Source organism: Butyrivibrio sp. INlla14, assembly GCF_900102515.1.
In the GTDB taxonomy this organism is placed as follows: Bacteria; Bacillota; Clostridia; order Lachnospirales; family Lachnospiraceae; genus Butyrivibrio.
This window is the reverse complement of record NZ_FMVS01000005.1, coordinates 115,343-170,488: the sequence shown is the minus strand read 5'-3', so window position 1 is coordinate 170,488 and position 55,146 is coordinate 115,343. Positions and strand designations below refer to the sequence as shown.

General features: G+C 43.6%; 68 protein-coding genes and 7 tRNA genes (2 of these 75 only partly in view). 73 read left to right on the top strand and 2 right to left on the bottom strand.

The window, feature by feature from the left end; all coding sequences use genetic code 11:
• The 29 genes from ymfI to BLO53_RS04210 form a co-directional block, all read left to right on the top strand.
• Positions 1 to 467 carry the 3' portion of an elongation factor P 5-aminopentanone reductase gene (ymfI, locus tag BLO53_RS04350; protein WP_092059279.1) on the top strand. 256 nt of this gene lie to the left of the window's left edge, so only the last 467 of its 723 coding nucleotides appear in the window; its start codon lies off the left edge, out of view; the stop codon is at positions 465 to 467.
• 160 nt (positions 468 to 627) lie between these two features.
• Positions 628 to 1,566 carry a thioredoxin-disulfide reductase gene (gene trxB, locus BLO53_RS04345; RefSeq protein ID WP_092059278.1) on the top strand — a complete coding sequence of 313 codons (939 nt, stop codon included), beginning with the start codon at positions 628 to 630 and terminating at the stop codon, positions 1,564 to 1,566.
• A gap of 118 nt (positions 1,567 to 1,684) precedes the next feature.
• Positions 1,685 to 3,022, top strand: a complete 1,338-nt coding sequence (locus BLO53_RS04340; protein ID WP_026488922.1) for a C40 family peptidase — start codon at positions 1,685 to 1,687, stop codon at positions 3,020 to 3,022.
• 534 nt (positions 3,023 to 3,556) lie between these two features.
• Positions 3,557 to 4,087, top strand: a complete 531-nt coding sequence (gene hpf / locus BLO53_RS04335) for a ribosome hibernation-promoting factor, HPF/YfiA family (RefSeq protein WP_026488921.1) — start codon at positions 3,557 to 3,559, stop codon at positions 4,085 to 4,087.
• Between the two features lie 287 nt (positions 4,088 to 4,374).
• Complete coding sequence (locus BLO53_RS04330; protein WP_092059277.1) at positions 4,375 to 5,568, top strand: acetyl-CoA C-acetyltransferase; 1,194 nt, start codon at positions 4,375 to 4,377, stop codon at positions 5,566 to 5,568.
• A gap of 71 nt (positions 5,569 to 5,639) precedes the next feature.
• Positions 5,640 to 6,434, top strand: a complete 795-nt coding sequence (locus BLO53_RS04325; protein ID WP_092059276.1) for an enoyl-CoA hydratase-related protein — start codon at positions 5,640 to 5,642, stop codon at positions 6,432 to 6,434.
• A 197-nt stretch (positions 6,435 to 6,631) separates the two neighbouring features.
• Complete coding sequence (locus tag BLO53_RS04320) at positions 6,632 to 7,504, top strand: 3-hydroxyacyl-CoA dehydrogenase family protein (protein ID WP_092059275.1); 873 nt, start codon at positions 6,632 to 6,634, stop codon at positions 7,502 to 7,504.
• Positions 7,505 to 7,554: 50 nt separating this feature from the next.
• Positions 7,555 to 8,715, top strand: coding sequence for an acyl-CoA dehydrogenase (locus BLO53_RS04315; protein ID WP_026488917.1), 1,161 nt, complete (start codon positions 7,555 to 7,557; stop codon positions 8,713 to 8,715).
• A 44-nt stretch (positions 8,716 to 8,759) separates the two neighbouring features.
• On the top strand, positions 8,760 to 9,551 hold the full coding sequence (locus BLO53_RS04310) for an electron transfer flavoprotein subunit beta/FixA family protein (RefSeq protein ID WP_092059274.1): 792 nt from the start codon (positions 8,760 to 8,762) through the stop codon (positions 9,549 to 9,551).
• A gap of 202 nt (positions 9,552 to 9,753) precedes the next feature.
• Complete coding sequence (locus BLO53_RS04305; RefSeq protein ID WP_092059273.1) at positions 9,754 to 10,803, top strand: electron transfer flavoprotein subunit alpha/FixB family protein; 1,050 nt, start codon at positions 9,754 to 9,756, stop codon at positions 10,801 to 10,803.
• A 117-nt stretch (positions 10,804 to 10,920) separates the two neighbouring features.
• Entirely contained in the window at positions 10,921 to 11,115 is a 195-nt protein-coding gene (locus tag BLO53_RS04300; RefSeq protein WP_092059272.1) for a hypothetical protein, read from the top strand.
• 28 nt (positions 11,116 to 11,143) lie between these two features.
• Positions 11,144 to 12,244: an S-methyl-5-thioribose-1-phosphate isomerase gene (gene mtnA, locus BLO53_RS04295; RefSeq protein ID WP_092059271.1), complete on the top strand. Its 1,101-nt coding sequence runs from the start codon at positions 11,144 to 11,146 to the stop codon at positions 12,242 to 12,244.
• Positions 12,245 to 12,501: 257 nt separating this feature from the next.
• Positions 12,502 to 13,515, top strand: a complete 1,014-nt coding sequence (locus tag BLO53_RS04290; protein WP_092059270.1) for an energy-coupling factor ABC transporter permease — start codon at positions 12,502 to 12,504, stop codon at positions 13,513 to 13,515.
• Between the two features lie 128 nt (positions 13,516 to 13,643).
• A complete protein-coding gene (cbiQ, locus tag BLO53_RS04285) occupies positions 13,644 to 14,354 on the top strand; it encodes a cobalt ECF transporter T component CbiQ (RefSeq protein WP_242875296.1) in 711 nt (236 codons plus the stop codon).
• A 3-nt stretch (positions 14,355 to 14,357) separates the two neighbouring features.
• A complete protein-coding gene (locus BLO53_RS04280) occupies positions 14,358 to 15,101 on the top strand; it encodes an energy-coupling factor ABC transporter ATP-binding protein (RefSeq protein WP_092059268.1) in 744 nt (247 codons plus the stop codon).
• Positions 15,102 to 15,266: 165 nt separating this feature from the next.
• Positions 15,267 to 16,448, top strand: a complete 1,182-nt coding sequence (locus BLO53_RS04275; protein ID WP_092059267.1) for an acetyl-CoA C-acetyltransferase — start codon at positions 15,267 to 15,269, stop codon at positions 16,446 to 16,448.
• Between the two features lie 33 nt (positions 16,449 to 16,481).
• A complete protein-coding gene (locus BLO53_RS04270; protein ID WP_092059266.1) occupies positions 16,482 to 17,597 on the top strand; it encodes an HD domain-containing phosphohydrolase in 1,116 nt (371 codons plus the stop codon).
• Between the two features lie 60 nt (positions 17,598 to 17,657).
• Positions 17,658 to 17,731 (top strand) — tRNA-Arg (locus tag BLO53_RS04265).
• 345 nt (positions 17,732 to 18,076) lie between these two features.
• Positions 18,077 to 25,999 (top strand): pectinesterase family protein, encoded by a 7,923-nt coding sequence (locus tag BLO53_RS04260; protein WP_092059265.1) that lies wholly within the window; start codon positions 18,077 to 18,079, stop codon positions 25,997 to 25,999.
• 112 nt (positions 26,000 to 26,111) lie between these two features.
• The gene (locus BLO53_RS04255; protein ID WP_092059264.1) at positions 26,112 to 27,260 is read left to right on the top strand and encodes a THUMP domain-containing class I SAM-dependent RNA methyltransferase; all 1,149 of its coding nucleotides are present in this window, start codon (positions 26,112 to 26,114) and stop codon (positions 27,258 to 27,260) included.
• Between the two features lie 6 nt (positions 27,261 to 27,266).
• Positions 27,267 to 28,313, top strand: a complete 1,047-nt coding sequence (locus BLO53_RS04250; RefSeq protein WP_143003204.1) for an N-acetylmuramoyl-L-alanine amidase — start codon at positions 27,267 to 27,269, stop codon at positions 28,311 to 28,313.
• Entirely contained in the window at positions 28,310 to 28,927 is a 618-nt protein-coding gene (gene rdgB, locus BLO53_RS04245; protein WP_092059262.1) for an RdgB/HAM1 family non-canonical purine NTP pyrophosphatase, read from the top strand. Before BLO53_RS04250 ends, rdgB begins: the two co-directional genes overlap by 4 nt.
• 43 nt (positions 28,928 to 28,970) lie before the next feature.
• Positions 28,971 to 29,453, top strand: coding sequence for a metallophosphoesterase family protein (locus BLO53_RS04240; protein WP_092059261.1), 483 nt, complete (start codon positions 28,971 to 28,973; stop codon positions 29,451 to 29,453).
• A 98-nt stretch (positions 29,454 to 29,551) separates the two neighbouring features.
• A tRNA-Pro gene (locus BLO53_RS04235) sits at positions 29,552 to 29,626 on the top strand.
• Positions 29,627 to 29,644: 18 nt separating this feature from the next.
• Positions 29,645 to 29,715, top strand: a tRNA-Gly gene (locus tag BLO53_RS04230).
• Between the two features lie 30 nt (positions 29,716 to 29,745).
• Positions 29,746 to 29,819, top strand: a tRNA-Arg gene (locus BLO53_RS04225).
• A 100-nt stretch (positions 29,820 to 29,919) separates the two neighbouring features.
• Positions 29,920 to 29,993, top strand: a tRNA-His gene (locus BLO53_RS04220).
• A gap of 114 nt (positions 29,994 to 30,107) precedes the next feature.
• A tRNA-Gln gene (locus BLO53_RS04215) sits at positions 30,108 to 30,179 on the top strand.
• A 50-nt stretch (positions 30,180 to 30,229) separates the two neighbouring features.
• Positions 30,230 to 30,302: transfer RNA gene (locus BLO53_RS04210), tRNA-Lys, on the top strand.
• Here BLO53_RS04210 and BLO53_RS04205 read toward each other — a convergent pair.
• Both BLO53_RS04205 and BLO53_RS04200 read right to left on the bottom strand, forming a co-directional pair.
• Complete coding sequence (locus BLO53_RS04205) at positions 30,268 to 31,773, bottom strand: recombinase family protein (RefSeq protein WP_092059260.1); 1,506 nt, start codon at positions 31,771 to 31,773, stop codon at positions 30,268 to 30,270. The genes BLO53_RS04210 and BLO53_RS04205 overlap by 35 nt on opposite strands.
• Positions 31,774 to 31,795: 22 nt before the next feature.
• Entirely contained in the window at positions 31,796 to 32,143 is a 348-nt protein-coding gene (locus tag BLO53_RS04200) for a helix-turn-helix domain-containing protein (protein ID WP_092059259.1), read from the bottom strand.
• Between the two features lie 164 nt (positions 32,144 to 32,307).
• Here BLO53_RS04200 and BLO53_RS04195 point away from each other — a divergent pair, with 164 nt between their 5' ends.
• From BLO53_RS04195 to BLO53_RS03990, 44 genes are all read left to right on the top strand, one after another.
• Positions 32,308 to 32,523, top strand: a complete 216-nt coding sequence (locus BLO53_RS04195) for a helix-turn-helix domain-containing protein (protein ID WP_092059258.1) — start codon at positions 32,308 to 32,310, stop codon at positions 32,521 to 32,523.
• A 2-nt stretch (positions 32,524 to 32,525) separates the two neighbouring features.
• Positions 32,526 to 32,744, top strand: coding sequence for a hypothetical protein (locus BLO53_RS19110; RefSeq protein ID WP_176757159.1), 219 nt, complete (start codon positions 32,526 to 32,528; stop codon positions 32,742 to 32,744).
• Positions 32,668 to 33,291, top strand: a complete 624-nt coding sequence (locus tag BLO53_RS04190; RefSeq protein WP_176757158.1) for a lytic transglycosylase domain-containing protein — start codon at positions 32,668 to 32,670, stop codon at positions 33,289 to 33,291. Before BLO53_RS19110 ends, BLO53_RS04190 begins: the two co-directional genes overlap by 77 nt.
• Positions 33,281 to 33,460, top strand: coding sequence for a hypothetical protein (locus BLO53_RS04185; RefSeq protein WP_092059256.1), 180 nt, complete (start codon positions 33,281 to 33,283; stop codon positions 33,458 to 33,460). Before BLO53_RS04190 ends, BLO53_RS04185 begins: the two co-directional genes overlap by 11 nt.
• 188 nt (positions 33,461 to 33,648) lie before the next feature.
• Positions 33,649 to 34,404, top strand: a complete 756-nt coding sequence (locus tag BLO53_RS04180; RefSeq protein ID WP_092059255.1) for a rolling circle replication-associated protein — start codon at positions 33,649 to 33,651, stop codon at positions 34,402 to 34,404.
• Positions 34,401 to 34,847 carry an RNase H family protein gene (locus tag BLO53_RS04175; protein ID WP_092059254.1) on the top strand — a complete coding sequence of 149 codons (447 nt, stop codon included), beginning with the start codon at positions 34,401 to 34,403 and terminating at the stop codon, positions 34,845 to 34,847. Before BLO53_RS04180 ends, BLO53_RS04175 begins: the two co-directional genes overlap by 4 nt.
• Positions 34,844 to 35,191 (top strand): DUF7768 domain-containing protein, encoded by a 348-nt coding sequence (locus BLO53_RS04170; protein ID WP_092059253.1) that lies wholly within the window; start codon positions 34,844 to 34,846, stop codon positions 35,189 to 35,191. The genes BLO53_RS04175 and BLO53_RS04170 overlap by 4 nt, the downstream gene beginning before the upstream one ends.
• On the top strand, positions 35,191 to 35,523 hold the full coding sequence (locus BLO53_RS04165; RefSeq protein WP_092059252.1) for a hypothetical protein: 333 nt from the start codon (positions 35,191 to 35,193) through the stop codon (positions 35,521 to 35,523). The genes BLO53_RS04170 and BLO53_RS04165 overlap by 1 nt, the downstream gene beginning before the upstream one ends.
• A gap of 16 nt (positions 35,524 to 35,539) precedes the next feature.
• On the top strand, positions 35,540 to 35,791 hold the full coding sequence (locus BLO53_RS04160) for a hypothetical protein (protein WP_092059251.1): 252 nt from the start codon (positions 35,540 to 35,542) through the stop codon (positions 35,789 to 35,791).
• Positions 35,784 to 36,830 carry an HNH endonuclease signature motif containing protein gene (locus BLO53_RS04155; RefSeq protein ID WP_176757157.1) on the top strand — a complete coding sequence of 349 codons (1,047 nt, stop codon included), beginning with the start codon at positions 35,784 to 35,786 and terminating at the stop codon, positions 36,828 to 36,830. The genes BLO53_RS04160 and BLO53_RS04155 overlap by 8 nt, the downstream gene beginning before the upstream one ends.
• Positions 36,811 to 37,173: a hypothetical protein gene (locus BLO53_RS04150; protein ID WP_092059249.1), complete on the top strand. Its 363-nt coding sequence runs from the start codon at positions 36,811 to 36,813 to the stop codon at positions 37,171 to 37,173. Before BLO53_RS04155 ends, BLO53_RS04150 begins: the two co-directional genes overlap by 20 nt.
• 16 nt (positions 37,174 to 37,189) lie before the next feature.
• Positions 37,190 to 37,579, top strand: a complete 390-nt coding sequence (locus BLO53_RS04145) for a VVA0879 family protein (RefSeq protein ID WP_092059248.1) — start codon at positions 37,190 to 37,192, stop codon at positions 37,577 to 37,579.
• 3 nt (positions 37,580 to 37,582) lie between these two features.
• Positions 37,583 to 37,885 carry a hypothetical protein gene (locus tag BLO53_RS04140; protein WP_092059247.1) on the top strand — a complete coding sequence of 101 codons (303 nt, stop codon included), beginning with the start codon at positions 37,583 to 37,585 and terminating at the stop codon, positions 37,883 to 37,885.
• A 1-nt stretch (position 37,886) separates the two neighbouring features.
• Positions 37,887 to 38,165, top strand: coding sequence for a hypothetical protein (locus tag BLO53_RS04135; protein ID WP_092059246.1), 279 nt, complete (start codon positions 37,887 to 37,889; stop codon positions 38,163 to 38,165).
• Positions 38,162 to 38,584, top strand: a complete 423-nt coding sequence (locus tag BLO53_RS04130; protein ID WP_092059245.1) for a hypothetical protein — start codon at positions 38,162 to 38,164, stop codon at positions 38,582 to 38,584. Before BLO53_RS04135 ends, BLO53_RS04130 begins: the two co-directional genes overlap by 4 nt.
• Positions 38,562 to 39,017 (top strand): hypothetical protein, encoded by a 456-nt coding sequence (locus BLO53_RS04125; RefSeq protein WP_092059244.1) that lies wholly within the window; start codon positions 38,562 to 38,564, stop codon positions 39,015 to 39,017. The genes BLO53_RS04130 and BLO53_RS04125 overlap by 23 nt, the downstream gene beginning before the upstream one ends.
• A complete protein-coding gene (locus BLO53_RS04120) occupies positions 39,010 to 39,255 on the top strand; it encodes a hypothetical protein (RefSeq protein WP_092059243.1) in 246 nt (81 codons plus the stop codon). Before BLO53_RS04125 ends, BLO53_RS04120 begins: the two co-directional genes overlap by 8 nt.
• A gap of 18 nt (positions 39,256 to 39,273) precedes the next feature.
• Positions 39,274 to 40,635, top strand: a complete 1,362-nt coding sequence (locus tag BLO53_RS04115; protein WP_242875295.1) for a ParB/RepB/Spo0J family partition protein — start codon at positions 39,274 to 39,276, stop codon at positions 40,633 to 40,635.
• On the top strand, positions 40,632 to 41,300 hold the full coding sequence (locus BLO53_RS04110; RefSeq protein ID WP_092059242.1) for a hypothetical protein: 669 nt from the start codon (positions 40,632 to 40,634) through the stop codon (positions 41,298 to 41,300). Before BLO53_RS04115 ends, BLO53_RS04110 begins: the two co-directional genes overlap by 4 nt.
• A 1-nt stretch (position 41,301) precedes the next feature.
• Positions 41,302 to 41,709, top strand: a complete 408-nt coding sequence (locus BLO53_RS04105) for a MazG nucleotide pyrophosphohydrolase domain-containing protein (RefSeq protein WP_092059241.1) — start codon at positions 41,302 to 41,304, stop codon at positions 41,707 to 41,709.
• Positions 41,706 to 41,852, top strand: a complete 147-nt coding sequence (locus BLO53_RS19105) for a hypothetical protein (protein WP_176757156.1) — start codon at positions 41,706 to 41,708, stop codon at positions 41,850 to 41,852. Before BLO53_RS04105 ends, BLO53_RS19105 begins: the two co-directional genes overlap by 4 nt.
• Positions 41,839 to 42,399, top strand: a complete 561-nt coding sequence (locus BLO53_RS04100) for a hypothetical protein (RefSeq protein WP_092059240.1) — start codon at positions 41,839 to 41,841, stop codon at positions 42,397 to 42,399. The genes BLO53_RS19105 and BLO53_RS04100 overlap by 14 nt, the downstream gene beginning before the upstream one ends.
• Positions 42,400 to 42,409: 10 nt before the next feature.
• A complete protein-coding gene (locus BLO53_RS04095) occupies positions 42,410 to 42,709 on the top strand; it encodes a hypothetical protein (protein ID WP_092059239.1) in 300 nt (99 codons plus the stop codon).
• 191 nt (positions 42,710 to 42,900) lie between these two features.
• Entirely contained in the window at positions 42,901 to 43,293 is a 393-nt protein-coding gene (locus tag BLO53_RS04085; protein ID WP_092059237.1) for a single-stranded DNA-binding protein, read from the top strand.
• A 21-nt stretch (positions 43,294 to 43,314) separates the two neighbouring features.
• Positions 43,315 to 43,779: a hypothetical protein gene (locus BLO53_RS04080; protein ID WP_143003202.1), complete on the top strand. Its 465-nt coding sequence runs from the start codon at positions 43,315 to 43,317 to the stop codon at positions 43,777 to 43,779.
• A gap of 226 nt (positions 43,780 to 44,005) precedes the next feature.
• Positions 44,006 to 44,263, top strand: a complete 258-nt coding sequence (locus BLO53_RS04075; RefSeq protein ID WP_092059235.1) for a hypothetical protein — start codon at positions 44,006 to 44,008, stop codon at positions 44,261 to 44,263.
• Positions 44,226 to 44,765 (top strand): terminase small subunit, encoded by a 540-nt coding sequence (locus BLO53_RS04070; protein ID WP_330388807.1) that lies wholly within the window; start codon positions 44,226 to 44,228, stop codon positions 44,763 to 44,765. Before BLO53_RS04075 ends, BLO53_RS04070 begins: the two co-directional genes overlap by 38 nt.
• Entirely contained in the window at positions 44,755 to 46,023 is a 1,269-nt protein-coding gene (locus tag BLO53_RS04065) for a PBSX family phage terminase large subunit (RefSeq protein ID WP_092059234.1), read from the top strand. The genes BLO53_RS04070 and BLO53_RS04065 overlap by 11 nt, the downstream gene beginning before the upstream one ends.
• 11 nt (positions 46,024 to 46,034) lie before the next feature.
• On the top strand, positions 46,035 to 47,465 hold the full coding sequence (locus BLO53_RS04060; RefSeq protein ID WP_092059233.1) for a phage portal protein: 1,431 nt from the start codon (positions 46,035 to 46,037) through the stop codon (positions 47,463 to 47,465).
• A gap of 4 nt (positions 47,466 to 47,469) precedes the next feature.
• Positions 47,470 to 49,254, top strand: a complete 1,785-nt coding sequence (locus BLO53_RS04055; RefSeq protein ID WP_092059232.1) for a minor capsid protein — start codon at positions 47,470 to 47,472, stop codon at positions 49,252 to 49,254.
• A 1-nt stretch (position 49,255) separates the two neighbouring features.
• Entirely contained in the window at positions 49,256 to 49,471 is a 216-nt protein-coding gene (locus tag BLO53_RS04050; RefSeq protein WP_092059231.1) for a hypothetical protein, read from the top strand.
• A gap of 119 nt (positions 49,472 to 49,590) precedes the next feature.
• Entirely contained in the window at positions 49,591 to 49,743 is a 153-nt protein-coding gene (locus tag BLO53_RS19100) for a hypothetical protein (RefSeq protein WP_176757155.1), read from the top strand.
• Positions 49,730 to 49,975: a DUF2829 domain-containing protein gene (locus BLO53_RS04045; protein ID WP_092059230.1), complete on the top strand. Its 246-nt coding sequence runs from the start codon at positions 49,730 to 49,732 to the stop codon at positions 49,973 to 49,975. The genes BLO53_RS19100 and BLO53_RS04045 overlap by 14 nt, the downstream gene beginning before the upstream one ends.
• 115 nt (positions 49,976 to 50,090) lie before the next feature.
• Entirely contained in the window at positions 50,091 to 50,840 is a 750-nt protein-coding gene (locus BLO53_RS04040) for a DUF4355 domain-containing protein (RefSeq protein WP_092059229.1), read from the top strand.
• A 33-nt stretch (positions 50,841 to 50,873) separates the two neighbouring features.
• Complete coding sequence (locus BLO53_RS04035; RefSeq protein ID WP_092059228.1) at positions 50,874 to 51,749, top strand: P22 coat protein - protein 5 domain protein; 876 nt, start codon at positions 50,874 to 50,876, stop codon at positions 51,747 to 51,749.
• Between the two features lie 24 nt (positions 51,750 to 51,773).
• Positions 51,774 to 52,145, top strand: a complete 372-nt coding sequence (locus tag BLO53_RS04030) for a Rho termination factor N-terminal domain-containing protein (protein WP_092059227.1) — start codon at positions 51,774 to 51,776, stop codon at positions 52,143 to 52,145.
• A gap of 17 nt (positions 52,146 to 52,162) precedes the next feature.
• On the top strand, positions 52,163 to 52,495 hold the full coding sequence (locus BLO53_RS04025) for a phage head-tail connector protein (RefSeq protein ID WP_092059226.1): 333 nt from the start codon (positions 52,163 to 52,165) through the stop codon (positions 52,493 to 52,495).
• Positions 52,452 to 52,781 (top strand): hypothetical protein, encoded by a 330-nt coding sequence (locus tag BLO53_RS04020; protein WP_143003201.1) that lies wholly within the window; start codon positions 52,452 to 52,454, stop codon positions 52,779 to 52,781. The genes BLO53_RS04025 and BLO53_RS04020 overlap by 44 nt, the downstream gene beginning before the upstream one ends.
• A complete protein-coding gene (locus BLO53_RS04015) occupies positions 52,774 to 53,307 on the top strand; it encodes an HK97-gp10 family putative phage morphogenesis protein (RefSeq protein WP_092059224.1) in 534 nt (177 codons plus the stop codon). The genes BLO53_RS04020 and BLO53_RS04015 overlap by 8 nt, the downstream gene beginning before the upstream one ends.
• 1 nt (position 53,308) lies before the next feature.
• Positions 53,309 to 53,671, top strand: a complete 363-nt coding sequence (locus BLO53_RS04010) for a hypothetical protein (protein ID WP_092059223.1) — start codon at positions 53,309 to 53,311, stop codon at positions 53,669 to 53,671.
• Between the two features lie 14 nt (positions 53,672 to 53,685).
• Positions 53,686 to 54,093: a phage tail tube protein gene (locus BLO53_RS04005; protein WP_092059222.1), complete on the top strand. Its 408-nt coding sequence runs from the start codon at positions 53,686 to 53,688 to the stop codon at positions 54,091 to 54,093.
• Between the two features lie 49 nt (positions 54,094 to 54,142).
• Positions 54,143 to 54,595, top strand: coding sequence for a DUF6096 family protein (locus BLO53_RS04000; protein WP_092059221.1), 453 nt, complete (start codon positions 54,143 to 54,145; stop codon positions 54,593 to 54,595).
• Between the two features lie 53 nt (positions 54,596 to 54,648).
• Entirely contained in the window at positions 54,649 to 55,032 is a 384-nt protein-coding gene (locus tag BLO53_RS03995; protein ID WP_092059220.1) for a hypothetical protein, read from the top strand.
• Positions 55,022 to 55,146, top strand: partial view of a phage tail protein gene (locus tag BLO53_RS03990; protein ID WP_092059219.1) — the 5' end (the start) only. Its footprint extends 2,869 nt past the window's final position; only the first 125 of its 2,994 coding nucleotides appear in the window; its start codon is at positions 55,022 to 55,024; its stop codon lies beyond the right edge, outside the window. The genes BLO53_RS03995 and BLO53_RS03990 overlap by 11 nt, the downstream gene beginning before the upstream one ends.

Genomic DNA, 55,146 nt, shown 5'->3' with positions numbered 1-55,146 from the left:
GTGTGGCCTGGCTTGGGCTTTTGACGGATATGGAGGTTACAGATTGGAAAAAACTGATGGCCACAAATCTGGATTCAGTCTTTTATACAAGTAAGCTTGCGGTTCCTATGATGGTTTCAAAACATAGCGGAAGAATAGTAAATATTTCTTCTGTATGGGGAAATGTTGGCGCATCATGCGAGGTGGCCTATTCAGCTTCCAAGGGCGGCGTTAATTCTTTTACCAGGGCTCTGGCAAAAGAACTTGCACCGAGCGGCATTGCGGTTAATGCGGTGGCCTGTGGCGTTATAGATACAGATATGAACAGAAAACATTTATCTGAGGAAGATATGGAAGAACTTCGCTCCGAGATTCCAATGGACAGGATAGGTGACCCTAAAGAGGTAGCAGAACTCGTTATAAAAGTCTGTGAGGCTCCTATATATATGACGGGACAGATAATCACAATTGACGGAGGCTGGGTGTAGATTCCTGAATGCATTTTCATTATTACATTCAAGAAGTCATAATTTATTGTCTTTTTAGAAAATAGGTCTTTACAAAAGCAATATGATATTATAAATTAAATTGTACACAATCTAAATAAAACGTATATTTGATTTTTTTTATAACAAAAGGAGGCATTTTATGTACGATCTTATTATAGTAGGTTCAGGACCAGCAGGTCTTTCAGCAGCAGTTTACGCCAAAAGAGCAGGACTCAAAATGATCATTATTGAAAAGAATCCTGTGAGCGGCGGACAAATAATAGACACTTACGAGGTAGATAACTATCTTGGAATTCCTGGTGTCAATGGATTTGACCTTGGAATGAAGTTTAGAGAACATGCTGACAAGCTTGGAGCAGAGTTTGTAGACGCCACTGTAAGCGCTATAGAAGTGGTAGATGCAGGTTCTGATACAAAGGCTCCTGTTTATAAGGTTGTAACTGACAATGGCGAGTTTGAGTCAAATACAGTTATCCTTGCTACAGGCGCACATCATTCAAAACTAGAGATTTCCGGAGAAGAGGAATTTATCGGAAAGGGTGTTTCCTACTGCGCAACATGTGACGGCGCTTTCTACAGAGGAAAGGTTACAGCTGTAAATGGTGGCGGTGATGTCGCTGTTGAGGATGCTATTTTCCTTTCAAGATTCTGCAGCAAGGTCTACCTTATTCATAGAAGAGATGAGCTTAGAGCAACAAAGATCCTCCAGGAAGAGCTCTTTGGTCTTGAGAATGTAGAAGTTATCTGGGATAGCGTTGTAAAAGAAATCAAGGGTGAGGATAAGGTCAACCAGCTCGTTATAGAGAATGTTAAGACCAAGGAAGTAAGTAATGTGGATGTTGATGGAATCTTCGTTGCTATTGGAATCCGCCCTTCAACTGATCTTGTGGACGGCCTTGTAGAGCTTGATGGACAGGGCTATGTTGTAGCGGGAGAAGATGGAGCAACTTCTGTTCCTGGAATATTCGTAGCTGGCGATTCCCGCAAGAAGAGACTTCGTCAGATTGTTACAGCTGTAGCGGATGGAGCCAATGCAGTAACTGCAGTTCAGGATTTCCTTGTTGGAAAAGAAAGATAAAACAGATAAAATTTACTAAAAAAATAGCTGCTAGTGACATGCGATTTGACAAAATTTAATAAATAGTTTATATTCTTAAAAGATGTAACAAATTTCGTAACAATTTTGGAGGTTCGTTTTGAGAAAAGCAAAAATGCAGCTTCTTGCTTTATCGGTCACAGCTGCTATTACTTTTTTAGGTTCTAATGTAGACGCTTTTGCTGCATCCAATACATCATCTAACAAGGTGACAAGCGTAATGCCTCAGGCAGGTATAACATATGCACTCGGCAGCAATCAGGTTTCACTTTCAAATCTGCAGCAGTCAGTAGAAACTAGTAAGACACAATCAGAGAATTCATCCACTAATAGTACTTCTTCAGATGAAGTGGATTTATCAAATGCAGTAACAGATGTAACACCACTTGCTTCAACAGTAACAGATAACGTTCTTAGAGATATCCAGAACGCTACAGGTGCTGTTATCAAGGATTCAGCAGCAGCTTCTGAAGGCTCTTCAGAAACAGCGCAGGATTCAGAGGAAGAGATGTTTAAGTCTCTTGTTATTGCCAAGGTAACTAATTACGTAAACGTAAGAGATCTTCCCAGCGAGGAAGGTGAGATAGTTGGTAAGCTCTATGACAAGTCAGTTGGTACTTTCATAGAGGAGAAGGATGGATGGTACAAGATCCAGTCAGGTTCCGTTGAAGGCTACGTCAAGGCAGAGTTCTGTGTAACTGGAGATGACGCAGTTGAACTTGCTAAGGAAGTTGGAACCAGAATTGCCACAGTAACAACTACTACTCTTAAGGTTAGAAATGGTGCCGGACTTGATGCTGAAGTTATAGGCCTTGTTCCTATCGAGGATGAACTTGTAGTTACAGAGGAACTTGATGGATGGGTTAAGGTTAGTATCGAGGAAGGTGATGGTTACGTTTCAACTGATTACGTAACTCTTTCTACAGAATTTGTTAAGGCTGAATCCAAGGCAGAGGAAGAGGCTCGTCTTGCCAAGGAGGCTGCAGCAAGAGCAGCAGCTAATAAGGCAGCTAAGAGTAGCACATCTACTTCTTCCAGCTCATCATCTGGATCAAGCTACAATTCAGCTAGTTCATATACAACAGAGACCAGCTCAATTGGTTCTGCAGTTGCTCAGTTTGCTTGCCAGTTCGTTGGAAATCCATATGTATATGGCGGAACAAGCTTAACAAATGGTGCTGACTGTTCAGGTTTCGTTATGAGTGTATATTCTAACTTCGGTGTTAGTCTTCCTCATAGTTCAGGTGCTGACAGATCAGTTGGAGCAGCGGTTGATGGACTTGCAAATGCTCAGCCTGGTGATATTGTTTGCTATTCAGGCCATGTTGCTATCTACATTGGAAACGGACAGATCGTACATGCTTCTACAGCCAAGACAGGTATTAAGATTTCTAATGCTGATTACCGTTCAGTACTTGCAGTTAGAAGAATCTTCTAATAATAAGAATATTTATTGATAATATAGTGGAACTAATAGAGAGCTTTCTTTGTTAGTTCCATTTTTTTTCTTTATATGATTTCGTTTATCCCTGTAATCTAGGGGGAATAGAGGCTATATGCCTTTTTCTAAATGACCGATTTCTCTGATATGCACTAAAGTACAAAAGTCAACATAAATTAATAATTTTTTTTTCACACATATTTCAAAAGTTATCCACAATCCACAAAATAAAAAGTCAGATTTTAACTACTTATACACGAAGTTATCCACATTGTCCACAAATATCCACAATTTAAAGTGGATTTTACGCAATCGAAATCAAGGGATTTTTTTTGTGCATAATATACAAAATGATACTGTTAATAAAAAGATTATCTTTATTGGACGGTTATAAATTGCATGGATGACTGGTTAAATGGTATAATAGCGTATAGACAAAAGCGGCTTAAAATGCACAATTGTCTTAAATATGGCCGAAGATATTTCTTTTTTCAGAAAGTATCACAAGGCGACAGCAAAGGGGATGATTGCATGAAATTTACAATCGTAGGTAAGAACATCGAAGTAACACCCGGTCTTCGTAGTGCAGTTGAGGAGAAGATAGGCAAGCTGGAGAAATACTTTACTCCCGACACAAATGCAAATGTTACTCTTAATGTGGACAAAGAGAGACATAAGATCGAAGTCACCATTCCCGTAAAAGGAAAAATCATCAGAGCAGAGCAGGTCAGCAACGATATGTATGTATCAATTGACCTGGTAGAGGAGGTTATTGAAAGACAGCTCAAGAAGTATAAGAGCAAACTTGTTGATAAGCAGCAGGCAGAAGCCAGCAATTTTAAGAAGGAATATATTGAATCAGACTATATGGATGATGAGGATATCCGTATAGAACGTATGAAGAAGTTTGATCCCAAGCCTATGTATGCTGAGGATGCGTGTGTTCAGATGGAACTTTTAGGCCACAACTTCTTTGTATTTGTAAATGCAGAGACTGATCAGGTTAATGTGGTTTACAAGAGAAAAGGTAACACTTACGGACTTATTGAGCCTGAGGTATAAGCGGAAACGAATAAACTTTGCACAGTTCCCGCCATTTGAATGAAATCTAGAAATAACAGTGCTATAGGAATATGGCACTGTTATTTTTTTAACAACATATTGATAAATATATATCAATTTATGGCTTTTTAATAAAAATAATACGTAAGGATGATAGTTTTTGTTGCATTTGCCTAAGGTGGATGCTATAATTATTCTGTTCTGATAAAAAATTATCAAACTAGTTTTAAACATTCGGATACATTTTTTTGATGTGTCCACAATAAACAAAATGGAGGAAATAAATTATGGCACAGAAGGTAGTTATAGCAGGTGCTTGCAGAACAGCTATTGGTAAGATGGGCGGAGCCCTCAGCAATACTCCTGCAGCAGAACTTGGTTCAATCGTAATCAAAGAGGCACTTAACAGAGCAGGTGTTAAGCCTGAGTTAGTAGATGAGGTCCTTATGGGATGCGTTATCCAGGCAGGTCTTGGACAGAACGTAGCTAGACAGGCATCTATCAAGGCAGGTCTTCCAATCGAGACTCCTGCTGTTACACTTAACGTAGTTTGCGGATCAGGCCTTAACTGTGTCAATATGGCTGCTGACCTTATCAAGGCTGGCGAGGCTGATATAGTTGTAGCAGGTGGTATGGAGAACATGTCAATGGCTCCTTATGCACTTCCAAATGCACGTTTCGGATATCGTATGAACAACGGAACAGTTGTAGATACTATGGTTAACGATGCTCTTACAGATGCATTCAACCACTATCACATGATGATCACAGCAGAGAATATCTGCGACAGATGGAACCTTACAAGAGAAGAGCTTGACGAGTTCTCAGCTAATTCTCAGCAGAAGTGCGAGAAGGCTATGGCAGAAGGCAAGTTCAACGATGAGATCGTTCCTGTTCCTGTAAAGGTTAAGAAGGAAATGGTAGAGTTCAAGGTTGATGAGGGCCCTCGTGCTGGAACAACTGTTGAGACTCTTGCTAAGCTTAAATGCTGCTCTGGTAAAGAGGGCGGACTTGTAACAGCTGGTAATGCTTCAGGTATCAACGATGGTGCTGCAGCAGTAGTTGTTATGAGCGAAGAGAAGGCTAAGGAGCTTGGAATCAAGCCTATGGCTACATGGGTAGGCGGAGCTCTTGCAGGTGTTGAGCCTGAAATCATGGGTATCGGCCCTGTTGCTGCTACCAAGAAGGTCCTTAAGAAGACAGAGCTTTCACTTGATGATATCGATCTTATCGAGGCTAACGAGGCATTTGCTGCTCAGTCAGTAGCTGTTGCTAAGGATCTTGGATTTGATATGAGCAAGGTTAACGTAAATGGTGGTGCTATCGCACTTGGACATCCAGTAGGAGCATCAGGATGCCGTATTCTTGTTACTCTTCTTCATGAGATGGCTAGAAGAGATAATGTTAAGAAGGGTCTTGCTACTCTTTGCATCGGCGGCGGAATGGGATGCGCTACAATCGTAGAACGCTACGAGGCTTAATATGTTTATTGTAGCCTGCTGTGCTTGCGCAGCAGGCTATTATCAATAATTTTCACAGGAGGAAATTAGAAATGGGTTTCGTTAATTGCGAAGTAAAAGAAAACATCGCTGTTGTTACAATCAATCGCCCTGAGGCACTTAACGCACTTAATTCACAGGTGCTTGATGACCTCGCAGCTGCTTTTGATAGCATCGACACAAACGTTGTAAGAGCTGTTGTTCTTACAGGTGCAGGAGAGAAGTCATTTGTTGCAGGCGCTGATATTGGCGAGATGAGTACTCTTTCAAAGGCAGAAGGAGAAGCTTTTGGTAAAAAGGGTAATGATATATTCCGTAAGATCGAGCAGTTCCCTGTTCCAGTTATCGCTGCAATCAATGGATTTGCACTTGGCGGTGGCTGCGAGATCTCTATGAGCTGCGATATTCGTATCTGCTCAGATAATGCTATGTTTGGTCAGCCAGAAGTTGGTCTTGGAATCACACCTGGATTTGGCGGAACACAGAGACTTGCAAGACTTATTGGTGCAGGAATGGCTAAACAGCTCATTTATACTGCACGTAACATCAAGGCTGATGAGGCTTACAGAATCGGACTTGTTAATGCGGTTTATACACAGGAAGAACTTCTTCCAGCTGCTGAGAAGATGGCTAGCCAGATTGCTGCAAATGCTCCTATCGCTGTTAGAGCTTGCAAGAAGGCAATCAATGATGGTCTTCAGGTTAACATCGATGATGCTCTTGTAATTGAAGAGAAACTCTTTGGTTCATGCTTCGAGACAGAGGATCAGAGAGAAGGTATGGCTAACTTCCTTAGAAAAAAGGATGATCCAGCTAAGGTTAAGGTTGTAGCTTTTAAAAATGTGTAATGATATAGGGATTCAAAGTTATGAAGTATTTTGCTTGCAAAGAATACTCCATAACCTTGAAGACCGAACAAGCATGAGGGAAAAAGATACACGAAGAATGAGTGTATCGATTTCCGAATGATTGTAGGATTGCGGGAACGAAGTGAAGCAATCCGTATATGATTATAAATATAATGACAAACTAGGAGGAAAACAAAATGAAGGTAGCTGTTATTGGTGCAGGTACAATGGGTTCAGGTATTGCACAGACATTTGCTCAGGCTCAGAGCGTTGAGAAGGTATATCTTTGCGATATCAAGACAGAGTTCGCAGAGGGCGGATTTGCTAAGATCAAGAAAGGTCTTGACAAGCAGGTTGCTAAGGGCAAGAAGACACAGGAAGAGGCTGATGCTATCACAGCTAAGATTCAGACAGGTCTTAATGACATCTGTGCTGATGCTGACCTTGTAGTAGAGGCTGCTCTTGAAGTTATGGATATCAAGAAGAATCTTTTCAAGGAGCTTCAGGACAATATCGTTAAGAATCCTGATTGTATCTTTGCTTCAAATACATCATCACTTTCAATCACAGAGATTGGTTCAGGTCTTGCAAAGCCTATCATTGGTATGCACTTCTTCAACCCAGCTCCTGTTATGAAGCTCGTTGAGGTTATCCAGGGTGCTAACACACCAGATGACATGGTAGAGAAGATCAAGAAGATTTCTGAGGATCTTGGAAAGACTCCAGTACAGGTTAATGAGGCTGCTGGATTCGTAGTTAACAGAATTCTTGTTCCTATGATCAACGAAGGTATCTTCGTATATTCAGAGGGCGTTTCAGATATCGCTGGTATCGACACAGCTATGAAGCTTGGATGTAACCATCCTATGGGACCTCTTGAACTCGGTGACTACATCGGACTTGATATCGTTCTTGCTATCATGGATGTTCTTTACTCAGAGACAGGTGATTCCAAGTATCGTGCTTGCCCACTTCTTCGTAAGATGGTTCGTGGTAAGAAGCTTGGTGTTAAGACAGGTATTGGTTTCTACAACTATGCTGATGGAAACAAGGTTCCTACAGATAAATAATATTCACTTGAAAAAAATATTTTATAAAAAGAAATACGGAGGAAATTATAATGGATTTTCAGCTTGATCAGCAACATGAAATGGCTAGAGCTCTTTTTAAAGATTTCGCAGAAAAAGAAGTAAAGCCAAACGCTATAGAGGTTGATGAGACAGAGGTTTTCCCTATGGAAACCGTTAAGAAGATGCAGAAATACGGCTTCATGGGTATTCCAATTCCTAAGGAGTACGGCGGACAGGGATGTGATCCTCTTACATACATCATGTGCGTAGAGGAGCTTGCAAAGGTTTGTGGTACAACAGCAGTTATCGTATCTGCTCACACATCACTTTGCTGCGACCCTATCATGACATACGGAACAGAGGAGCAGAAGCAGAAGTACCTTGTACCTCTTGCAAAGGGTGAAAAGCTCGGTGCATTTGGTCTTACAGAGCCTATGGCAGGTACAGATGCTCAGGGTGTTCAGACTAAGGCTGTTCTTACAGAAGATGGTAAGGAATGGGTTCTTAATGGATCAAAGTGCTTCATCACAAACGGTGAGGTTGCTGATATTTACATCATCATTGCTTACACAGATATCGTAGAAGATAAGAAGGGTAGAAAGCAGAAGAAGTTCTCAGCTTTCATCGTTGAAAAGGGAACACCAGGATTCACTTTTGGTACAAAAGAGAACAAGATGGGTATCCGTGGTTCATCAACATACGAGCTCATTTTCCAGGATTGCCATATTCCTGCAGAGAACCTTCTTGGTGCAAGAGGAAAGGGATTCCCTATCGCTATGCATACTCTTGACGGTGGACGTATTGGTATCGCTGCTCAGGCTCTTGGTATTGCAGAGGGCGCTCTTGACAGAACAGTTGAGTACGTAAAAGAGAGAAAGCAGTTCGGAAGAGCTATCGGTGCTTTCCAGAATACACAGTTCCAGCTTGCAAACATGGCTACACAGTGTGAAGCTGCAAGACTCCTTGTATATCAGGCTGCTGATGCTAAGAAGAATAAGGATGTTTACTCAGTAGAAGCTGCTAAGGCTAAGCTTTTCGCAGCAGAAGTTGCTATGGATGTAACAACTAAGGCTGTACAGCTCCATGGTGGTTATGGTTACATCAGAGAGTACGAAGTAGAGAGAATGATGCGTGATGCTAAGATCACAGAAATCTACGAGGGTACATCTGAGGTTCAGAGAATGGTTATCTCTGGCGCATTACTTAAGTAATAGTGATCATCTGAAATATATAATCTGATAGAAGGAGAATAAAAATGAAAGTTGTAGTTTGCATTAAGCAGGTCCCTGATACAAAGGGCGGCGTTAAGTTCAAACCCGATGGAACATTGGATAGAGGTGCAATGCTTGCTATCATGAATCCTGATGATAAAGCAGGTCTTGAGGCAGCACTTAGATTAAAGGATCAGTATGGCGCAGAGGTAACAGTTCTTACAATGGGACTTCCTAAGGCTGATGCTGTACTTAGAGAAGCTCTTGCTATGGGCGCAGACAAGGCAATCCTTGTTACAGACAGAGTTCTGGGTGGCGCTGATACATGGGCAACATCTTCAACAATTGCTGGAGCACTTAGAAATCTTGATTATGATCTCATCATCACAGGCCGTCAGGCTATCGATGGAGATACAGCTCAGGTTGGACCACAGATTTCTGAGCACCTTCACATTCCTGTAATTTCCTATGCTGAGGAGATCAAGGTTGATGAGAAGGCTGGCACTGTAGAAGTTAAGAGACAGTTTGAAGACAGATATCACATTGTTAAGGCTAAGATGCCTTGCCTTGTTACAGCTCTTTCAGAGCTCAATGAGCCTAGATATATGACTCCTGGCGGAATCTTTGATGCTTTTGCCAAGGAAGTTACAGTTTGGGGCAGACCAGATCTTAAGGATGTTGACGATTCTAACCTTGGTCTTAAAGGATCACCTACACAGATTGCAAAGGCTTCTGATAAGGTTAAGAAGGGTCAGGGCGAGAAGGTTGTTCCTGATTCAGCTGATGAAGCAGTTGACTATATCGTAGGTAAGCTTACAGAGAAACATGTAATTTGAGTGATATAGGGAATGAGTAAACACGGTGCAGTGCTTGCACTGGGCAGCGTGTTTATGAAATGACCAAGCAGACATGAGGAAAAAGATATGTGAATGAAATGAACATATCGATTTCCGAATGTATGTAGCATGGCGAGAGCGAAGCGGAGCCATGCGCATATCACGTAATAACAATAATTTTTAATGATAAAGGAGAAGAGTCATGTCTTTAGAAGAATATAAGGGTGTATTTATATTTGCTCAGCAGGTAGACAATGAACTTTCAAGCATTGCGCTTGAACTTCTGGGCAAAGCCAAGAATCTTGCAGAAGATCTTGATGAGAAAAAAGTAACAGCTGTACTTCTTGGAAGCGATGTTAAGGGACTTGTTGACAAGCTTGCAGAGTATGGTGCTGATAGAGTAATCGTAGTTGATGATCCTGCACTTAAGGATTACAGAACAGAGCCTTATACACACGCTCTTGCATCTGTAATCAATGAGTACAAGCCTGAGATCCTCCTTGTTGGTGCTACAGCAATCGGTAGAGATCTTGGCCCTAGAGTATCATCAAGAGTACATACAGGTCTTACAGCTGACTGTACACAGCTTGAGATTGGAGATTTCCCTCTTGAGCCATCACCAGCTAGAGAGACCAAGCACAAACAGCTCCTTATGACAAGACCTGCATTTGGTGGTAACACAATCGCTACAATCGCTTGCCCTGATTTCCGTCCTCAGATGGCTACAGTTCGTCCAGGCGTTATGCAGAAGATTGATCCTATCAAGGGAGCAAAGGCAGAGGTTGTTGAATACAATCCTGGTTTTGAAGAGAATGATTGCTATACAGAGATCGTTAAGATCGTTAAGGAAGCATCTTCTGTTGCTGATATCCAGGCAGCTAAGATCCTTGTATCTGGTGGTCGTGGAGTTGGTTCCGCAGAGAACTTCAAGCTCCTTGATGACCTTGCAGAGGCTCTTAACGGAACAGTATCCTGCTCACGTGCAGTTGTAGATTCAGGCTGGAAGCCCAAGGATCTTCAGGTTGGACAGACAGGTAAGACTGTAAGACCTCAGCTATACTTCGCAATTGGTATTTCTGGAGCAATCCAGCACGTTGCAGGTATGGAAGAGTCTGATATCATCATCGCTATCAACAAAGATGAGAATGCTCCTATCTTTGATGTAGCTGATTATGGTGTTGTTGGAGATCTTAACAAGATCCTTCCAGCTCTTACAAAGAAGATCAAAGAAGCTCTTGCAGCAAAGGGCTGATTAATAAGACATTTCGGGAGGCCGTCACTGTTGTGGCGGTCTTCTTTTTTACTTTTGTGGTATTTACTTGTGGGTATATGGTAAACTAAGTGAATATGAAACGGAAGGAAATAAAAAATGGATAAAAAACAGAAATTACTAGATCTAATAGATAAGGCTGGCAAGGGCAGCATCGAAGCAGCTGAGCAGATTGCAGTAGGCTATTTTAAAGGCGAGTTTGGTGAAAAGAACCTGGCCAAAGCCAAGAAATGGGCAAGCTATGCTGCCAAGCACGGAAGCGAAGTAGCAGAGAATCTGCTTAAAGAGCTATAATAGTGGGATATTCTGAAAGGACATTAACATGAAAAGTATATTGGATTACGAGACAGTTTCGCTTATAGATGAGGATGACGCCATAGAAATCATAGACCAGACCCTTCTTCCGGGGAAGATTGAGATCATACGCCTTCATACTGCAAAAGAGATATGGGATGCAATTTACCTTCTCCAGGTAAGGGGAGCACCGGCAATAGGCGTAAGTGCAGGTTTTGGTCTGTATCTTCTCATGAAACATTCAAAGGCTGCTTCCTATGAAGAGTTTATGGGTGAGCTAAAAGAAAAGTCAGATTACCTCAACTCATCAAGACCTACAGCTGTAAATCTGTCCTGGGCTTTAAGGCGTATGGAGAGCCATGTGACAGATTTTTATGAAAAAAACAGCCTGGCAGCTGAAGCTTTTGATGATGCTCGCGCAAAACTCATAAACGAAATGAAGAATGAGTCAGAGAGAATAAAAGCTGAAGATGTTGATGTCTGCCGCAGGATTGGAGAAAATGGCCTGACTCTTATAAAGAATGGCTATGGCCTCCTTACTCACTGCAATGCAGGACAGCTTGCTACCTGCAAATATGGAACAGCAACAGCACCAATGTACCTGGCTCATGAAAAAGGTATGAAGATAAAGGTATACTGTGATGAGACAAGGCCACTCCTTCAGGGAGCAAGACTAACTGCTTTTGAACTTCATTCTGCTGGAATAGATACAACACTCTTATGTGATAACATGTCAGCATCACTTATGAAGAGCGGTGCAATCAATGCCATATTCGTTGGATGTGACAGAGTAGCTGCTAACGGAGATGCAGCAAATAAGATAGGAACCAGCGTTGTAGCAACAGTTGCAAAGCGTTACAATATTCCATTTTATGTATGTGCACCTACATCAACCATCGATATAAATACAGCCACAGGCGCTGATATAAACATTGAGCAGAGAAAACCTGAGGAAGTAACAGAAATGTGGTACAAGGAGCGCATGGCACCAGAAGGCGTCAAAGTCTATAACCCAGCCTTTGATGTTACAGACGCAGATCTCATCACTGGCATAGTAACAGAATACGGCGTTCTTCATGCTCCTTACGACATTGCCATCCGTGACCTCTTCGCCCAATATAAGAGATGAACACATAAAACAGTTGCTGATAAAATAATTTATCAGCAACTATACAGTGCTATGACATATATTGTACAAAATATATCCCCCCCGGGGGCTTGTGAACACTATGTGATTTCCCCTATACTTCTTCTAGTGTACTGACTCATTCATAATTAACAAAATTGCTTGTCAGCACACTAGTGACAATCGTAGAACAGGTTGACTGCGAAGCTTGCGCAGTCAACCGTCATGATAAATATAGAAGTACGGGAGGAAATCACACAATGCATATGGCGGACGCCCTTGTGGCACCAGCAGTAGCTGGAACAATGTATGTTTTATCAACAGGAGCAGCAGGAGTTTCTGTAAAAAAAGTAAGAGAGGAAAATGACCCAAAGAAAATTCCAGTAATGGGCGTTATGGGAGCATTCGTATTTGCTACACAGATGCTCAACTTCACCATCCCTGGAACAGGATCCTCAGGACATCTCTGTGGAGGAATGATGCTATCTGCTATGTTGGGACCTTACGCAGGATTCCTTACAATGATAGGAGTACTCCTTGTTCAATGCCTTCTTTTTGCTGACGGTGGGCTATTGGCTCTTGGATGTAATATATGGAATATGGCCTTTTATGGGTGCTTTATAGGAGCGCTATTAATTTGGAGACCTATTATGAAGAAAGGTGCCAGCAGATTGAAGATTGCCATTGCATCGATTTTAGGATGCGTTCTGACTCTTCAGCTTGGCGCATTCTCAGTTACACTTGAGACATTTTTTTCTGGAATAACAGAGCTTCCTTTCTCAGTATTTATGGCAACAATGCAGCCTATTCATCTTGCCATCGGATTTGTAGAGGGACTTATAACAGCAGCAGTTCTTATCTTTGTCAACGAGGCAAGACCAGAGCTTCTCTGGGGTGTAGGCAGAGATGAAAATGTGGTAAAAGAAGGAAAACTCTCCTTCAAGGGAACAATCTTAGCTATTGCAGTAGCAGCAGCTATCTGTGGCGGAGCTATTTCTCTTTTTGCTTCAGCATTCCCTGATGGACTTGAGTGGTCTATGGAACAGGTTGCCGGAACAACAGAGCTTGAGGCAGAAGGCGGAGTATACGATACTGCAGCAGGTATTCAGGAGACAACTTCTCTTTTGCCTGATTATGCATTTAAGGACAGCGAATCAGCTGTCGGAACAAGCTTCTCTGGTATAGTTGGAGCGCTCGTGGTAGTTGGTGTCTGTGTTGGAGCATCATATGCTTTTAGATTCTTTAGAAAAAAAGAAAACACTAAGATTGCGTAATAGGCTAAATATGCATATTAAGTGATGTTATTTTGGGCCGGATATAATATACTTAGTACATGAACTCAATAGAAAAAAATCTTCGCGAATTAAATAAATTACAAAATCTGCAGCAGCGTTCTCATTGGATGAATAGTCTTCATCCTTGGGGAAAGCTGCTTCTTAGCGTTTTGTATATTTTTACAGTTGTTTCTTTTGACAAGTATGCGCTGGCGCCCCTGATCGTCATGTCTGTATATCCTATTTTTTCCTTTATTGTGGGAGAGTTGTCCTTTAAAGAGGGAATCTATAGGATGAGGCTGATATTGCCATTGGTTTTGTTTGTGGGAGTATTTAATCCATTTCTAGACAGGCAGATTGTGGGATATATTGGTGAATTGGCAGTTTCGGGCGGCGTGCTGTCCATGATCACAGTGATGATCAAGGGCTTTTATAGCGTTTTGGCTGTGTACATTCTGATAGCAACAACATCGATTGATGATATCTGCTATGCCTTAAGAGTGCTGCATTTCCCAAGAATCATGGTAATAGTGGTCATGCTGATCTACAGATACTTTGGCGTAATGGCTGTGGAAGCGGACAGGATAATGACAGCATACAAACTAAGAGCTCCCTCACAGAATGGCATCAATTATAAGGCCTGGGGAACTTTGGTTGGACAGTGGCTTTTGCGCAGCATGGACAAGGCAGAAAGGGTCTATGAGAGCATGCTTCTTAGAGGTTTTACAGGAGATTTCAGGATCAGGAAAAAGAAAGTACGGCTTTCTGACATTTTTTATCCAGTTATTTGGATTGTCATATTTGTAGTTATCAGACATTCAGGGATTTTTGGAGAGTGAGAAATGCATACAGGTATTCATGGAGAAATACTTAAAATTGAACATTTGAGCTTTGCTTATGAAAAAGAAGAACCGGTTCTAAGTGATATAAATCTAATGGCTCATGATGGCGAGAGTATAGGTATAATCGGAGCTAACGGCATTGGAAAGTCCACACTGATGAAACTTCTTGTGGGACTTTATCTTGATTATGAAGGGGTTCTTGAGATAGCAGGACATCCGGTAGACAAGAAAAACTTAAATCACGTCAGAGAGCATATCGGATACGTGTTTCAGGACTCAGATAGTCAGCTCTTTTTATCAACAGTTGAAGACGATGTGGCCTTTGGACCTCAGAACTACGGCTTGTCAGATGATGAGGTTGAGAAAAGGGTAGTAGATGCTCTAGAGAAAGTCCACATTACAGACCTTAGTAAAAAGCATACCTATAAACTATCCGGAGGAGAGAAAAAACTGGCTTCAATAGCCACGATCCTTGCCATGAATCCGGATATCATAATCATGGATGAGCCTGAGGCAGCGCTTGATCCAAGGAACAGGAAAAATCTTATCAGGATTATAAATGAGATTAATTCTCTAAAACTCATCACTTCACATGACCTGGACTTTATCATGGATACCTGTGAGAGGACGATTTTACTGGATGAGGGTAGGATCATAGCTGATGGAAGGAGCACTGAGATATTGCAAAATGAATCTCTTTTGACAGAGCACGGTCTGGAACTGCCGCTTAGATTACAGAAGTGATATAGGCACCTTCAAAGTACCATAAACTCGCGGATTGATTGTAAGGGATTCGTTGAGAAATAAACAATATAGTGATAAAATTAATAATAATGCACAGATAACAGTGATTGTTATTGATTTTAGATATATGCAGCATAAAACATTAGTTAATGACGGAGGAAAGTTATGGCAAGAAAAGTAGTTTTAGCGGGAGCATGTAGAACAGCGATTGGTACAATGGGTGGAACTTTATCAACCACACCAGCACCAGCACTTGGAGCAATTGTAATAAAAGAAGCTCTTAAGCGTGCGGGAGTTAAGCCTGAGCAGGTTGACGAAGTTTATATGGGATGCGTTATCCAGGCAGGACTTGGACAGAACCCGGCAAGACAGTCAGCAATCAATGCTGGTATTCCGGTAGAAGTACCTGCTACAACAATAAATGTTCTGTGCGGATCAGGTCTTCACTGCGTAAACCTTGCAGCCAAGCTCATTGGTATGGGAGACGCAGATATAATCGTTGCTGGTGGAATGGAGAATATGTCAATGGCTCCATACCTTATGCAGCAGGGCCGTTACGGATACAGAATGGGTTCTGGAGAACTTCAGGATGCAATGATAAAGGATGCGCTTACTGATGCTTTTGGCGGATATCATATGGGTATCACAGCTGAGAACATTGCTGAACAGTGGCATCTTACAAGACAGCAGCTTGATGAGTTTGCTGCCTGGTCACAGAATAAAGCTGAGGCAGCTATTGCTGCAGGTAAGTTTAAGGAAGAAATCGTCCCTGTAGAGATCAAGAAAAAGAAAGAAACAATTATCTTTGATACAGATGAAGGCCCTAGAAAGGGAGTTACTGTTGAGAGTATTTCCGGACTTAAGCCTGCATTTAAGAAGGATGGCGGCGTTGTAACTGCTGCAAACTCTTCAGGAATTAACGATGCAGCTTCTGCAATCATAGTTATGAGCGAAGAAAAGGCAAAAGAACTTGGTGTAAAGCCACTTGGAACCTGGATTGCAGGTGAACTTGCAGGCGTAGAACCTAGCATTATGGGTATTGGCCCTGTAGCAGCAACTCAGAAGGTTATGAAGAAGGCTGGATATACAATAGGTGACTTTGATCTTATCGAGGCTAACGAGGCTTTTGCAGCTCAGTCAGTAGCTGTTCAGCATGACCTTGGATTTAGTAATGATGTACTCAATGTAAATGGTGGTGCTATTGCACTTGGACATCCTGTAGGATGCTCAGGAAACAGAATCCTTGTATCTCTTTTGTACGAAATGCAGAGAAGAGATGTTCATAAGGGACTTGCTACTCTTTGTGTTGGCGGCGGAATGGGCTGCGCAGCTATTGTTGAGAGATAATAGGGCCTGATTGACTATAGACAGGAGGATCACATGGCAGATCGTTCGATTCTTGTAGTTGATGACAATGAGATCAACAGAGGAATTCTTGGCGAGATTTTCAAGGAACAATATAACATCCTTGAAGCGGGCAACGGTATCGAAGCTATGAAGATGATTGAAGAGAATGAAGAAAAGCTTGCGGCTATTCTTCTTGATATCGTCATGCCAGAAATGGACGGCTATGAGGTCCTTGAGGCTATGCGTAAAAAGGATAACCTGAATGATTCAATCCCTGTTCTGATGATAACAGCTGATACCTCCACAGAAGCGGAGCGTACCAGCTATCAGAAGGGGGCGGCTGATGTAATACATAAGCCTTTTGATCCTGTTATTGTAGATAAAAGAGTTTCTCGTACTGTGGAGCTTTTTGACAGCAAGAACAACCTTGAAGTCCAGGTTGATGATCAGACAAGGGTATTAAAGAAACAGTTTGCATACCTTAAAAAGCAGGAGGAGAGGCTTAAAAACAGTAACGAAAGAGTTATCGATACTATTGCTACAATCGTTGAGTTTAGAAGTATGGAGACCATTTATCATCTCAAGAGGATAAAAGGTTTTGTACGTACACTTGCTCTTACAGCCATGAACAATTACCCTGAGCTTGGGCTGAACCCACATCTTATCGATGTTATAACCCAGGCTTCAGCAATGCATGATATTGGAAAGATATCTGTGCCGGATTCTATTCTCTTAAAGCCGGGGCGCCTCACAAGCGAAGAGTTTGAGGTTATGAAGTCCCATACAACAAGGGGAAGCGAAGTCATTGAGAGCCTAAGGGATGTTCAGGACAAGGAATACTTTGAAATATGTCTTGATATATGTAGGCATCATCATGAAAGATACGATGGCGGAGGCTATCCCGATGGCTTAAAGGGAGATGAAAATTCTATCGCTGCACAGCTTACAGCTATTTCTGACGCTTATGATGCTCTTGTCAGCGACAGAGTATACAAATCTGCTTATCCTGTAGACAGGGCTTTTGAGATGATAAAAAATGGTGAGTGCGGCGTGTTCTCACCTAAGATCCTGGCATGCTTTGAATTTGCAAGGCCAGACCTTGAAAGACTTGTGGCTGAGACTAAGGCTGCAGAAAATGCAGAAAATTAAAAAATATGTTGACAAAGAAACTGCTCGTGCATATAATATATTTTGTTGCTAAAGCGACATGTGCGTGTAGCTCAGCTGGATAGAGCGTCTGGCTACGGACCAGAAGGTCGTGGGTTCGAATCCTGTCACGCACACTTGAGCATTCAGATTATTGATCTGGGTGCTCTTTTTTTTATTCTTTTTTAATATTTTTCTGTTATCTGACAATTCTTTTTATTTCCATGAAACCGCATACATTTATTTGTAAGGAAAAATGACTTTTTTGAAAAGGGGAGAAAAGGAGATGCGTTAGTGCAATATACACAAAAACCGCCCATGAAACTTTGTTTACTTTTAAGCAATATAAATGAAATAAACTTACGTTTCTCTCTTGTTTTCGTCAATGTGAATATGCTAAGATTAAGTCACATTTCATATAGGAATGTAAGCGGTTACATTATTAAAAAAGTGTAAACTTACGTTTTGTTGGGAGGAAAAATATGATCAGAAAGACGAAATGGCACAAGGTAAGTGCCAAAGTCATTGCGTCAGCATTGGCGGCGGCTACGGGGCTTTCATCTTTCTCGGGCATTGCACCTGGAAGTGTTGCATATGCTGAGACGGATGAAGAGAAGGAAGCAACTTATGAAACAAGTGCTTCTTCTGAAAAGAGCAGTGATGGGGCAAAGGCTGCTTCAACAGAGAGCTCTTTAGATGAGAGCGATGAAGGAACTTCAGTGAACTCATCTGAGGTTTCAGATGCTTCTTCAGATTCAGCTGCACTTGATGACAGCAAGGAAGCAGAAGAGACAGACGAAAAGTCAGATGAAGAAAAATCAGCTAAAAAGCTTGAAACTTCAGAATCTGAGAGCACTACCACAGACAGGAACTTTGACGAATCCAAGACTGATGTTTGGGATTTTGGAGCCGAGGATCTTGGAAGCAACTACAACAACAGACTGGATGTTGCTACAATCAACAGCTTTTACTCAGTAGAGGCTGGAACAAAGGGTGTAAATATCGCATCTTTCTCAGTTGATAATGGAGACTTTGTTTTTGAGGATGGCGGATATTCTACAACTCACAGACTTAGAACTACTAATCTTGCACTTACTCACTTTGATGAGAAGTCTCTCAAGGATAGTGATGGAAATGTGTATTCCGGATATATATATTCCAATAAAGGAGCAACAGATGCTGTTTATGTAGCTCTTGAATGTCAGGCAGACGACATTATCACAGCGTATGTAGCAAGTAATGGAACAGATTCTGAAGTCCATTTTAGAAACGTGGAAGATGCTTCAGATGATGCCTTTTTTGTTCATAAAAATGGTGGAAGTACAGTAACAAAGATGGTCTTCTATCCAGCAAATACAGCACAGTACAAGCTTTTTTCAGCAAGTGAGAAGCTGGTACTTGCCAGAGTACTTAGAGAGCATGCCAAGTATTCAGATCTTACTGGCGGAGTAGAAGGATTTGAAGGCACAGGCTCTTTTGACATCGTATTTACAAACAAGGCTAATGGCAATGTTGTTAAGGCAACAGTTGCTGATGGCAAATATACAGCCAGGCTTGCACAGGGCTTTGACTATGAGCTCAGCCTTGAGGGCGCAGATGAATACGTTATTACTTCTGATAAAACTGTCAATATAAGTGAAGATACACAGAAAGATATAACAGTGGAGGGAATCTCACTGGTTGATGTAACTGGTAAGATTACAGGTATTGACGAGGATGATCTTGCAGAATTTGCTGCGGCAGCAGACTTTTCTTTTGCTCCACAGGATGAAAACTCTGTATATGTTCCACAGATCAAGCTTTCTCTGGCAGAGGATGCTATCGAGTACCAGGTAAGACTTCAGAAGAATGTTGAGTACGCAGTATCTGTAGAAGATAAAGAAGGCGCAGCTTTTGTCGAGAACTACGACCTTCTTACAACAAAGCTTACTGCAGAAAGTGACAAAGAGGCTGCAATAGAGCTTGAGGCGAAGCCTGTATATGATGTGACAATTGTTCCATCAGGGGCTACTAAGGCAGATCTTTCAGAGGCAGTTTTCACATTCACAAGACTGGATACTGAAAATGATTTTGCTAAAGACGGATATGTATATGAGTTTACTGGCACAGAGGGTATAGCTCTTAGAAATGGTCAGTACAAGGTTGAGGTTTCAAACTCAGGCGCATATGTACAGAAGCTCACAAGCGACCTTGTAGTAGACGGCGCAGCTGTTAGCAAGGAAATTGCCTTCTCTTCTGATATAACAGAGTGGGATTTCGCAGATGCTTCTTTTGTTTCTAAGTTTGCAAATGCTACTGAAGGAACTTATAACGGTCTTTCATGGACAAACGGAAGATCTCATAACGGTGTGTATCTGTATAGTGGAGCTGGCACAATTTCCGTTCCTGTAAAGGGAGATTGCCAGATTCAGGTAACTGGAAATTATCAGTACTCCTACTACTTTGAAAATGAGAACGAAGCATCAGTTGGTGTAAAGACTGGAACAACTTCAAGTAATGAGACATATACCTATGACTATAAGGGTGGAGCAGGATATGTGGACATCACAGTTCTGGGCTCATCTTATCTGACCAAAATAGCTGCTGTATATCAGACCGAGTACAAGTCTGAACTTACAGTTGGCGCAGATAAAGAGTATAAGACTATCGGCGATGCACTTGCTGCAGTTCGTCTCATGGACAGAAAAGATGGCGAGCGAGTAACAATTAAGGTTCAGCCAGGCAACTATGAAGAGATGCTTGTTATTGATGTTCCTAATGTAACTCTTGAAAATGCAAGCAATTCTCCATCAAATGCACTGACAAATTCTGGTGTGGGTATCGATGAGAATGCAGTTCGTGTGACTTGGTACTATGGCCATGGCTACACATACTACAGCATGAATAGTTCTTACAAGTATGATGCAGAGGCTCTTGCAGCTAATAAGGCTAATGGCTACACAGAGGTTATCAATCCTGGTTCAGGTACTGCTACATACTGGAATGCATCAGTAGTAGTTAATGCTGCAGGGTTTGAAGCAAAGAACATTATCTTCGAGAACTCTTTTAACCAGTATATGTCTGAGAAGGCAGCAGAGGATGTAATCGTTCCTCAGTCTGGTGCAAAAGAGGGAACTGTAAAAAGAGCTTCTATGAAAGCTTTTGATACAACTGTTCAGGATAAAAAATATGTAGAAAGAGCAGCAGCGCTGGCACTTACAAAGTCAGCTACAGAAACTTATTTTGAAAACTGCCGTTTTATCGGCCGTCAGGATACTCTTTATGGTGCAGACAATGCTACCGCAGCTTTCTATAACTGCGCAGTATATGGCGGAACAGATTATATTTTTGGCGGAATGACAGCGGTATTTGCAAAGTGTGATCTTGTTCTTAACACAAGTGAAGACAAGAATGATGTGGCTTACATTACAGCTGCACAGCAGGCATCAAGTGCTCAGCGCGGATATCTTATGTATAACTGCACAGTTAAGAGCACAACACCAGGTGTAGATACAGCATCCAAGTATGTATCCAAGCCAGGTCAGTTTGGAAGACCTTGGAAGGCAAATACATCAGAGGTAGTATTCTTTGATACAGTTGTTGAGGCTACAAACTGGAAGGATGGAGCCTATGATGAAAATGCCAAGACTTCACTTATCCAGCCTGCAGGCTGGAACACATCTCTTAGTGGAGAGTCAGCAAGAAACGTTGAGTATGGCACCTATGAAGTTTCTGGTGAGAACAACAGTGCAAATCGTGTGACATGGGTACAGCAGCCACAGACAGCAGTTCTTGCGGACGGAACAGCTATTTCAGTAGCAGCTTTCCTTGGAGACTGGGATCCATTTACAGCAAACGGCAAGGATATGTCAATCACATTCCCGGATGGAAGCTCACAGGATGAGCCTGTAGCACCAACTCCTTCTGAAGGACCAGTTTCTCAGACTACAGAGTTTGTATTTGAATCAAGTTCACTTGAGCCATTTGCAGCTGGAGCAAAGGCTGATGGAGATACACAGAAGGCTGGCACAGAGGATTACTTCACACTTATTTACAGTGCTAAGTCAAAGGTAGATACAAGCAGCAAGACATGGGAAGATGATTATACATCTGCTCAGAGAGTAAACTTTGGTGGCGTTGCTTCTACAGAGAAGAATGCGATCAAGTTTACAACACAGAACGCAGCAACCATTAAGGTATGGTGGGCACAGGGCGGAGATGACAGCCGTCAGATCACTGTTCTTGACAAGACTGGAGCAGCAGTTGCTACTACACAGGGAACATGGACCAAGAATTCACCATATATTTCAACTCTCAGAGTTGAGGAGGCTGGAACTTACTTCCTTGGTAACAGCGTAAACAATAACTACATCTTCAAGGTTGTAGTAACTGAGGATGTTGTAGCAGAGCCTGTAACATATGTGCTTGAGACAGCGCAGATGGCAACATTCGCAGCTGGAGCAAAGGCTGATGGAGAAGCAGAAAAGGCTGGAACAGATGACTTCTTTACAATTATCTATTCAGCAAAGACTAAGGTAGATACCAGCAGCAAGACCTGGGATGATGGCTATTCATCAGGAGTCAGGATCAACTGGGGTGGAGCAGGTTCTACCGAAAAGAATGCGATCAAGTTTACTACATCAAGCGATAACGCTGCAGTAAAAGTTTGGTGGGTATGTGGCGGTGATAATCGTCCTATGGCAATTCTTGATGCTTCTGGAACAGAGGTTTCAAACTCTGGCCAAGGCTGCAAGAAGAATGATGTTATAATCTCAAGCTTTGAACTTGAAAAGGCTGGAACTTACTATCTTATTCCTTCAGGCGGATCAAACTACTTCTTCAAAGCTGAGGTTACAGACGGAGCAGCAGCTGTTGTAGAAGAAAGAGCTGACTGGAGCAGTGTTGCAGCACCAGTTGTTTCAGAAGTTAAACTTAACTCTTCTGATGCTGGCAAAATCGATGTTACTGTACAGGGTGCAGTTGGATTTGATGGTGGTGACAAGCTTGTTGTCACAATGTTTGATGCAGAGGGCAATGAGATTTCTTCTGCTAATTCACTTGCAGAAGGAGAATCCTGCACAAAGAGCTTTGCACCAACAAAGACAGGAGAATATACATTTATGGCTTCTCTTTCAAGAGATGATGAAGAAGAGGTTAAGAAATCAGCAATGACAGAGGCTTTCTCATTTGTTCTTCCTCTTGCAACACCAGCATTTAAAAATGCAGTAAATAAGGGAAATGGAACAGTTGTAGTTAAGTTCTATTCAGTTCCAGAAGCAACATCTTATTCACTTCTTGCTACAGATAAGACAGACTCTGCATCTTTGGACAAGGCAACTGTTACTCCAGAGGCAGCAGTTGATAATGATACAACAGAATATTCTTATACATTTACAAAGTTGAATGTAGGCCATACTTATGAAATTTCACTTGCAGCAAATCGAGGCGATGATGTTTCAAAAGCAGCTACTCTTTCTGTGAATATCACAGAAGAAGGTGAGCGCGAGTGGGTATTTGCAGCATTTGGTTCAGGAGTATCCAAGGGATCACATACAGGATATTCAGTAAATGATGATGGATCAGTAACTGTATGGAATACAGGTAATAAGGGCAAGATTGTACCAGCTTCTACAGATGGCCTTGCTTTCTATTACACACCAGTTCCAGCGGGCAAGAACTTTACTCTTACTGCTACAGCTACAATTGACACCTGGGCATTTACAAATGGTCAGGAAGGCTTTGGCCTTATGGCTGCAGACAGAGTTGGAGTAAATGGAAACAGCGCTACCTTCTGGAACAACTCCTACATGGCATCTGGAACAAAGGTAGAGTACTACTATGATGCTGACAAACAGGATTCAACAGAAGATGTTACTCCAGATAAGATCACAATGAAGCTTGGCCTCGGAGCACAGGAGAAGGTTGGTGTTACAACTGAGAACCTTCCGCTTCTTGAGGCTGGTGATACAGCAACTGTAAATGAGGCATTTTCTTCTCATATGTATCCTCTTGAGATCAGCTGTGGACCTCAGGGAACAGGCACTTATAACCTGTTTGCAAAAGAGACATCTGGAACAGTAAAGGGTACAGTTGAGAATCCTATCACAACAGTAACTCTTAGAATCCAGAAGAATAACACAGGCTTCTTTGTAAGCTATCTTGATGAGAATGGCAATGTTCTTAGAACAAAGAAGTTCTATGATACAGAAGCTCTTAGTGCTATAGATTCTGACAATATTTATGTTGGTTTCTTTGCATCAAGAACATTTAAGGCAACATTTAGCAATATTGAGCTTACAGTAATTGATCCTTCTGAGGATGCTCCTGCAGAAGAAAAGCCAGTTACATATGTAGCTCCAAATTACCAGATTGTTTCAGCTACATATTCAAATACTGCTAAGTATGAACTTCAGTATTCAGGAAATGCAGACGGAATCCTTACTGTAAAGGATGCTTCAGGAAAAGCGCTTATTGACGCTCAGGAAGTAAAAACTGGCGTGGTAACAAGTGTGGTAACCAAGCTTACAAAGGGCGATAATGCATTTACAGTTACATTTACTCCAAATGCTGATTTCCTTCCTGACAATGATGATCATAAGAGACTTTCATCCTATGAGACAGCTGAATTTGAGCATGTAGTAAGATATGCAACTATTAATGATGATGAAAAGATCTATGTAACACCTGCTGGAAAGGCAGATGCCCAGGGAACAGAAGCTGATCCGGTAGATATTTATACAGCTGTTAAGTATGTTCAGCCAGGTCAGACAATTGTTGTGGCAGCAGGCACATACAGCCTTAAGAGCACAGTAAAGGTGGAGAGAGGAATTGATGGAACACCTTCAAAGCCAATTACACTTGTAGCTGATGGCGGAAGAGCAGTATTTGACTTTAACAATGTATGCGCAGGATTTATCTTTGCTGGTGATTACTGGTATGTAAAGGGAATTGACTGCACAAAGTCTGGTAATTCCCTTAAGGGCATCCAGGTATCTGGTAGTCATATAACACTTGAAGATATCCGTGCCTACGAAAATGGTAATACTGGTATTCAGATCAGCAGATATCTTGCAACAGATGCTAGAGATGAATGGCCTAGCTACGACCTTATCCTTAACTGCACTTCCTATAGCAATGCAGATGCAGGTTACGAAGATGCAGACGGATTTGCTGCAAAGCTTACCTGTGGAGATGGAATTGTATTTGATGGATGCATCTCTTACAACAATGCTGATGACGGATGGGATCTTTTTGCCAAGGTTGAATCAGGCCCTATCGGACAGGTTACAATCAAGAACTGCGTAGCATTTGCAAACGGATATGGCGTTGACGGCAAGGATGAAGGAAATGGTAACGGATTTAAGATGGGCGGATCTAGCATTTCTGGTCCTCACAAGCTCATCAATTCAGTAGCATGGGGAAATAAGGCTAAGGGTATTGATTCAAACTCTGGCCCAGATATCCAGGTATTTAACTCAATGTCATTTAATAATGGCAGCAACAATGTAGCTCTTTATACTAATGACACAGCTAATACTAACTACTATGTAGACGGCGTCCTTTCTTATCGCACAACAGGAACAGGCACAAATGAGAACATCAAGGCTAAGGGAACACAGGATAAGAACAATATCTATGGCAAGCTTAACTTCTTCTGGAATGATGGAGAGAGTGCTAACTCAGAAGGACTCAAGGTTTCCGATGACTGGTTCGTATCACTTGAAGCTCCTTACGCTAATGCTTCAGAGCCATACGCAGTTGCAGCTTCACTTAGAACATCTGATGGCAGAATATCTCTTGGAGATTTCTTAAAGCTCACAGATACAGGTGTATCTGCTCTTGCAGCAGCAGGAATTGATGCTGGTGATGTAGTTGCTTGTCTTAACGGAAGTTATGAGGCTGTTAAGGATGAAAGAGATATCGATGGATCTTCAGAAGATGCAGCGGGTGATGTAGAAGAGGAAGAGCCGGTAGAACCTGAAATAAAGGGTAATTTTGTTACAAAGTGGGGCAAGACAACCTTTGTTACAGAAGATGGTCAGACTCTCACAGGACTTAACAAAATTAATGGAAATCTCTACTTCTTTAAGGCAAACGGTTCTATGGTCAAGAGCGACTATGTAACTGTAGATGAGTATACATATTACATGAATGCAGAAGGCGAGGCCGTTACGGGATTCATGACAAAGTGGAGCAACAAGTACTACTTTGATGAGAACTACCATCAGGTTAAGAATAGCTTCTTCGATGTTGATGGTCATACCTACTATGCAAAAGCAAATGGTGGAATCGTTAGACAGGATTGGATCACAGTTGGTGATAACAAGTATTATGCTAAGGGTGATTACACACTTGCCAAGAACGAAACTATCACAAAGTGGGGCAAGAAATATACATTTGATGAGAATGGTATTCTTGTAAAATAAAAAAGTTTACTACTCTGAGGAGCTCGCTATAATAGCGGGCTCCTTTTTATGATATAATGACCTTGTTTGTAAAAGAGTGAACAAATAATTTTTTAATTGAAAGAAAGAGTATATGAAGAAAATGGAACTTATAGCTCCTTGCCATTTTGGCCTGGAAGCGGTACTAAAAAAAGAAATTATTGACCTTGGATATGATATTGTGGAGTCAGTGGATGGCAGGATCACCTTTGAAGGAGACGCTGATGCTGTATGCCGCGCCAATATCTGCCTTAGGACTGCAGAGAGAATTCTGATCAAGGTAGGAAGCTTCCACGCAGAATCCTTTGAGGAATTATTCCAGGGAGTCAAGGCGCTTCCATGGGAGGAATTTATTCCCGAGAGAGGTAAATTCTGGATTAAAAAGGCATCTAGTGTAAAGAGTAAGCTCTTTAGCCCATCAGACATTCAATCAATAGTAAAAAAGGCCATTGTGGAGCGAATGAAACAGAGCTACCACACTGACTGGTTTAAAGAGGATGCTGAAAGCTACCCTATCAGAGTATTTCTCATGAAAGATGAAGTAACAGTTGCTCTTGATACCACAGGAGATTCTCTTCACAAAAGAGGCTACAGAAAGCTGGAATCCAAGGCACCTATAGCAGAGAATCTGGCAGCTGCGCTTATCATGCTGACACCCTGGCATGGAGACAGGATTTTAGTTGACCCTTTCTGTGGTAGTGGAACTATTCCTATTGAGGCAGCAATGATGGCAGCAAATATAGCTCCTGGTATGAACAGACATTTTACTGCTGAGAGCTGGACACATATCATTACACCTCAGAACTGGACTGATGTCAGAGACGAGGCCAGAGATGAGATAGATACTAGTGTAGAAACAGATATTCAGGGATATGACCTTGATCCTGAGATGGTTGAAATAGCCCGCATCAATGCCCAAAAAGCCGGTGTTGAGAATATGATCCATTTTCAGGCAAGAGATATTGCAGATTTAAGTCATAGGAAGAAATATGGCTTTATAATAACTAATCCTCCTTATGGTGAGCGTATTGGCGACCAGAAGGAATTACCAGCCCTTTATAAGACAATTGGAGCAAGGTATAAAGAACTTGATGCCTGGTCAATGTATCTTATAACCGGATTTGAGCAGGCTGAGAAATACATCGGCAAGAAGGCTGACAAGAATCGTAAGATCTACAACGGTATGATAAAGACTTACTTTTATCAGTTTATGGGACCCAAGCCCCCTAAGAGAAATGGATGATTGGTTATGAATAATGCAGGAATGAAGAAGTTCTTTTACCAGGCATCTGTCTTCACGGGGGTCTGCATGATCATGATGCTCCAGAGGGCTGCCACCAAGCATATTCTGATAACTGATGCTGCCGGGAAGGAGATTGACAGGAGCTTTAGCGAGGAATCTTTTAATCTCCTTATCAGTAGTGAGGTTTCCAATGGTCAATCAGGGAAATTAACTATCCCACTTCCAAAGAGCGTGAGCTCTGATGATATTATTCTGGAAGACAGATATATTGATCACGAACTTCTGATATACATAGATGGGCGTGAAGAAGGATTTTATCTGGATAATGCGGTGTTGACGGATCTGGATATCATAGAGAGTGCTGTGTGCATTTCGGAGAATGACTCAGGAAGTGTGTGCCTTGACTTTAAACTAGATGGACTATATGCTAACGAGAGTTCTTTGACGGAGTCTAGTACTATTGAGGTGAGCTTTTTTAAGCCCTATGACAAATATGACAACATTGTTGTGGTTGACCCTGTGGCGCATGATACAGTGGTAGAACGCAACTCTGCAGATCCTTTGGAAAAAGATATACCACTTGATGTAGCTCTTTTGCTAAAGGGAGAGGCTGAAAAGGCCGATGATCGCAGTACTAAGTTTTATTATACGAGACTTTCAGCAGGAGAGGTTTCACCTGAAAGGGTCAGAGAACTGATAGATGAGACTGAGGCAGATATTGTACTGCGGATTGGAACAGAAAGCTATGAGAATCACCAGGATGGGGTAAGGTCTTACTATAATGGTGAGTTCTTTTTGCGAGGATTTAATAATGCTGAATTTGCTGGACTTATGGCTGCATCATGCGCTACAAAGGCTGGGGCAGATGTGGTAGGTGTCTATGAAACAAATGATGATATTTTATCCTATAGCCAGGTTCCATCTGCAAGGGTATCAGTGGGAAGTCTTGGAGGAACACAAGACCAGGAGAGATTATCTGATAAGTCATACAAACATAAACTTGCGGAAGGCCTCTATCAGGGCATAATGCAGGGAATTGAGGAGATAAAATGAGAATAGTATTTGCAACTGGTAATAAAGGTAAACTCAAGGAAATCCACAAGATCCTAGGAGACCTTGGGATGGAAATTATGTCTATGGCAGATGCCGGAGTGACTGATGATATAGAAGAAAATGGTACAACATTTTCTGAGAATTCGATGATCAAGGCAAGATCAGTAGCGAGGAGTTTAAAGGCACTCAACCCGCAGGATGACAGCATTGTCCTTGCTGATGATTCGGGACTTGAAGTTGATTATTTAAATGGAGAACCAGGAATATATTCAGCCAGATATATGGGCAAGGATACATCTTATGATATAAAAAATCAGGCTATAATAGACAAGCTTGATGGGGTGGCAGAACAGCAGCGCACAGCAAGATTCGTATGCGCAATTTCTGCTGTTTTTCCTGATGGCAGGGAGTTTGGAACGCTTGGTAAGATGGAGGGCCATATAGCTCATGAAATAGCTGGATGTAATGGTTTTGGATATGACCCTATATTTTTCCTGCCGGAATATGGCAAGACAAGTGCTGAGATCACAGAGGATGAAAAAAACGCCATCAGCCATAGGGGTAAGGCTCTTAGGGAAATGGAAAAGGTCCTTAGAAGAGAAATTCAGGGCTGATCATTGTCAAAAAATGGCGTAAAGAAAGGTTTTGTTTGGAAGTATGCATAAGTATCTTGTGGTAAGTGATACTCACGGAAGAGATCAGAATTTTTATGATGTTCTTGATATAGAAGAGCCATTGGATGGAATAATACACTGTGGCGATTTTGAGGGCTCAGAGGGAAAATTTGCTCTGGCAGCAAACTGCCCTGTGTATTTTGTGTCCGGCAATAATGATTTTTTCTCTAGTCTTCAAAGAGAACTGGAATTTGAACTTGATGGTCATACTTTTTTTGTAACTCATGGTCATAATTATTTTGTAAGTATGGATCTTGAGAGTATAAAGAGTGAAGGAATATCAAGAGGAGCAGATATTATTATCTTTGGTCACACACATAAACCAGTTGCTAAAAATGTCGATGGTGTATATCTGTTTAATCCGGGTAGTTTATCCTATCCGAGACAAGAGGGACGAAACCCCAGTTATTTAGTGCTTTCTATCCAGGACGATGGCGAAATATCTTATGAAATAAAGTACTTATAATTACGAAAAAAAACTTGTAAAAATAGTGTTGACATTTGCTTCAAAATCATTATATAATACTTCTTGCGTTACGGCTTAAGGCATTAACGAAAACGAATCGGGGTGTGGCTCAGCTTGGCTAGAGCACCTGCTTTGGGAGCAGGGGGTCGCAGGTTCGAATCCTGTCACCCCGACTTACGTAACGCACATCTGCGGGTGTAGTTCAATGGTAGAACACCAGCCTTCCAAGCTGGATACGTGGGTTCGATTCCCATCACCCGCTTTGGATATATTTTATCCAACACTTCAACGTGTGTCCGTAGCTCAGCTGGATAGAGCAACGGCCTTCTAAGCCGTGGGTCGGGGGTTCGAATCCCTTCGGGCACACTTATTTTTTTGAGCAGAGTACTGACCTTGGTCTGTACGAGCTAAGGGTAGATACAGACAATGGTTAATGTCTGAGTGATCTTCCCAGTCCGTTAATATGGTGGCTATAGCGTAGTTGGTTAACGCGCCAGATTGTGGTTCTGGAGATCGAGGGTTCGAGTCCCTCTAGCCACCCTTTAAGAGAATCTCCGATTTATGTCGGAGCATTTTTCTTGAATATGCTTTCAACTTGGCATACAATTATTATGTAGAAGCTCCAGCTGAATGTGGCTTAAGCTCTTACAATCTTGGGCTATCGCCAAGCGGTAAGGCACAGCACTTTGACTGCTGCATACGACGGTTCGAATCCGGCTAGCCCAGCTAGATGCGATGGATTGTTATAGTGTCGCAGCGAAGATACAAGATTATATGGGATACTAGCTCAGGTGGTAGAGCACTTGACTTTTAATCAAGTTGTCGGGGGTTCGAATCCCCCGTGTCTCACTTTCACAAATGTATCCGAACCCTCCAGGATTCCGGGTACATCAATGGAATTATCGTGGTTATTGTCTGTGTAGTTATAGGCAATAACCACTTTTTCATTGTAGACATAAACAGAGTGCACGAATACATCCAGGAGCCTCTGTTTGAATCCCTCATCTTTGATATTCCCTTTTCTGAACATCTCAAGCCAATACACCACATGATCTTTGGTGATCTCCGGCTTTTTGATACTCTCCTTTGCAATCTGAACCTTGAGCTCCTCACACTCATTCTCAAGCTCCAGGAGCCTCTCTTTTGTTGATGGGGTATATATTCCATCCTCTATTGCCTTAAGGAGGTTATTGCGGCCATTCTCCGCTTTCCTGAGGGCAGATTTAAGCTGTGAGAGCAACTGGTTCACAGTATGCTTTTTATTGATCTCAATAACCTTATCCGCTATATAATCGATCACATCATCCTGGAGCACATCAGAAATGGTATACTGCACCACAAAATCCTCCAGCTGTTCTTTCCGGATGGTTTTGAGGGAGCAATCATGAGAGTGCCCTTTCTTTTTCCGTGTGCCGCACTTATAGTACAGATATTTATTCCCCTGCTTTCCATAGCCGGATTCTCCCACCAGCATGGCTCCACATTCCCCACAGAAAGCCTTGAGGGATAAAAGATACCTCTCCGGAGCCTTATACACAGCTGATGAGTGAGGCCTCCTTATAATCTTGGATTGCACTGCATCCCATAACTCCTCAGAAATGAGGGCAGGGATGGGGATATCTATGCCATCATAGGTGCATTTGCCTATGTATTTCTCATTTCTTATCATGGAGTATATGCCATTCTTGGTGATGGGAGAGCCTTTCCTGTTCTTTACACCCATCCTGGTGAGCTCATCAAGGATCTCTGTGGCCGTTTTCCCGGCCGCATAATGCTCAAAAACATATTTCACCACCCAGGATTCATTCTCATTCTCTATATATTTCTTTTCATCACTGATTTTATATCCATAAGCAGCCATACCGCTCACCGCCAAACCTTTCAGAGCAGATTCTCTCTGCCCTCTCTTTACCTTTTGCCGCAGATCGGCCACATAATACTCAGCCAATCCCTCCATAAGTGATTCCAGGATAATTCCCTCAGGACCATCCGGGATCACCTCCTTGGCATACAATAATTTGATGCCATGCCTCTTTAATTTGATCTTATTAAGGGCAATCTCCTCCCTATCTCTGCCGAACCGGTCAATTTTCCATACAATGATAGCCTCAAACTGCCCCTTTTCACTATCCCGGAGCATCTTATTGAACTCAGCTCTCTTTTCAAAGTCGGTACCGGATATATGCCTATCTGCATACACCTTTAACACCTTTATATCATTCTGCTCAGCATAGGCCATACAATCTCTCACCTGGCCCTCTATGCTCTGATCTGTTTGCCTTGGCCCAGGAGAATACCGGGCATATATTACTGCATTCATAGCTTATCCCCTAAGTTTAATATCATTTTTTATCCTTGGCCGGTACCAGGGAAATAAAATTCTTGAGCATTTGCCAGTTCTCCGGAGTGTATTCATCCTCAAAGAGGGTAATATCCTCATATCCATCAGATTTTGATAAATAAGCACCATATCCAAAATCTGTGAGCACATTCTTTGATCTGTACAAATCACATAGAGCAAGAAATCTGCTTATATCAGGGGAACTCCTGCCCTTTTCATAATTGAACAGGGTTCTGTGATTCATATCAATGCCATAATCCTCCAAAAGTTGAGCCGCAACATCTTTGGCGGTGAGACCAGCAGCCTCACGCATGGAACGCAACTTTTCTCCGATTTCAACGTTGTTCATCAGTAAAATCACCCACCTTTCCACAATCAATATATCACAGACGAAACACAAAAGAAACGAAAAAGTATCTAAAATAAATAAAAAATAGTTGACAGTATCTAAATCAGTTAATATAATGCGATTAGGTATTCAAATTAGATACCACACAGAAAGGAGGTATTAGGATGCAGAAACAGATGCAGGGCACCGCTACACATAACCTGATGGAATACATCAAGCAGAGAGGAATAAAAGGCTCTGCCATCTCAACGGCCACAGGAGTATCAGCCGGAGTATTGTACCCGGTTATGCAGGGCCGGAGAGAATTAAGAGCTGATGAGTTCCTGGCAATCTGTAAATTTACCGGAGCGGATCCCAAAGAAATGTACCGGGAGGAATGAGTATGGGAGTGATAAAGCCAAAAGCAATCCCGGATCATGTGGCATTGCTCCAGGCTGGTTTTATAGAGAGAGCGGTGCTGGATTATTTCAAGGATCCGGTGCATGAAAAAGAGTTCAGAAAGTGGAAAAGAGAAAGGAGAAAGCGTGAAAAGGAAACATTTAACGGCAGCAGCCCTGATTTTGGCAATGTGGCTCATAGCAATCTTTACATGGTGCACTGAATCTCCCAGGGCGGCACAGGCAGAACCTTTGCAGACAGTAGATCTCACCTGGGAGCCAATCCCGGAATATGTTCCTCCGGAGCCGGTGATAATAGAAACCTATGTGCCGGAGTTCATAGCATATGAGGATGTGCCTCTCCCGGAGGATATGCAGATATTCATGCAGCAGGAGTGCAAGGAGCTGGATCTCTCATATGAGTTCGCCCTGGCACTCATGGAAACGGAGAGCTCATTTAATCCGGATGCAGTGGGTGATGGTGGCAGATCGGTGGGATACATGCAGATCAATCAGTGCAACTGGCAGCGGATGGCTGATGATTATGGGCTGGATGTATCTGATGAAAAGGAGAATGTGGCAGCAGGCCTCAGGATCCTCCGGGAGCTGTTCGATCAGAACACAGATCCATATTATGTGATCCTCTGCTACAAGGCCGGAATAGGAAACGGAGCCAAGCTCTACGAACAAAAGAAATGGGTGGGAGATACATATGATTGCATAGCGATCTGTGAAAGAGCTGCCCAGTGGGAGAGATCACATGGAAAGTAAAAAGAAGAAAGCCGGGGAGATCATGGCAGGAGGAGGGATGCTTTTCTCACTGCTGGTTGCATCAGGATTTGATGCTCCGGGAAATGATATCAGAATGGTATGCACTCTCATGGCTATAGGCATGACAGTGGCGATAATTGGGGCAATAATGGCCGATCTTTGGACATAGAAAAAGAGCTGTTGCAAGCAGCCCTAATTCCGAGGATGTGATACACACCCAAACCTTATAAATAGTGTATCACAAAAGCCTAAATTTATCAAGCAAAAATCCTTTATTTTTGCCGTTTTTAAGAGGTTTTTCACAGCCTCTTAAGTGGCTCATTAGGATATTAAACTTAGGGAGGTGATACACCAAAAATGTATATCAGAAATGAATATGATCTTGGGAGGGTGATCCAGGTGGAACATTATTACCCTGGTAATTATGGAGCACCGGGTAAACCAAGACAGCCCAAAAGGAAAAGGACACCTGAGGATATAGAGAGACAGAACAGGACCAACCGGGCAAAAAAGATCCAAAGGATAATCCTGGCCAATTTCAAAGAGGGAGATTGGCACCTGATCCTAAAGTATAAACCCGGAGAAAGACCTGAGACATATGAGAGGGCAAAAAAGAACCTTAAGAATTTCCTGGATAAGATCCGGAGGGTATACAAGAAAAAAGGATATCAGCTGAAATTTATTGCAGTAACAGAGAGGGGTAAAAAAGGGCAGGCCCTCCATCATCACATCATCATTGAGGATATCCACACACCGGATTTCAACACTGTGGATCTCATTAAGAAGATGTGGCCGGGGTTCAAAACATTCATTGATCTGTATGAGGATGGAGATTATGAGAACCTGGCTGAGTACATTGTGAAGATCGAAACCAAAGAGGAGGAGGAAAAGGGCAAGGCCACATATTCAAGATCAAGGAACCTGATCATACCAAAGCCCAAGAGGAAAAAGCTCCTCAGGAGGAAATGGCCGGATGAACCAAAGCCCAAGAAAGGATACATGATCATCCCATCAACTGTATACAACGGAATCAATCCTGTGACCATGTACCCATACCAGCATTACTCCATGAAAAGGATTGATAAAAAGGATCCGGGAGGTGGTTCAGGATGAAAATACGGATGATCATAGAGAGCACCTGGCACGGACCATCCAAAAGGGATGGAGTGGCAATGTGGCTGATGGAATACATGAAAGATGATATCCCCATCACCAGGCAGGGATTCATTCACAAGAAAGATGGCACCGAGGCAGCAGGCTGTTTGATGGCCATGATAAATGCATTTCATATGCTGAAAGTTCCATGTGATGTGGAGATCATCACCCAATGTGATAATGTGCTGAACACCATGGGAAACCATTGGCACATCCAGTGGAAAAAGAATAATTGGCACAATGCCAAAGGCAAAGAGGTGAGGAATAAGGACCTGTGGGAGCTCCTCACAGAGAAAATGGATCCTCACACCTACACCATACACGGAGGGCATCACGATTATCAAACAGTGATGCAGGCAGCAGTACAGAAAGAATTTGAAGAATGGAGCAGGGAAGAATGAAAAAAGTGTATATATGCTCAGCATACTCATCCCAGGGAAAGATTGAGGAGAATGTGCAGAGGGCAAAGAACTACTCAAGGATGGCCATTGAAAAGATGTGCCTGCCAATCACTCCTCACATCTATTTCACCCAGTTCATGAGTGATGATGTACCGATTGAAAGGCAGATTGCATTGAATATCGGCCTGGAGCTGATTGATGAATGTGATGAGCTGTGGATCTTTGGAACGGCAGCAGGCGGCATGGATGATGAGATCGATAAGGCCAAGGAGCTGCATATCCCCATAAGGGAGTTCACAGTACACGGCACAGAGATACCGAGGGAACAGCGGAGGTATATCTGATGGCCAAGAGCATCATTCAAAAGCATACAGATCCCTTGAGCCGTGAATGCTATTTATGCAGGAAAGAGGCAGATGAAAAGGGATATTTTGGAGAACTGAAACACACCGGATTGCACAAGCACCATTTCATGCACGGACCACACCGGAAAAAAGCTGAGCACTTTGGCCTGTGGGCATATGTGTGCAATGAAAGGCATCACGAATATGGCCCGGAGGCTCCACATGTGAACAAAGAGGTGGATCTTTATTTGCAGCAGGTGGCACAGAGAGCATTTGAGGCCAAGTATTCACATGAGGAATGGATGCAGCAGTTTGGAAAGAACTATTTGTGAAATGGAGGGATAAGCCATGAGTAACACAAGAAACACACTGGGAGATCTGAACAACCATCTCTTTGAGCAGCTTGAGAGGCTCAATGATGATGAGATGGATGAGGAAACCCTGGAAAAGGAGCTGAAACGCTCCGAGGGCATGACAAAGATTGCTGAAAAGATCATCCAAAATGGAGAATTGGCCTTTAAGACCATGAAACACATGGATGAGTACGGACACAACCAGGGGGGGCAGGTGCCTGTTATGTTGGAGATTCACAATGCATAGGTATCCTGAGGGCCTGCTGGAATTTGTCAAGGATAATTACCTCATCATGGATAACCGGGCACTGGCAGAGGCCGTGGGCTTTATATTCCATTACCCTATGACCGCCAAAGCCATGAACTCACTGAAAAAGAACCATCATTTGAGCGGAGGCCCAAGGGTAAAGGTATATACCCAGGCATGGCCAAAAGAGGTATGCGATTTCATCAAAGCCCATTACAAGGGAAATGGCCATCAGAAGATGGCAAACATGGTGAACAGCAATTTTGGCACAAGCTATTCAAGAGATCAGATCAAAGGCTTTTATGCCAGGAACAAACTTGATTCCGGATTGAGAGGAGATCTTGAAAAGGGCAGAGGCTGGAATAAGGGAAAGAAAATGAGCCCTGAACAATATGAAAAATGCAAGGGCACAATGTTCCAAAGAGGCAGCAGGCCTCACAATGCAGTTCCGGTTGGTACCGAGGTGATAAGAGATGATGGGTACCATCAAACCAAGATTGCAGAGCCCAATGTATGGATGCTCACACATATACTGATATGGCAGCAGGCGAATGGAGATGTGCCGGAGGGCTGTTTGGTTAGTTTCAAGGATGGGAATCCGGATCATATCAGTATCGATAATCTGTTTTTGGAAACAAGGCAGGAACACCTGGAGATGAACCGGAGAGGATACAGATCCGAGTTTCCGGAGATAACAGAGGCAGGGCTGAATGTGGCCAAGCTGAGGATAGCGGCCAGGCATATATCCGATAAGAGAAAGAAAAAGGAGGCTCAGCCAATGGCAAAGAGGACAACAGAAAAACCTATAAAACTCAACAGGGAGAAATACAAGGAAGTTAGAAAAATGGACCATGCAACCCTTGAGGATTACTTGAATGAGATCTATTTCAGAGGCAGCAGGGATGCTCAGGCGGCAGCAGGCTTTGATGCTGATAAAGCCCTTGAGGCAATATCTCAGATCAAAGGTATTGGCCCCGGAAAGCTCAAAGAGATTGAGAGGGTGCTGAAAGGAGCAGCAAATGGAAATGAAACCCAGTGAGATACTGCAAAGCTATGAGAATGCGCAGTATAAAACCAAGCAAATAGGTATCCTAGCAGAATTAAATGCCTGCTCCAAGGAGGAAATCACAGAGATTCTGAAAGAGATGGGAGCGGAGCTGCTAAAGAGGAAATACCAAAAGAAAGAGGAAAAGGAACCTGAAAAAAAGGAATGGGAGGAGCCTGAACTCCTCCCGGAACCAAGGGAGATACCACAATCAATACAGCTTGTATTGTATGAGAGGCTGGATGTGCTTGATGCCAAGATCCGGGAATACACCCAGGGCAAAGAGAACGCAGAAAAAGAATACATGGAGATTGTGGAGTTTTTGAAACTTAAGTGAATGGAGGGATAAGCCAATGAAAAGAGAAATCAAAACCGGATCAAATACCTCAATGGGATTTGATGATGAGAAGATCAGAACCTTTGAGAGCGTGGATGCATGGAGAGCTGAGGGAGAGAGGCTCTTTGGCAAGGATGTGAAGAAATGGAAATACAAGTGCCCTATGTGTGGCCATGTGGCAGCAGTGCAGGATTTCATTGATGCAGGCCTTGATGGGCAGGAGGCGGCTAATTCCGCATATTGTGAATGCATAGGCCGCTATACCGGTAAAGGCTCACCAAAGAAAGGTGATTCCTCAGGATGTAACTGGGCAGGCTATGGATTATTTGGAATACCTCACGGAGGAGTGGTTGTAATGACCGGAGAGGGCAGCGGCCAGCATATCTTTGAATTTGCGGAGGAATAAGCTATGGCAGAGATAAATGATGCTTTAGGAGCAAAGGAATACCTCACAGAGATGAGGAAAAAGTTTGATAAGACCATGGCCCCGGAGATGAAAGCGGCCATGAAAGAGGCAATCAATGCCCTTGATTTGCAGATATCTCAATCCCCGGATATCACCGGAGATGGATATGCTCCCGGAACGGATCAGATTGTATATGATACTTGGCACTGCCCAAATTGCGGATGCAGCTATGAATATCCGGATGATACCCATGATTTCTGCCCGGCATGCGGCCAGGCTATCAGATGGCCACAGGAGGATTCCTGATATGCCAATGGAAAGGGAGCGGTACCCAAAGAACTGGGAGCAGATTGCATTTGAGATCAAAGAGGCAGCAGGCTGGAAATGTGAGAAATGCGGAAAGCAGTGCAGAAAACCGGGAGAGCCCTTTGATACCCACAGAAATACTCTCACAGTGGCTCATATGAACCATATACCGGAGGATGTGAGCAAAAGCAATCTGAAAGCCCTGTGTGCTCCCTGCCATCTAAGATATGACGCAAAGCACCATGCAGAAACAAGGAAAAAGCGGAGGGATAAGCCATGAAAACAAGATACGGATTAGGAGATCCAAAGGCAGCAGCCATTGATCTGATGAGATGCTTTCCAGGCAGTTTTATCAATCAGAGGCTTGAGCTGATAGTACATCCGAGAACAAACCAGTATTTTCTCTTGGAGGATTGCCACACCGGAGATGATGTGGTGGCCAAGAGCGTTGAATGGCTCTCAAGGGCAGCAGCCAAAGGCCAGCCATACGATAAAGAGAGGAATAACCAGGCATTCAGGAAGATGATGCAGCAGGGGCTCAATGAGTTTTGGGGTACCGATTTCACCGAGGAGGATTTTTATAAGATCTATCAGCACCTTGGAAATGCAGTGAACCATGAGAAAACAATGAGATTTGTGAGATCAGGCTTTGATATGCAGGAGTTGGAGGTGAGCTATGGAGCAGCTGAATCTGTTTGATTACATCCAGGACCTGCAAACAGCTGCTGAAAGAAAGTGGGATATCCCAGTTGATCAGAAACGCAGAGCGGAGGAGGGCTGGATAGATAACTGGCATTATACAGAGCTTGAGAACCCACCTGAGCCGAATATCTATTACTGCATCACTCTGCTCAAGGGAGGATATTACAACTACACATATATGGCATGGGCTCATGGGCATTGGTGGGCATATGCCGGATATGGCACCAAATGGCTGTTTGCAGAAACAGAGCACAGGAAAGAATGGATGGTGCCATTTGCCTGGGTAAGAGTTCCGGATCTATACCTCAGGACAGATCCACATTACCAATTCCTGTTTGAGCATTTTGTAACAGAGCACGATTGGGAATATGAAAAGCGGATGATGGAGATCCGGGAAAGGTATAAAGGTGAACAAAAAGGGAATGGATGAATTTATGGAATTATATACCAGGCTCTCCCTCCAATATCCCCTATACATGACATTCAGGTATATGCACACCGGAATCCCAAGATGGAGGATAGATGTATTTGGCAAGGATATGGCCAACTTAGGAGGTGGCAGGTGTGATATGCAGATAATCCATGCAGAGGAGAAAGAGCTTGAGCAGGTATGGGAAACAGCAGCCAAAGCACTAAGGAACAGAGAACAGGATCTCAGTAAGTTATAACAAAGGAGGATAAGCCAAATGAGAACCGAAACAGCAACCATGTTGAGTGTGGATGTACTGCATGAACATCCGCAAAACCCCAGGAAAAGTATAGGGGATGTATCAGAACTCACGGAATCGATCAGGAAAAACGGAATAATGCAGAATCTCACTGTTATTCCCGGCCACTGGGATGATTCCGGCAATTTCCATGAGGATGAGTACACTCTCCTCATAGGGCACCGCAGATTTAACGCTGCCAAGGCAGCAGGCCTCACAGAGGTACCCTGCCGGATCGTTGAGGGAATGGATGAGAAAGAGCAGCTCTCCACCATGCTGGAGGAGAATATGCAGAGAGCAGATCTCACCATATGGGAACAGGCAACCGGATTTCAGCTGATGCTTGATCTTGGAGATACGGAGGAGGGGCTTGCAGAGAAAACCGGATTTTCAAAAACCGCCATCCGGCACAGATTAAACATTGCAAAGCTGGATGGTAAGGAGATCAAGAAAAAGGAGCAGGATGATTCATTTCAGCTCACCCTTAAAGATCTGTATGAGCTTGAAAAGATAGAGGATATCAAGACAAGAAACAAGGTCCTGAAAGATGCCAGGGATTCCAGGGAGCTTGCATGGAAAGCCCACCAGGCAGCGGAGCAGGAAAAGATGGATAAGAGAGCAGCCATCATCATAAAGCTCCTAAAGGCAGCAGGAGTGAAAGAGGCTCCTGAGAAAGTAACCCATGAGATGTACTCCGGAAAGTGGGAAACAGTAAAGGAATGGGATTTAAGGAGTGAGAAAGAGCCTAAGCTGGCCAAAGCCACCCAGGCAGATATACAGAGTGATTGGCTATGGTACTGGTATTATGGATCAGTAAAGCTGATAAAGCCCACACCCAAGAAGAAAGAGAAAAAAGAGGCAGATCCTACCGAGAAGAACAAAAAGGAGCTCAAGAAGAAAGTAAAAGAGCTCATGGTGAAAAAGCACATATTCATTGATGAGGTTATCACCGGAAAGCTGGATGGGATCAAAGAGGAATATGAGACCTGTGAACAGCTGTGGGATGTACTTGTGAATATAAGTACCTACTTAGGCCCATCAGAGCTCAGGAGGTTCTTTACCGGCAAAGCCGATTATGAGGCATCCCAGGAGGCCAAGGATGAGGCAGATGATAAGATCTCAAAGCTGCATCTCATCCAAAAGATGCTCATTCAGTTAGATTATGCCATGGATAATGTGGGAGATCTCATGGATTGGAGATGCAGATACAACGATTCAAAAGCAGAGCAGCTTGTAGAGGCATTCAAGATCTTAAAGAAATGGGGCTGGACCTTTGAGGATGAGGAAATAAACATCCTGGATGGTACCCACGAACTGTACACAAAGGAGGAGCACAGGTGAGAGTAATTTTAAAGACCGGAGGCAAGAGCATAGAGAAAATAGTTGAGGATTCCATCAGGGATCCTCAGCAGATGAACCTCTCAAAAGAGGAGGCTGAGATAGTAAAAGCATACCTGGATAAGTTTAATGATTGCAGAGTAGATCTGAATGGAGATGGATTTCTTGAGGGCTGGGATGGAGATTTCTTTAATGTTGGCCGTATCAAAGAGGCATTCTATCTCATGGAGCAGGGTCCCATGTTTGGAACCTATGTGGATGATAGAGAGGGCTTTGATAGAGATTGGGCAGAGGGAGAATACCAGCCTGATGCCGGAATCAGGTTCCAGGAATGCGATTACATTATCGATACCGAAACACCAAAGGAGAAATATAAAAGGCTCCTGAGGATGTTCCCTGGGGTAAAGGTGATCAATGAGGTATCAAACCAAGAGGCAGCAGGAGTGAATAACATTGAGGTGGTAAATTGCCACATCTATGAATATGTGCTCCAGGATGGCCGGTATTTATTCAAAGGAATGGCAAGATCCTATGTGAATGCCCTCACATATAACAGTAATGCAAAGACGGAAAGCGAATATGAGCAGGAGAGAAAAGCGGCCTGGGAGATAGTAAACGGATTGAAATGGCAGGTTGCCATATTCTTAGAGCTGAAAGCGGAGGTATAAAATGGCAACAAATGCGATAAATACTCAATGCGGAGGGCAATCGGAAACGGATTTATGCGGTTTTGAGGAGTATGAAAATGTAAAAAATGCGATAAATACTCAATGCAGAGCCGTGTTGAGTAAGTGCAAAATCATAGCCGGTACCTATGGCCATGAACCTCAATCAAGGATGCTCCAGGAGGAGGCAGCGGAGCTCATCCAGGCAGTGAGTAAATATTACAGATCAGCAAGGCCCTCAGGGCTAAAAGATAGCAAGGCAGCGGATAACCTGGTTGAGGAGATGGCAGATGTAATCATCATGATTATCCAGGAGCTGATGTTCCTGCAAATAGATCCGGGGCTGTTCATGGATCTTATTACCGAGAAATTAGATAGACAGATACACAGAATGAAAGGAGAGGGCAGATGATTGCAACAATGGTGTATATCCTTAAGGTCCTGGGATTGCTTGTACTGATCCTGATGGCATTAGCGGCAATATTGTTCATGGTGTTGCTGATCAAGAATGTGCTGAATGAAAGCATGAAAGGTGGCAAAGATGGAAAGCTATAAGGAAATGGAGAATATGACCAGGGAAACCATGGAGAACATCATGGATGATTGGTTTGGAAAGTATCCGGTTCTCCTGGATTACCTTGAGGCAGCAGGCTTTTATGAACAGCCAGCAGCAAAGAGCCATCACGGAGCTGAATGGGGAGGATTATTCAAGCACTCCCTCCAGGTAACATATGAGCTCAAAAAGCTCACCTGTGATCTTGGGCTCACATGGCAGAGAGCACAATCTCCGGAGATAGTCGGAATGCTGCATGATGTATGCAAGCTGGATGATTACTACATGTTACCCTTTGGAGATAACGGAGGCCCCGGTATCGAATACAACAAAGAAAAGCTCTATCCCGGACACGGAGAAAAGAGCCTCATAATGCTCATGGGGCTTATAAACCTCACAGAGGAAGAAATAATGTGCATCCGGTACCACATGGGAGCATTCACGGATCAGAAAGAATGGGAATACTACACAAGGGCGGTGAAAAAGTATCCGAATGTGTTATATACCCATACAGCTGATATGATTGCATCTCAGATCAAGGGAATATGAGGAGGAGCATATGGAGATAACAGCTGAGCAGATGGATGCCATAAGAGATGCAGCAGAGGCACTAAAGGAAATCTTTGAGATCCTAAAGGAAAAGCTTAGGGAGCTCTGCAAAAAGATTGTGGATGTGCTCTCACCATACCTGCAAAAGGTAATGAGGTGGGCAAGGGATGCCTGGAGAGAGTGTTTGAAAGCTCACGCACAGGCAGCAGGCCTTGAAAAGTGTTATCACCTGGCATTCTTTGCAAGAAAGAGAAGAACAAGAAAGAAAAACCTTAAGAGACTATTGGAAAGAATGGAGGATGAGGAATGAAAACACGATTTAACCGAATAGCACTTATCCCTTTTCATTGCACCGATTGCCATAGATATATTTGGCTTGAAAAGTACAGAAAAGCGGAGGTGTGGACGAATTTACCACCTTGCTGCCCGGCAAGCGTTAAGAAAAAGATATGCAAGGATTGCTTAAAGAAATATGCCATAGGCTGAAAGAGAGGATGAGAAATGAATAAATGCATATATATGGGCAGGCTCACAAGAGATCCGGAGGTGAGATATTCCCAGGACAATAAAGCAGTGGCAAGGTACACCCTGGCTGTTGACCGGATGAAAACCAAGAACAATGAAAATCCCGGAGCGGATTTCATATCATGTGTGGCCTTTGGCAAATCCGGAGAGTTTGCAGAGAAATACTTTAAGAAAGGCATGAAAATCCTTGTGGAGGGGCATACCCAAACAGGATCCTATGATAAGGATGGCCAAAAGGTATATACAAGTGATTGCATCATTGAAAAGCAGGAATTTGCAGAGAGCAAGAAAGGCGGCACGGAGGCAGCAGGCTCAGATGATTTCATGAACATTCCGGATGGAATGGATGAGGAGCTGCCTTTTAACTAAACAAAAGGGAGGATGGAAACAGTGACCAAGGAAAGATTGGAGCAGCTCATCAGTTTAAGAGCTGAGATCAAAGAACTGAACAGGGAGATAGCTGCCATACGCTCAAAGAATAATGAGATAGTGACAGATAAGGTGCAGGCATCCTCTCATGAGTTCCCTTATACCCAGGTGAACATAACCATAAGAGGCCTGGATATGAAAGGAGCAAAAAAGAGGAGAGCAGCCATTCACAAAAAGCAGTGTATGCTTGAAAAGAGAATGGTGGAGGCACAGATACTTGAGGCAGATATCTCAGAGTTTATCAATTCCATCCATAATTCCGAGATCCGGAGAATATTCCATGGCAGATATGAGCTGGGCATGACCTGGGAACAGGTGGGCAATGCCCTGCACTGTGACAGAACCACAGTGGAAAAGAAAGTATCAAAGTATTTAAGGGAGCACGGAGAGACCGCAGAAAGCTCCGAAACGGCAGCAGGGGTATAAATATATATCCAAGGGAATAAAAAGGGCAAAATGAGGGCAATAGGAGGGTAGAATGAGCAAATAATTTGCTCCCGGATAAAGTTTCCCACATTTCCCATTTTAGAAATGTTAATATGATAGCAGGTGAAATTGTGTTGGCTTATCCCCGAACAATTAAGATCCTGAAAAAGGGCATCCGGCTTTGGCTGGGTGCTCTTTCTGTTTCACAAAAAGGAGCTGAACAAAGATGAATCTGCAACCAAAGATCAACAAATTGATCACGGCCCTGAGGTTACATGGGGAAATGGTGAAAGTAAACACTCAGCAATATTTTTCAGAGAAACAGGGCAGGGTTTGCACCAAATGGATCCTGTGGGAGGAACATCCCAACCGGGATGGTGAAACCTTTTACAGTAGAGCCGATCTCCTGAAAGCCCTTGCTGAGAGGTGGAGAGAGGTGATAGAGAGTGAAAAAGCAGAAAGAGCCGAGCAAGGCAACGAATAAAACAGCCCAAAAGCCAAAAACGGCCACAAAGGCAGCAACCAAGGGAAAACCAAAGACAGCAGCCAAGAAAACAGTTAAGGAAACGGCCAAGGGGCAGCAGGGCTTGACCGAAAAGCAAAAGAGGTTCTGTGAGTATTATATCGAGAACCCAAATGCCACGGATGCAGCAATAAGGGCAGGATATGCCAAAGGCACAGCCTACTCCATTGGAGCTGAAAACCTGAGAAAACCTCAGATTCAACAATATATAGCAGAGGTTATGGAAAGCCTGCAAAAGGACAGAATAGCCAGTGCTGATGAGGTTTTGCAGTATCTCACCGGGGTAATGAGAGGGGAGATCAAGGATCAGTTTGATATGGATGCCTCAATCCAGGACAGGAACAGGGCAGCGGAGCTCCTGGGAAAAAGATACAAGCTGTTTGTGGATAAGCAGGAGGTATCAGGATCCCTTGAGGGAGTAACGATCATCAACGATATCCCAAGGAGCACAGATGGAGGTTAAGCTCACAGATCTGATTGCTCCGCAGTTTTATGATATCCACTGGGATATCATTGAGGGAAAACATACACACTATAAGCTGTACGGAGGCAGAGGATCCACAAAGAGCTCATTCATAAGCATTGAGATCATAATGGGAATGATGCAGGATCCGGATGCAAATGCAGCCTGTTTCCGTAGAGTAGGGAACACCCTCCAGGAGAGTGTATATGAGCAGCTCCTGTGGGCCATTGATGCCCTGGGTGTATCACACTTGTGGAAACCGAGCCTCTCACCCTTGAGGATCACATATCTGCCAACCGGGCAGAGAATAGTGTTCAGAGGATGTGATGATCCGAACAAATCAAAATCAATAAAGCTCAGGAGAGGCTATTTCAAGTATATATGGTATGAGGAAAGAGCCGAGTTTGAGGGAGATGAGGATGAGAGAAAGATAAACCAATCCCTCATGAGAGGTGGAGATCATTATGTGGTTTTCTACTCCTGGAACCCACCCAAGAGCCTCAATTCATGGGTGAACCAGGATGTGCTCACAGTAAGGGATGATACCCTGTGCAACCACTCCACATACCTCACTGTACCAAGGGAATGGCTGGGAGAGCAGTTCTTTATTGAGGCCAATGAGCTCAAGAAAAGAAAGATCATGGCATACCGGCATGAGTACCTGGGTGAGGCCATAGGTACCGGAGGCAAGGTATTTGATAATGTGATCTTAAGAGAGATCACACCTGAGGAGATAGCTATCTTTGACAAGATCAGGCAAGGCCTTGATTTTGGTTTTGCAGCAGATCCTCTTGCATTCTTGCGTATGCATTACAACAAAAAGCAGCACAGGCTTTATATATACCGGGAGATCTACCAGGTGAACCTAAAGAACCGGGAGGCAGTGGCCAAGATCAAAAAGATCAATCCGGAGAATAAGATCATCACGGCAGATTCCGAGGAACCGAGATCCATTGCAACATTCAATGAGATGGGGCTGAGGCTGATAGGAGCAAAGAAAGGCCCCGGATCAGTAGATTTTGGAATGGATTACCTGAGCAATGAGATAGATGAGATCATTATTGATCCGGTAACCTGCCCCAATGCAGCCAGGGAGTTCTCAACATACGAACTGGAGAGAGACAAAAACGGCAATTTCAAAGGTGGGTACCCGGATAAGGATAACCACACCATTGATGCATGCCGTTATGGCCTGGAGGATGATATGATCCAGCGCAAGGCCAAGGTAAGGAGCAAGAGGGCAGCAGGCCTGAGATAGAGGAGGATAATATGTATAGATTTACATACCCGGCAGAGGGATATGATGAAACAGCCCTTGATAAAAAGATCATCCTGAATCTGATCATGAAACACTATGGGCTGGTACAGAACAAATACAAATGCAGAGATTACTATGAGGGCAGGCATGATATTCTTTCCCGGAACAGGAAAGAGGGGCTCCCGGATGTAAAGATCGTATGCAACCATGCAAAAGATATCACGGATACTGCAACAGGGTATTTCATGGGTAATCCCATCACATACTCCAATACAGATGATACGGATATCACACCGCTGCTCTCAGCCTTTGATGATGCAGATGTGGATGATGTGGATGCAGACAATGCCCAGGATATGAGTATCTATGGATTGGCATATGAGTATGTGTATGCAAAGAAAGATGAGCCTAAACCGGCACTCAAGAACCTTTCTCCGCTGCACACATTCATTGTGGTAGATGATTCCATTGAGGAAAATGAGCTCTTTGGTGTTTACTACTGGCCAAAGAAAGATGATGCCAAGGATATCAAAACATGGGTGGCCACTATATGCACAGAGCATTATAACTGGACCTTAAACATTGATAATGATGTGAAAGCGGCCAATACACTCACAGAGACACCTGAGCCCCATAATTTTGGCGGTATTCAGATCATTGAGTATCTGAACAACAAAGAGGGCATGGGTGACTTTGAGCAGCAGATCCCTCTGATTGATGCGTACAACACTCTGATGAGTGACAGAGTAACGGATAAAGAGCAGTTTATTGATGCCATCCTGGTATTATATGGATCCATCCTTGGAGATGATGAGGAGGAGACCAAAGAGGCACAGGAGGAGCTGAGAAAGAAAAAGCTCTTGGAGCTCCCGGCAGATGCAAAGGCAGAATACCTCACCAGGGCAATGGATGAGGCCGGAGCTGAGACCTTGAGAAAGGCAATCAAGGAGGATATATACAATTTCTCCCATGTACCGAACCTCACAGATGAGAACTTTGCCGGAAACACATCCGGTGTTGCTATGGAGTATAAGCTCCTGGGCCTTGAGATGATCACCAAGGTAAAGGAGAGGTATTACAAGAGAGGCCTGCAAAAGAGGATCATTCTTTTCTGCAATTTCCTCAATATGCAGGCAATGGCACAGGATGCCTCAAGCGTGGTACCAACCTTTGCAAGATCACTGCCTAAGAACTTGCAGGAGCTGGCAAATACTCTGTACAACATGAAAGATCTTGTATCCATGAAAACCCTGCTCAAGCAGATTCCTTTTGTTGAGGATCCTGATGCAGAAATCGAGGAGCTCACAAAGCAAAAGGAGGAGGCAATCAAACAGCAGCAGGAGATGTTTGCAATGGGATACAACAATCCTCCGGATGAGGATGAGCCTGAGGAGCCTGAGGAGGAAAAAGAGCCCAAAGAGGCAGCAGGCGATAAGGAGTGAGTAAATGAGCTATTGGGAGAGCCGACAGGCAAGAGAGATGTATGAGGCCATGGAGGATGCCGAACAGGCAGCCAGGGAGATTGCAGATATCTATGCCAAAGCCTCCAGGGAACTCAATTACAAGATCACACAAATATATGAGAGATACCGGGATAAGTTTGAGCTGGATGATGATGAGGCCCTTAAGCTGCTGAACCAGCTCCGGAACCCTTGGGATCTTGACGAACTGAGGCAGAGGCTTGAGGGATTAAAGGGAGCCGATAAGAAAGAGATCCTGAAAGAGCTTGAGAGCCCTGCATACAGAGCAAGGATTGAGAGGCTTGAAAACCTACAATCTGAAATAGATCGAATGATGAGAGAGGTATATAACCAGGAAAAGAAAGTGAGCACTGATCATTATGTTGACCAGTACAATCAATCCTATTACCGGGAGATATACGATCTCAAGAAAAGAACCGGCCTTGATTTCTCATTTGGCTATGTGGATGATAAAGCCTTGAACAGGATCCTCAGAACGAACTGGAGCGGTGCAAACTACTCACAGAGAATATGGGGAAACACACAGGGGCTTGCAGATGAGCTGAAAACACAGCTGGCCCTTGCATACCTCACCGGCAAGAATGAGAGTGAGATAGCCACAGAGATTGCCAAGAAATACTCAACCGGAGCTGCTAATGCCAGGAGATTGGTGAGAACAGAATCTGCATACATATCCGGGCAGGCACAGGCAGCAGCTGATGAGGAGGCTGGCCTTGATAAATACAGAATATTGGCCACACTGGACCTGAGAACATCCGACATATGCAGGGAGATGGATGGCCAGGTATTTGCATACAAGGATATGGAGGTGGGTGTGAATTATCCACCTTTTCACCCATATTGCAGAACCACAGTTCTCTCAGAGATAGATGATCAGGACCTTTCACAGCTCAAAAGGAGATCCAGGGATCCGGTAACCGGAGAGGTAAAGACATTCCCCGGAGATATCACCTATCAGAAATGGTATGAGAAAGAGGTGGCCCACAATCCGGAGGCATTATTTGCTGAGCAGGTTGAAAAGCACCGGGGAGCCGATCTGAAACAATATGATAGATACCTGGATGTTTTAGGCAAAAAGAAAGTGGGCAGCATTGATGATTTCCGGGAGAAGAAATACAAAACTCCTGAGGAGTATGAGGATCTCAAAGTGGAATACAGAGAGATCAACGGATACAACCGGATTCTTGAGAGTGAGAATGTGATCACCGACACTGTGAAAACAGTGGCCGAAAAGCTGAATGTGCAGCTGGCAGGATTAGAGAAACGGATAAAGGATAAAAACAGTTACCTGGAGAAGATGAAAAGGCTCACCAGGGGCAGAAAAGATCCAAAGCTCATCAACGAAAAGATTGATACCATCAATGATGTTATCAGATACACCTATTTAGGATCTCCAACAGAGCTCCGGAAAGTATTTGATAATGTTGTGGAGGAGATGGAGGCAAGGGGTTACAAGCTCAAGAAAGTTATAAACACCTGGGAGAAACCATTGAAAGGATCCTCATACAAGGGTGTGAATTGCACCTTTTCTGCACCGGATGGACCCCATACCCTGTTTGAGGTACAGTTCCATACTCCGGAGAGCTTTGATGCAAAGAACAACCTCACCCATGATATGTACAAGGAGATGAGAGATCCCAAAACCACTCCGGAAAGGAGAGAGGAGCTCAGAAAGATGCAGGATGAGATCTTTGATACTCTTGAAATTCCTGTGGATATTGATAAAATAAAGGTGTACAAGGAGAAATGACATGAGCAGGGATAAGTTTTGGTTTGCTTATGAACTGAACAGGGAAAAGAATGAGGCTGAGAGGGTATACAGATACAACAAAGGCCTCATGGAAAGAAAGAATCAGGATGGCTCCTGGGTTGAGGAACCGGAGCAGTGCTGCATCTTTTTTGGTGAGGAAATGGATTATGAAGAAATCACCGAGGATGAGGCAAACAGCCTGAAAGTGGTTATCTGACAACAAAAAAGGCCATCTGATAACAAAACAGGGCTATTTGATAACAAAACAAGGATGATATTGAAAGAGCTATGCAGAAAATGCATGGCTCTTTTTGTATGCAATTTTGGGAGGTTGATATGGGAGCGATACTGGCATTAGCAGGAGGAATCCCCACAGGAATCCTCCTTATTGCACTGATCGGATGTGCATTGGCCATCCGCAGCGCAAGAGATGAAATGATAGCGGATATGCAGAATGAGAAAGGAGGCAGCAGGCATGGATTTTGGTAATGCACTCAATGCTTTGAAAGCAGGAAAGAAATGCAGGAGAGCCGGGTGGAATGGCAAAGGGATCTACATAGAGATGCAGAGACCGGATGAACACAGCAAAATGACTTTGCCATATATTTATATTGTCACCACACAGCTGATCACCGATAATCCGGCAGCTCCTAAGGGAGTGGTGCCATGGTTAGCATCTCAAACAGATATGCTGGCCGAGGATTGGGAAATAATCGAGTAATCAGGGAGAGATCCCTTTTTATTCCCCGGCTGAGGGTTAGAAAGCCAAAACTATAAACCAAAGATGAATCTGTGGGGCCATAAGGCAATGCAGGGGCACAAAGGAGGATTTTTCAATGAGAAAAAAGATGTTTGGAAACAATGTGAGATGTAAGCTCCCTTTGAATTTGCAGTTTTTTGCAGAGGGTGATGGTGGAGCCGGAGATTTGGGCGGCGGTGCTGGAGGCAGTGCCGGAGGTTCAGGAACCGGAGATGCAGGAACCGGAGCAGGCGGCACTCAGGGGAACAATGATGGAGCAGGGGCAGCAGGCGCACCTGGAGAGGGAAAGCCTCAGGGATTTGATGATTTCCTGAAAGATCCCAAGATGCAGGCTGAATTTGACAGGAGAGTGAATAAAGCCCTTGAGACCAACAGAACAAAGATGCAGGCAGACATTGAGGCACAGATTGCCAATGCAAGAACAGAGGCTGAAAAGCTGGCCAAGATGAATGCTGAGCAGAAAGCCCAGTATGAGCAGCAGAAAAAGGAGAAAGAGCTGGCCGACAGAGAGGCAGAGATCACCAAGAGAGAACTTTCCGCACAGGCAAAGGAAACTCTTGCAGATAAGGGCCTCCCGGTATCGCTGGCAGATATCCTGAATTATACTGATGCATCCACATGCCAGGCATCCATAGAGGCTGTTGAGAAAGCCTTTCAGGAGGCAGTAGCCAAAGGAGTAGAGGATAAGCTAAAGGGCGGCTCACCCATGAAGAAAGCACCTGAAACAGGTGGCACATTCACCAGGGAGCAGATTTCCGCTATGAGCCCGGAGGAGATCAATAAGAACTGGGATGCAGTACAGGCATCCATGAAAAACCTAAGATAAGCCGATAAGGCAGAAAGAACGAGGTAAATTATTATGGCATTTGCAACTTTTATTCCTACAATTTGGAGCGCAAGACTTCTTGCACACCTTGACAAGGCGCATGTGTATGCAAACCTTGTAAACAGAGACTATGAGGGAGAGATCAAGAACTTTGGTGATAAGGTAAAGATCAATCAGATCGGCGATATCACCATCAAGAACTACACCAAGAACACCGACATTGCAGCACCTGATGCTGTTGATGGTAGCGGCCAGGAGCTTGAGATTGATCAGGCTAAGTATTTCAACTTTGCTGTTGATGATGTTGATAACGCACAGAGCAATCCTAAGGTTATGGATGATGCTATGCAGAGAGCTGCATACGGCATGAATGATGTAACTGATGGATTCCTTGCAGGCCTCATGGCTGTTGGAGCTATCAACAACGGCAACAACCTTGGTTCAGATGCAACTCCTTTGGTACCTACTGCAACAACTGCATATGATATGCTGGTTGATCTTGCAACGGACCTCACAGAGAAGAATGTGCCTATGGCAGGCAGATGGGTTGTTGTACCTGCATGGTTCCATGGCCTCCTCCTCAAGGATCAGAGATTTGTTGGCAACGGCACCGACTACAACAAGGCACTCATTGAGGGTGGTGAGGTTGGTGTGGCAGCAGGCTTTGCTGTAAACATCTCCAACAATGTTCCTGCAACAACCACAACCTCTGAGGGTGTTACAACTGTAAGCAAGTACAAGATCATTGCAGGCACAAGAGCAGCAACCTCTTATGCAGAGCAGATCCTCAAAACTGAGGCATACAGACCTGAAAAGAGATTCTCTGATGCCATCAAGGGCCTCCATGTATATGGTGCCAAGGTGGTTCAGGGCAAGAGCCTTTCAGTTCTCACCGCAAACAGGGCCTGAGTAGAGTAAGGAGGTAAGCACAATATGTTCATCTTAAACAAAAAGAGCGGAGTGATCTCCGAGGCAAGCAATGAGGATGTGATCAATCACTGCAAGAAAAACTCTGATGAGTATGCAGTGGCAGATACAGCAGAGGAACTCACCGGGGCAGCAGCTCCGGTTGAGAACCCTGCACCGGCAGATCCGGAGCCTGAGGATCCTGAAAAGGATTCTGATGATGCAGCAGGAGATCCTGTGGCAGATCCGGAGGATGAGGAGCCTGAGGATACCGAGGAAACAGATTATGCAGCCATGAGCGTTGCAGAGCTCCGCAAGGTAGCCAAGGAAAAGGGCATCCAGGGTTATGCCAACATGAACAAGGAAACACTCATTGAGGTGATCAAAGCCCATGAGTGATCCGGAGAGGAGTAACCATGGAAGATTTGGAGATACTTGAGAGCATGACAGGCTGCCAGGACGAAACACTCCTGGCAGCACTCCTCCAAACAGCTGAGGAGGAGCTGCTTGCTTTAACGAACAGAACAGAGCTGATTGATAGGTTGAAACCGGCAAAGCGTAAATGGGCCCTGATTGCATACAACAGGATGGGCACCGAGGGTGAAACATCCAGGAGCGAGGGTGGAATATCCTCCTCATTTGTGGAAATCCCGGCAGAGATCAAGAGCGTTGTGGAACAATGCAGAATTGCGAGGGTAGGCGGCCATGCGTATGAGAAGAAAGCAGATGAAGATGTACAATCTCCGTAAAAGGGAGATTACAAAAAACTCTGAGGGTGGAGATGTAACCGGATGGGCCGAGGCGGTACCGATTGAGGCAACCATTTGGCAGGCCGGAGGAACAATTCAGGCCGAGCAGTACGGAGAGCATCTCGCCTACATCAAAAACATGGAATATCACGGCACTTTAGATCTCAGAGAGAATGATGGTATTTGTGTGTATGTGGATGGCACAGAGCCTCCGGATTACATCATCAAATCCATCAACAGGGATGTAGATCCTAAGGTTATAACGCTGGAGAAATCACATGGCTGATCAGCATGTAAGAGGGGCTGAATCCCTAAACAGAAAGCTGAGTGCCATTCAGAATCCAATGGATGCTATCACAAAGGCTATGGGAAAAGAGATCCGGAGAGTAAGAAACGCAGCTGTGCTCCTGTGCCCGGTAAATCATGGAGAACTGAGGCAATCCATAAGAACGGACGTGAAACAGGAGAAAACGCTGGTAAGGGGTATATGCTACACCAACAACCAGCATGCAGCATATGTGGAATTTGGTACCGGCCCCAAAGGTGAGGCAAATCATGATGGGATATCCCCAAATATACAGCCTGCCTATGTATCAGAGGGCTGGTGGTTCCCCGGAGATGATATCCCACCAGCTGATGCAGATAAGTATCATTGGCCAAAGAGTGAGAGCAAGGATGGCAAGGTGTTTTATTACACCCAAGGCCAGGCAGCTCAGCCATATATGTATCCGGCACTCAAGATGAATGAAAACATCATCAAGATGAACCTATCAGCGGCACTGAAAGCAGAGATCAAGAAAGTAGAGGGATAAGATGGTAAATGTAAAAGACCAGGTTTATAACGCAATACAGCCTATAAGCAACAATGTGAGTGATGGATATCCTAAGGATTGGGAAAAGTTCCCGGCCATCCAGTACACAGAGGAGGATAATTCCGTATCTGAATGGGTGGATGGCAAGGAAAGCAAATCCCACCTGCTTTATAGGATAGACATTTGGAACAATCAGAGCACATCACAGGCTGCACTGGACGTTGATGCAGCATTATCTGCATTAGGCTTAAGGCGCAGGCAGTGCAATGATGTGGATGATACCAGCGGATTAAAGCACAAGATCATGAGATATGAGGGCATCCTGGATCTCGATAATGAGCTTGTGTACAACAACAATTACTAAGGAGGTAAATGTAAATGTTAGCAAATGGTATTACTTTAAGCTGCAAGAGATCAACTGATCAGGAGTTTGCAGTTCTTGAGGGCCTCAAGGAGGTACCTGAGCTTGGCAATGAGCCTGAAAAGGTTGAGAATACCGGACTTTCCGACACTGTAAAGCAGTATGAGTTCGGTGTAGGAGATCCGGGAGATCTTGAGTACAAGTTCAAGTTCAAGAACACAGCTGATTCTGCATATCGCAAGATGAAAGCAGCTGAGGCAAGCAAAGAGATCGTATCATTCAAGGAAACACTCCCTGATGGCACAATCTTTGCATTTGATGCACAGGTGGCCACCAAGGTGAGTGGTGGAGCTGTGAACGGAGTAATGGAGTTCACTCTCAAGATCGCATTGCAGAGCAATATCACAATTACGGATCCGGTTTAATCACCGGATCCTATTTTTTAATTTCAGGATAAAACAGGAGGATAAGTAAATGGGATTTTTTGATCATGATGAAAATGAGAACAGTGCAGCGGTAGAACAGACAGAGGAAAAGGTGGTACAGATGCCTGAAAAGAGACCTTTCCAGCGTTGGGAGGTAGGCGGTGAGGTGTACAAGTTAAAACTTGACACAGCAGGAATCAGTGAGCTTGAGCAGAAATACAAAACCAATCTCATGAATGTGATGGGTACCGGAAACGGAGGTATGCCTGCACTCACTGTGATGCTTGATGTGGCACATGTAGCCATGAGAAAGTATCACCACGGAATCAAGAGAGAGACCCTCAATGCGCTTTTTGATAAGTACCTTGAGGAGGGAGGCTCTCAGCTGAATTTCTACACAGAGGTATACATGGGAATCTTTACTGTATCCGGTTTTTTCTCCACAGCCCTGGCCAATCAGGTGGAGGGAGCTATGGAGGAGGCAGCACAGGAGATCCTGTAAACACATTCACCACTATCACAGACCAGTTAAGGGATGGGCTATATCCTACATTTTTGGATGCAGGGTATAGCCCTGATCTTTTTTGGAGCCTGGGCATAGATGAAATCATAGATCTTTTGGAGAGCTATGGCAGGAGAATGGAGATTGAGCAGAAAAAGCGGATGGCTGAAACCAAGGATCAGGTAATGCTGATGTGGAATCAGAATATGCAGCTGATGAATATGCTGGCCCATTCCAATAACCCTGATGAGGTGCCGCTGAAACAGCCTCATGAATACTATCCGGAACTATTCGGAGAGGAGGTTGCACGGATGGCCGAGGAGGCCAAGGTACAGAGTGAGCTTGAAAAGCACAAAGTACAGATGGTGGGTTATATGCTCAGGGTAAACCAACTAAGGAAAGAAAGAGGTGAGAGCAGTGGAGGGAATGACACTTGAAAAGCTCCAGGTAATAATCGAGGCTCAGACCAAACAATACATGGATGCTATGAAAAAAGTGCAGAACCAAACCAATTCCACAGTATCCAAGGTAAACTCCTCTATCGGCAAGAT

Excerpts from the sequence above, each read along its gene's own strand:
- BLO53_RS04150 (WP_092059249.1), top strand. The coding sequence starts at position 36,811 with ATGGAAATGAAACCCAGTGAGATACTGCAAAGCTATGAGAATGCGCAG.
- BLO53_RS04175 (WP_092059254.1), top strand. The coding sequence starts at position 34,401 with ATGAAAATACGGATGATCATAGAGAGCACCTGGCACGGACCATCCAAA.
- BLO53_RS04020 (WP_143003201.1), top strand. The coding sequence starts at position 52,452 with ATGCGTATGAGAAGAAAGCAGATGAAGATGTACAATCTCCGTAAAAGG.
- hpf (WP_026488921.1), top strand. The coding sequence starts at position 3,557 with ATGAAATTTACAATCGTAGGTAAGAACATCGAAGTAACACCCGGTCTT.
- BLO53_RS04085 (WP_092059237.1), top strand. The coding sequence starts at position 42,901 with ATGAATAAATGCATATATATGGGCAGGCTCACAAGAGATCCGGAGGTG.
- BLO53_RS04025 (WP_092059226.1), top strand. The coding sequence starts at position 52,163 with ATGGAAGATTTGGAGATACTTGAGAGCATGACAGGCTGCCAGGACGAA.
- mtnA (WP_092059271.1), top strand. The coding sequence starts at position 11,144 with ATGAAAAGTATATTGGATTACGAGACAGTTTCGCTTATAGATGAGGAT.
- BLO53_RS04320 (WP_092059275.1), top strand. The coding sequence starts at position 6,632 with ATGAAGGTAGCTGTTATTGGTGCAGGTACAATGGGTTCAGGTATTGCA.
- BLO53_RS04060 (WP_092059233.1), top strand. The coding sequence starts at position 46,035 with ATGTATAGATTTACATACCCGGCAGAGGGATATGATGAAACAGCCCTT.
- BLO53_RS04145 (WP_092059248.1), top strand. The coding sequence starts at position 37,190 with ATGAAAAGAGAAATCAAAACCGGATCAAATACCTCAATGGGATTTGAT.
- BLO53_RS04030 (WP_092059227.1), top strand. The coding sequence starts at position 51,774 with ATGTTCATCTTAAACAAAAAGAGCGGAGTGATCTCCGAGGCAAGCAAT.
- BLO53_RS04300 (WP_092059272.1), top strand. The coding sequence starts at position 10,921 with ATGGATAAAAAACAGAAATTACTAGATCTAATAGATAAGGCTGGCAAG.
- BLO53_RS04205 (WP_092059260.1), bottom strand. The coding sequence starts at position 31,773 with ATGAATGCAGTAATATATGCCCGGTATTCTCCTGGGCCAAGGCAAACA.
- trxB (WP_092059278.1), top strand. The coding sequence starts at position 628 with ATGTACGATCTTATTATAGTAGGTTCAGGACCAGCAGGTCTTTCAGCA.
- BLO53_RS04165 (WP_092059252.1), top strand. The coding sequence starts at position 35,191 with ATGGCCAAGAGCATCATTCAAAAGCATACAGATCCCTTGAGCCGTGAA.
- BLO53_RS04015 (WP_092059224.1), top strand. The coding sequence starts at position 52,774 with ATGGCTGATCAGCATGTAAGAGGGGCTGAATCCCTAAACAGAAAGCTG.
- BLO53_RS04035 (WP_092059228.1), top strand. The coding sequence starts at position 50,874 with ATGGCATTTGCAACTTTTATTCCTACAATTTGGAGCGCAAGACTTCTT.
- BLO53_RS19100 (WP_176757155.1), top strand. The coding sequence starts at position 49,591 with ATGGGAGCGATACTGGCATTAGCAGGAGGAATCCCCACAGGAATCCTC.
- BLO53_RS04180 (WP_092059255.1), top strand. The coding sequence starts at position 33,649 with ATGTATATCAGAAATGAATATGATCTTGGGAGGGTGATCCAGGTGGAA.
- BLO53_RS04130 (WP_092059245.1), top strand. The coding sequence starts at position 38,162 with ATGAAAACAAGATACGGATTAGGAGATCCAAAGGCAGCAGCCATTGAT.
- BLO53_RS04260 (WP_092059265.1), top strand. The coding sequence starts at position 18,077 with ATGATCAGAAAGACGAAATGGCACAAGGTAAGTGCCAAAGTCATTGCG.
- BLO53_RS04155 (WP_176757157.1), top strand. The coding sequence starts at position 35,784 with ATGCATAGGTATCCTGAGGGCCTGCTGGAATTTGTCAAGGATAATTAC.
- BLO53_RS04280 (WP_092059268.1), top strand. The coding sequence starts at position 14,358 with ATGCATACAGGTATTCATGGAGAAATACTTAAAATTGAACATTTGAGC.
- BLO53_RS04040 (WP_092059229.1), top strand. The coding sequence starts at position 50,091 with ATGAGAAAAAAGATGTTTGGAAACAATGTGAGATGTAAGCTCCCTTTG.
- BLO53_RS04010 (WP_092059223.1), top strand. The coding sequence starts at position 53,309 with ATGGTAAATGTAAAAGACCAGGTTTATAACGCAATACAGCCTATAAGC.
- BLO53_RS04195 (WP_092059258.1), top strand. The coding sequence starts at position 32,308 with ATGCAGAAACAGATGCAGGGCACCGCTACACATAACCTGATGGAATAC.
- BLO53_RS04305 (WP_092059273.1), top strand. The coding sequence starts at position 9,754 with ATGTCTTTAGAAGAATATAAGGGTGTATTTATATTTGCTCAGCAGGTA.
- BLO53_RS04000 (WP_092059221.1), top strand. The coding sequence starts at position 54,143 with ATGGGATTTTTTGATCATGATGAAAATGAGAACAGTGCAGCGGTAGAA.
- BLO53_RS04255 (WP_092059264.1), top strand. The coding sequence starts at position 26,112 with ATGAAGAAAATGGAACTTATAGCTCCTTGCCATTTTGGCCTGGAAGCG.
- BLO53_RS04135 (WP_092059246.1), top strand. The coding sequence starts at position 37,887 with ATGCCAATGGAAAGGGAGCGGTACCCAAAGAACTGGGAGCAGATTGCA.
- cbiQ (WP_242875296.1), top strand. The coding sequence starts at position 13,644 with ATGAATAGTCTTCATCCTTGGGGAAAGCTGCTTCTTAGCGTTTTGTAT.
- BLO53_RS04325 (WP_092059276.1), top strand. The coding sequence starts at position 5,640 with ATGGGTTTCGTTAATTGCGAAGTAAAAGAAAACATCGCTGTTGTTACA.
- BLO53_RS04065 (WP_092059234.1), top strand. The coding sequence starts at position 44,755 with ATGGAGGTTAAGCTCACAGATCTGATTGCTCCGCAGTTTTATGATATC.
- BLO53_RS04270 (WP_092059266.1), top strand. The coding sequence starts at position 16,482 with ATGGCAGATCGTTCGATTCTTGTAGTTGATGACAATGAGATCAACAGA.
- BLO53_RS04310 (WP_092059274.1), top strand. The coding sequence starts at position 8,760 with ATGAAAGTTGTAGTTTGCATTAAGCAGGTCCCTGATACAAAGGGCGGC.
- BLO53_RS19110 (WP_176757159.1), top strand. The coding sequence starts at position 32,526 with ATGGGAGTGATAAAGCCAAAAGCAATCCCGGATCATGTGGCATTGCTC.
- BLO53_RS04250 (WP_143003204.1), top strand. The coding sequence starts at position 27,267 with ATGAATAATGCAGGAATGAAGAAGTTCTTTTACCAGGCATCTGTCTTC.
- BLO53_RS04125 (WP_092059244.1), top strand. The coding sequence starts at position 38,562 with ATGGAGCAGCTGAATCTGTTTGATTACATCCAGGACCTGCAAACAGCT.
- BLO53_RS04200 (WP_092059259.1), bottom strand. The coding sequence starts at position 32,143 with ATGAACAACGTTGAAATCGGAGAAAAGTTGCGTTCCATGCGTGAGGCT.
- BLO53_RS04005 (WP_092059222.1), top strand. The coding sequence starts at position 53,686 with ATGTTAGCAAATGGTATTACTTTAAGCTGCAAGAGATCAACTGATCAG.
- BLO53_RS04160 (WP_092059251.1), top strand. The coding sequence starts at position 35,540 with ATGAGTAACACAAGAAACACACTGGGAGATCTGAACAACCATCTCTTT.
- BLO53_RS04330 (WP_092059277.1), top strand. The coding sequence starts at position 4,375 with ATGGCACAGAAGGTAGTTATAGCAGGTGCTTGCAGAACAGCTATTGGT.
- BLO53_RS04140 (WP_092059247.1), top strand. The coding sequence starts at position 37,583 with ATGGCAGAGATAAATGATGCTTTAGGAGCAAAGGAATACCTCACAGAG.
- BLO53_RS04105 (WP_092059241.1), top strand. The coding sequence starts at position 41,302 with ATGGCAACAAATGCGATAAATACTCAATGCGGAGGGCAATCGGAAACG.
- BLO53_RS04290 (WP_092059270.1), top strand. The coding sequence starts at position 12,502 with ATGCATATGGCGGACGCCCTTGTGGCACCAGCAGTAGCTGGAACAATG.
- BLO53_RS04185 (WP_092059256.1), top strand. The coding sequence starts at position 33,281 with ATGGAAAGTAAAAAGAAGAAAGCCGGGGAGATCATGGCAGGAGGAGGG.
- BLO53_RS04170 (WP_092059253.1), top strand. The coding sequence starts at position 34,844 with ATGAAAAAAGTGTATATATGCTCAGCATACTCATCCCAGGGAAAGATT.
- BLO53_RS04055 (WP_092059232.1), top strand. The coding sequence starts at position 47,470 with ATGAGCTATTGGGAGAGCCGACAGGCAAGAGAGATGTATGAGGCCATG.
- BLO53_RS04115 (WP_242875295.1), top strand. The coding sequence starts at position 39,274 with ATGAGAACCGAAACAGCAACCATGTTGAGTGTGGATGTACTGCATGAA.
- BLO53_RS04045 (WP_092059230.1), top strand. The coding sequence starts at position 49,730 with ATGGATTTTGGTAATGCACTCAATGCTTTGAAAGCAGGAAAGAAATGC.
- rdgB (WP_092059262.1), top strand. The coding sequence starts at position 28,310 with ATGAGAATAGTATTTGCAACTGGTAATAAAGGTAAACTCAAGGAAATC.
- BLO53_RS04100 (WP_092059240.1), top strand. The coding sequence starts at position 41,839 with ATGGAAAGCTATAAGGAAATGGAGAATATGACCAGGGAAACCATGGAG.
- BLO53_RS04050 (WP_092059231.1), top strand. The coding sequence starts at position 49,256 with ATGAGCAGGGATAAGTTTTGGTTTGCTTATGAACTGAACAGGGAAAAG.
- BLO53_RS04095 (WP_092059239.1), top strand. The coding sequence starts at position 42,410 with ATGGAGATAACAGCTGAGCAGATGGATGCCATAAGAGATGCAGCAGAG.
- BLO53_RS04240 (WP_092059261.1), top strand. The coding sequence starts at position 28,971 with ATGCATAAGTATCTTGTGGTAAGTGATACTCACGGAAGAGATCAGAAT.
- BLO53_RS04120 (WP_092059243.1), top strand. The coding sequence starts at position 39,010 with ATGGATGAATTTATGGAATTATATACCAGGCTCTCCCTCCAATATCCC.
- BLO53_RS19105 (WP_176757156.1), top strand. The coding sequence starts at position 41,706 with ATGATTGCAACAATGGTGTATATCCTTAAGGTCCTGGGATTGCTTGTA.
- BLO53_RS04075 (WP_092059235.1), top strand. The coding sequence starts at position 44,006 with ATGAATCTGCAACCAAAGATCAACAAATTGATCACGGCCCTGAGGTTA.
- BLO53_RS04275 (WP_092059267.1), top strand. The coding sequence starts at position 15,267 with ATGGCAAGAAAAGTAGTTTTAGCGGGAGCATGTAGAACAGCGATTGGT.
- BLO53_RS04315 (WP_026488917.1), top strand. The coding sequence starts at position 7,555 with ATGGATTTTCAGCTTGATCAGCAACATGAAATGGCTAGAGCTCTTTTT.